This is a genomic window from Rhodopirellula sp. MGV (assembly GCF_002251265.1).
Lineage (GTDB): Bacteria > Planctomycetota > Planctomycetia > Pirellulales > Pirellulaceae > Stieleria > Stieleria baltica_A.
On record NZ_NPDI01000001.1, the window covers coordinates 1 to 57,671 of the forward strand.

Below are 57,671 nucleotides of genomic sequence, written 5' to 3' on the forward strand. Positions count from 1 at the left end.
TCTGCGGACCTGGCTAAGTAACCTGCCGGGGCTTCGCCCCTAAGACAAGCGCCGCTGGAGTCTAGCCTTTAGGCGATCTTCGGTCCGCCCGCCAAACCAAAACCACACAACCGCTGGCTATCGCCAATGCGGCTGATGTAGTCGCCGCCCGTTCTCCATCAGCCGCGACCGCGATAGCGTGCGGTTACGTGATCCAGCCAAATCAAAACCGCCTAACCGCTGGCTATCGCCAATGCGGCTGATGAAACCGTCACGATTGCGTACGGCGATGCGAATCAATCGATTTCAAACACGCGGTAACGGACCGGGCCGTTGGCCCTAATGTTTTTGGTCGGGTCATCTTCCAGGCCCTGCGGACCTGGCTAGGTAACCGGCCGGGGCTTCGCCCCTAAGACAAGCGCCCCAGGTGCCCGCTGGAGTCTAGCCTTTAGGCGATTCTCGGGCCGCCGGCAAAACCAAAGCCACACAACCGCTGGCTATCGCCAATGCGGCTGATGAGAGCGCGGTCCAACCTGGGCCTGCGCTGCTGGGGCTTTGCGATTGAATCGTTTGGCACTGGACCGATGTCGCAATGAGTCGTCATTTGTCGCGCGTCACACCCTTCGCAACCTGCACGACAGGGGCATCCGAAAAGGTCAAAAACCCCTTCTGTTTCACTAATCTGACGAGTCCTCCTGACCGGTCACGATCTGGGATTTGGCGTGTTCAATTGTGCCTTGGAACTTGTTGACCGCGCTTTACGAGGTGATAGGGTAAACGGACATCTTGGGGCGCAACTGGAATTTCCAATCGAGTATTTGAATGAAACGATTCACGATTTGTTGCGTGGCATGGTTCGCGTTGCTGGCTGCTCAGAAGGCTGATGCGGCGTTGGTTACGGAGCTTGAAATCATGTCCAATTGGACCGCAGGTGCTGGTATCTCGGACTCCGGCAATAACGCGACGTGGTCGCGTATTGGGAACATCATCGAAAACAGCAACAACAGCACCGGCGCTTTGATCAGTGACTTTACGACCAACGGTGACTTTAGCTTCTCGATCGAAGCTCAAACGGTCAACGACAACGATTTGTTTGGTGTGGTGTTCGGCTATCAAGACATCTCCAACTCATACGGTTTGAGTTGGGGCGGGGGCGGTGTGAGTGGCCGACGAAATGGGATTCAACTGTTTCGTGAGGTCGAAGGTGTGCGCACAATCTTGGCGCTCTCTTCAACAGGCTGGAGTACGACACTGCCCTACCGTTTAAGCGTGTCACGCGTCGGTGAAGAAATCTCTGCGACGGTTGATATCGTCGGTGGGGCTCAACTGTTCAACCACACCGTCACGGACAACACGTTCCTAACGGGCAACGTTGGTGTTGAAGCGTATAACCAATCGATGAGATTCGGATACGCGCAAACCGATTACACCTCTTCGGCTGTGACAGCAATTCCCGAACCCTCATCGATCATAGCGCTCTCTGCGCTTGGAGTGTTGGGGGTGTACCGTCGACGTAGGCGCTAGAGACGCTGTGTGAAACCAAAGCGGCGTGAAACTCGCTTTTTTAATCGATTGTTTGACTTTTCTGTTTAGGCAAGAGTTAACGATTGTGCCGGCGGTGTCCGATAGATGGATTCTAGGAAATAGAATCGCTTTATCGTTCAAGTCATTTTGACACACGAGTTGGAAAATGTCGCTCGCGTTTAACCGCCTTCAGCTTTGGGTCTTCACATTCGCGCTCGGGATATCCGGAGCCTGTTTGCTGGAGACACCGGAGGCGTCTGGACAGACTCCGCCGTCCGAAAAACGAATCGCATCGGATGTCGAGTCGAACCGGGTGACCTGGCGAGTCGTGTCGTCGAAACAGAATTCGGCCACCGAAAAAAAGAATCGATCAACGCATGCGGTTTCTGCGGCGAAGTACGAGCCGAGCAACTCGGACGCAATGGAACCGGTAGCCGAGGTCTCTCACGGCGAAGTCATCTACGATGAGAGCTTTTATTCCGGCGGTTGTGACGCTTGCGACTCGATGGACGGCGCCTGCGATTCCATCGGATGTGGAGCGTGCGATGGGATGGGATGTCGGATCCCGAAGACGCGAATCCGAGCCCCATTTTCGCATTTGAACTATCGCATCCAAGCTGACTATTTGCTGTGGTCGTTGGGTGGTGCCGATTTGCCGCCGTTGGTTACGACGAGTCCTGTCGGCACGCCCGCGGCGAATGCCGGGGTGCTCAATCAGTCGGGGACATCGGTGCTTTTTGGCGGTGACACGATTGGTGACCAAATGCGGTCCGGAATGCGATTGTCATTGCAGTGGGACGACCGTTGTGGCACCGAAGGCTTCGATCTCAGTTTCTTGGGTGTCTTTGAAGACAGCGAAACGTTCAACGATTCTCGTGCGGTGCTTGCGCGACCTGTCTTTGATACTGGGACTGGATCAGAGTCTGCATTGTTGATCGCGCACCCAGATTTTTTGACCGGCAGCGTCAATGCGGAGTTCCAGAACAGCTTGTTCGCATTCGATGTGATGCGACGCCAGCGAATCTGTACTGCGATCTGCGACCACCTCGATTTGTCATTTGGCTATCGTCACGGTCGTTTGGACGAATCGTTGTCCATCAACCAGCAATCGACCTTTACGCAAGCCCAAGGACCGATCCTGGCAGGGACGACACGAAGCCTATCGGACATTTTTGAAACGGACAACCGATTCCATGGTGCTCAGTTCGGTTTGCGATACCAGTCGCGCTATGGAAACGGAGTTCATCTCACCGCGAATGCGAAGGTCGCGTTTGGCGTCAACCAAGCGGAGGCCCGCATCAGCGGTCAAACGACGACAACGGTTCCTGGTGCAGGTTCATCGTCGATCAATGGAGGGTTGCTGGCTCAGTCGACAAACATTGGGACTCACGAGCAGTCCGATTTTTCGGTGATCCCGGAATTGGGGATCAACTTGTCGACGTATCTTGATCGCAATCTACAAGTCGGTATTGGATACAACTTGCTGGTCTGGACGAACGCGATCCAAGTCGATGACGCAATCGATCGTACCGTGTCACAGTTTCCACCAGAGCTTCCCACAGGAACACGCAACCCGGCATTCAATTTTGATTCAGGGACGTTCATCGCACACGGTTTAAGTTTCAACGCGATGTTCAATTTCTGACCCAGCGAATCGACAATCATGCCAAAAGAAAACCCTGCCCGAAGTCGGGCAGGGTTTTTGTTGGCTGGGCCGGAACACTCAAGCAGTCCAGTCCCATTGCATCGTTGACGATCCGCAAGCGTTACCGAACGCTTATTGAACCGTGATAGTCAGGACCTGTTCAAAGGTCATGCCGTAGTGATCGGTGACTTCGACACGGATACTGTAGGACGCTGGCGCTCCCGAAGGAACTTCCGCGGTCGTTTTCAGCTGATCACCCTCAATGGTGAACATGGTATTGTCGGTGTCCCCTGTTCCGGCGACCAGCACGTAAGTGTGGTCATCGGTGGTGTTGCTGTCTGTTGCGGACAGATCACCGACAACGGTTCCCGCGGGATCTCCGATGCTAACCGTCGAAGCGCTTAGGGCGATCGCGGTTGGAGCAACGTTTGCCTCGGTGACCGTAATCATCAAAATTTCTTCAGTGAACAGTCCGCCGGCGTCTTCGGCACGAACGCGGATCGAGTACATCGATTGAATTGCATCGTCGACTGCTTCGTTGATCGTCAGCGTGCCGCCGCTTACAGAGAAGACGCTGTTGTCAGTGTCACCAGTTCCCGAAACCAACGAGTAGGTCAGCGTGTCGCCGGCGTCAGGGTCGTCAGCAGTGAAATCGCCGATGTCGGTTCCCGATGCTTCGCCGTCAGCGATCGACATAAAGCTAAGCATTAAATTCGACGGTGCTTCATTGACGTCGGTGACGGTGATCGAGAAGTCTTGCTCGAACGTTCCACCGAAGTTGTCTGTCGCACGGACACGCACGCTGTAGCTCGACTTGGTTTCGAAGTCGAGATCGATTGCGGTTTGCAATTCGCCATCGACGATCGTGAACGAAGCATTGTCGTCGTCACCCGTTCCAGAAACCAACTCGAAGGTGTGGGTGTCGTTGCTGTTCGCGTCCGTCGCTGAGAGCATCCCAACGGCACTACCAGACGGCTGGTCTTCGGCGATGCTCGATTGTGACAACGCGATTGCCGTCGGAGCGGTATTGGCTTCGGTCACCGTAATCGTGAAGGTCTGGTCGGTGGTCAAGCCGCCCGCATCGGAAACCTGTACCAAGATGCTGTACGATGACTTTGTCGCTTGGTCGGCGGTAAAGGCGGTCACCAATTCGTCGCCGCTGATCGTAAACGACGCATTGTCATCATCACCGGTTCCGCTGATCAGCGTGTAGGTGAATGTGTCCGACTGATCGGGATCATCGTTGGCGAACATGCCGATTACGGTACCCGAGGTTTCGCCATCGGCGACGTGATCCGATCCGATTGTCAGAGTCGTGGCCGCTTCGTTAACGTTGGTCACGGTGATCGTAAACGTTTCGTCGAACGTCAAGCCGCCGCTGTCTGTGCTGCGAACACGGATCGTGTAGGTCTCTTGAGTTTCGAAGTCGGGTGTAATCGCGAGTTGCAATTCATCGCCACTGATTGTGAACGAAGCATTGTCGTCATCGCCCGCGCCCGAAACGAGCGTGTACGTGTGCGTGTCACCGCTGTTTGCATCGGTGCTGCTGAGTGTTCCCACTGCAGTTCCCGAAGCGGTGTTCTCTGCAACAGTGCTGGCCGATAGGGCGATGGCTGTTGGAGCGACATTCGCTTCGTTCACCGTAATGGTGATTGCTTCTTCGGTGAATAGGCCGCCCGAATCGGTCGCACGAATGCGAACGGTGTACGAACTCTTCTGGAAGAAGTCGGCGGTGAATCCGGTAACGAGATCTGATCCAGAGATCGTGAACGAGGCATTGTCATCGTCGCCGTCGCCAGTGACCAAGGTGTACGTCACCGTGTCACCGGAGTCAGGGTCGGTTACCGAGAGTCCGCCTACTGTCGTTCCGCTTGTCGCACCATCGGTGACTGTCGCATTGTCAATGACGAGTGCCGACGGATCTTCGTTGACATCGGTCACACTGATGGTGAATGTGTCTTCGAAGAACAAACCAAACGGATCCGTGCTGCGAACACGAACGCTGTAGGAGCTCTTCGTTTCGAAGTCCAGCGTGGTGTTCAGGGTCAGCGTATCGCCGCTGATCGAGAACGAAGCGTTATCGGTGTCACCGGTTCCAGAGACCAAGGTGTAGGTGAAGACGTCGGTCGAGTTCGCGTCGGTTGTCGACAAGGTTCCGATGACGTCATCGACTTCGGCATCTTCGGCAACCGTGGCACTGGAAAGTGCGATCGCGGTCGGTGCGACGTTCTGTTCGGTGATGGTGACCGTGAAGGTTTCTTCGGTGGTCAATCCGCCCGCATCTTCAACTTGCACGCGAACGGAGTAGGTTGCCTTGGTCGCTTGATCGGCGGTGAAACCGGTGACCAGTTGTCCGCCCGAAATCGTGAAGGAAGCGTTGTCGTCGTCGCCTGTACCGGAAACCAATGTGTATGTCAGCGTATCGCCACTGTCAGGGTCGTCACTTGAGAACGCACCGACGGTGGTACCGCTACTTTCGCCATCGGCGACACTGGAGTGATCGAGCGTGATTGTCGTGGCCGCTTCGTTCACGTTCGTGACCGTGATCGTCAAGATTTCTTCGACAAACAGGCTTGTCGAATCGGTGCTGCGGACACGAATCGTGTACGTGTCTTGGGTTTCAAAGTCGAATGCTTCGGTGGTAACAAGCGTGTTGCCCGAGATCGTGAACGAAGCATTGTCATCATCGCCATCGCCCGATACCAAGGTGTAGGTATGGGTATCGCCCGAGTTCGAATCGGTTGTCGACAGGGTGCCGACGGTTGCCGAAGTGTTGTTGTTTTCGGCAATCGTGTCGCTGCTCAGGGCGATCGCCGATGGTGCCGAGTTGCCTTGGGTGATCGTGAAGACCTGCTCGAAGACATTTCCGCCGGAGTCAGTCGTGCGAACGCGAACGCTGTAGCTGGTTTGCGAGGAGAAATCGATTGTCGCGGCGGTGACCAGTTCGTCTCCATTGATCGCGAAGGAAGCGTTGTCGGTGTCACCTGATCCGGAGACCAATGTGTACGTGAACGTTTCACCGGCATCGACGTCGGTAGACGACAAGGTGCCAACGGTTGTTCCCGAGACAGCGTTGTCGCCAACGGTCGAATTCGTGATCGCCATCGCCGTCGGTGCTTCGTTGACGTCGGTGACGGTGATCGTGAATGTCTGTGTCGTCGATTGATCCGCCGAATCGGTGCTGCGGATGACGACGCTGTAGCTGGACTTGGTCTCGAAGTCCAAGGCCGAGCCGACTTGTAATTCGTCGCCGTTGATCGTGAACACGGTGCTCGAAGTGCTTCCGTCGATCGAAACGATGCTGTACGTGTGGGTGTCGCCGCTATCCGGGTCGGTGGTGCTGAGCGTGCCGACGCTGGTGCCAGTTGCACTGTTTTCGGCGACGGTCATGCTATCGATCGCGATCGCGGTCGGTGCCGAATTGTTGTGTTGGACAGTGATCGTAAATGTCTTTTCGATCGAACGTCCCGTCGAGTCTGTTGACTTCACGCGAATGCTCAACGTGTCTTTCACCGACGCGTCGAACGTCGTCGCGCTGACCAGCGTGTTGCCACTGATCGTGAACGAGCTGTTGTCGGTCGACCCGGTCCCGCTGACCAGGGTGTAGGTGTGTGTGTCGCCCGAGTCAGGATCGGTCGTCGCGAAGGTGCCGACGGTCGTTCCTGTCGTGATGTTGTCGTTCAGCGACGTCGCGGACAAGCTCAGTCCGGTCGGTGCTTGTGCATCAGGCAGGTCTGGAATATTCGGAGTCGACAGGCCGACAACTTGGCGAAGGATATCGCTGGAATCGAGGGGGCTGAGTTCACCGTTACCACTGACGTCGCCGATCAGCATCGGATCGACGGTCGGGTAGAGCATCGTGGAGGCGGTTGTTGAGGTCGGGTTGCTCGACACGAACCCAGAGTCCAGGTCGACACCGACACGGGCAATCAGGCGGGCGTCTTCGGCGTCGTATCGTTGGTTACGGTTGGCGTCACCGGGGAAAGCAACGACGTGAATGGCGTCATCGCTGTCGGCGGTGATCGCACCGGCGTTGACTTCCAATTGAGTGATTTGGATCGCTTGCATCGCGCCGTAGGTGGCGTCTTCGGGAACGGACGCGATGATGTCAACGATGTCTGCTTCACCGGCCGACATTGGGCCAACGCTAAAGAACGAAATGATCGCGGTTCCGGGCGTATCCAAGTTCGCTTGCACCTGGCTGCCGGTTGGTGCGTCGCTGCCCAGCTGGACGTCGCTGATATCCAGCAAGTCTGGGTCGTACTGGATCGTCAATGTGACCGAGGTCACGCCATCGGCGTCACTTAGTTGAATCGGCAATCCAGGCGGCAAAGTAGTGCCGTCTCCGCCAACAGGAACTTGAACGGCTTGCGTCGGGCCGCGAACGATGTCGGGGATGCCAACGGTCAGCGTTCCGGAGCTGGTTACTGTGAACGTATCGACAAAGTTACCGCCGGCGGTGGAATTGTCATCGCCATCAAGTAGCTCGCCGTCGGCCAGGTCGGTGAACCCGTCAGACGCACTACGCAAGGTTGCGGTGTAGGTATCGGCTGGAAGTGCGCCACCGGTCGCAACGAACGTCAACGTCGTGCCATCGATGATCAGCGAGCCTTGGACGTTGCCACCACTGGCACCGTTCAAGGTCACATCGGCATCACCGGCGAGTCCATTTTCGGAGTCGTAGAGATTGATTTTGGTGGAATCGATCTCTTCGCTCAGTTCGGCGACGAAGCCGCTGGCCGTTGGGGTGAACGAAGCAATCGTTGCGGCCAGAACGCGACGGGACTCCAGCGTCTCCAGTCGTGCTTTGCGGCCTTTGCGTTTTGCAGGGCGGTTACGGTTTGAATCGGAACGCCGCGATGGAACGAGCGATAACAGGGCTTTGGTTACTTGACGCATATTCTTTGAGACCTATGCCGGTCACTGCCGGGTTCAACGGGAAGGGGCAGTCCATCGCTTGATCGACCGTCAAGAAAATCCATTTGTAGACGGAAGGCTGGAGAGAAACGGGCATTGGTCAGCCTGTTCTTTCGAGGCGGAATCTTTTCGGTCAATGTCACACCACTTCCGATAATTTTTTCTCGCCAACCCGAAAAACAATCAACATTCAGGAGAAGGTAAGTCACGGTGTGACATTCGCCGACAAAAATCCTACTAATGAGTCGGGGGGCGGACCTTTCACCGTCCTTCCATCGATAAACCGACTTGCTGAACCACAAATTGAGATAGTTCCATGAGAAGACGCCGCCCAAGATTTCAAACGCTGACGGCGCGTCGATTGCTTGCCGCGGTCGAGATTCCCGATGATTTGACGGCTGCACCGGCAGCTGTCGTGTCGGTTCCGGTCAATATCGATGATGCGGCTGGTGTTCGTGGTGCAGAAATCCGCCTGGAATTCGATCCGGAATTGCTTTCGCTTGACGCAAGTGATGTCACGGCAGGTTCCGTATGGGACGGCGCCAGCGATGCTCAGGTGACCGTCAACATTGATGACGCTACCGGGATGGTGGTGATCTTTGTTTCCGCATCGGCCGCTCTTAGCACCGGTTCAGGTTCGTTGGTTGAGTTGGAATTTACCGTTTCTGATACAGCTACCGTCGGCGAAACGTCGGATCTGGATTTGATCACCGCAGTACTGAATGAAGGGCAAGTGAATGTTTCACCCGCCCCTGTCGCTGGCAGTGATCAAACCGACGGCGTGTTGACAATTACGACCGGTGGCACCGACGTCATTTCGGGTGCAGTGTATGCCGATGCGAATGGCAACGGCCAAATGGATGCCGGTGAGGCGATCGGCGGTGTCACGATTACGTTGACGAATGATTCAACAGACGAACAGTTCCAGACGGTCACCGATACCGATGGTTCGTACGAATTTACCGAATTGACACCTGGCGACTATACGATCACCGAATCGCAACCCGTTGCCTTTATCGATGGCGGTAACAACGAGTTGTCAGTGACGCTGACGGCCGGTACTCCCGCCGACGACCAAGACTTTGTCGAAGACGGTTTGCTCCCGCAGTATCTTTACACTCGTTTGTTGACCACATTGGTGATGCCCGTCGGTTCAACATCCTGGTCCAACGAGGTCACCCGAATCACCACGGACGCCGAAACCGGAACTGCCCCCACTGCGCCAAGTGTGCCGTCAAGTAGTTCGGCCAGCTCTGTCGCTGCGGTATCGGCCGAGTCAGTGGTGATGGCGGCAACGCAATCGATGATTGCATCGTCATTTGGCAGTGAGCCAGAATCGGAAGACGCCGGGGTTGGACTGAGGGCGATGCTATCCGCCGAAGCTGAATCGCCAGAAGCACATTCCGAAGCAACAGGCGACGCGAAACTCGCGGCGGGGCTTCAAGCGGTCGCCGATCCGATCATCGTCTGCACGAACGATGATCTCGCGGTTCAGGCGGAGCCAGCTTCGAACGATCCGCAGGGAGCGATCAACCAAGATGACGATGACCGGGATGAAGTCGTCGATCGCGTGCTCGCATCGGATCTCTGGTAAATCCTTGATCGGATTTGTGGATATCCCCCAAAGGTGGACGGTTTTTCTGTTCGCCACTACGCTTCTTTGATTGTCTTTTGGGCGACAGTTCTTACTAGGTCGCTCCACGTTGGCCTTGCCGCCAGCGCCGTAAACGCGGTACATGGCAGGCATTGTTGGTCACGTTTATGGCAGGATGCCAGTCTTTTCTCAATCAAAGTCCGCATGGTCAGACGCACTCGCAAGCTTGTGACTGAATCGTTGGAGTCACGGCAATTGATGGCAGCGGTTTCGCTGGACGCCCACTGGGACCATCAGGAAAAACGGCTCAAAACCCCGCTGCACATCGAAGATGCCGAAGGCGTTCGTGCGGCAGAAATTCGTCTGCAATATGACCCCAGCGTGTTGTCGACGGATGAACTGCAAATCCGATCGGGATCGGTCTGGAATGGCAATGCCAGTGTGGTGGTCAACGTCAACGAAGAAGAGGGCTCGATCATCGCGTTCGTCTTTTCGGCCGAGCCGATCGAACAGGCAGACGGTGATTTGTTAGAAGTCGACTTCGCGTTGGCATCTGCTCGCGCCAAGCGAAAACCGATTTCAATCGACCTGCAAAAAGTCGAATTGAACGAAGGGCGGATCGAAATCGAGACGCCACCTGTCGTTGGAACAGACGAGTACGATTTAGAAGTCCCGTCTATCAAAGATCTCGATTCTGAACGCCGCCACGATCATCTTTTGCCACCCTTTTTGCAGCGATGGCATCGCAGATTCGATCCGACACACATCGACGAACTGATGCGTGAAGGGATCGGCCAGCAGAAAAGCGGTTGTTTCGTTGGACCACTTCGTCCGGCGCTCAGCATCTAGCTGACGTGTTGAAGTTCCGACTGATTCGTGGCAAGTTTGGTTTGTGGAACGGCGTGGTTCGCCCGCGCCGCTGCGATCTTGCACCGTCTTCGATACTCCGCCGGTGATTGACCGTTCCAGCGTCGAAATGCGGTGCTGAAAGAAGACGGCGATTCGTAACCGACGAGCACTGCGATATTGGAAATCTCTAAGTCACTTTCGTGCAGCAATCGACTTGCCTTCTGCATGCGAAGGTCAGTGACATATTGCAGCGGCGGTTGCCCGAGCAGGCTGCGGAACCGGTCGGAAAAAGCCGATTTCGACACCCTTGCGATCCGGGCCATTTGCGGGACGGTCCACTGTGATTCCGGGGCGGTCAGGACCTGATTCAACACAGGGCCGACGACGTTGTCGGTCATCGCTTTGACCACTCCGATTGGTGCATCGCCGTTGACTTCTACCGATGTCATCCGCAACTGAGCGGTTAACGTACGGATAAAGACGAGCTCCGCAAATTTACGCACCATCGCTTGCCAACCCGGTTCGCCGTCGCGGGCGACTTGATGCGTGAGGTCTAAAATCGCTGCGCACGATTTCAGTTCTTGATCGCGCCGATGATTCAGGTGAATCAGTTCAGGCAGCCCGATCGAAAGTGGATTGGCATTCAATTGGTCGAGTTCGAATTGGGCGTACAGCAATTCGCAGGTGTCGTGATCGTTCGGGACGATTGGCCAAATTGGTGCCGAAAGACGGTCACTGATCGGCTCGGATGTGGCGTCCAAGGTTCGCAAAAATCGATGCCCATGACCAGCAGCTGTGATGATGTGGTCGCCACTGGAAACACGAACGGGAGGTCGCTCCGAGGAGTCTGACAACAGCCAGCCGCTGCCCTGGGTGACGACGTAAAGGCTGACGTGTTTCTCGGGAATTTCGAGCCCCCAATTGCCGCTCAACTTCCAGATCGCGGCTTGCCAGCCGGGGAGGTAGAGTCGGGAGATCATTTCGGTGATCGGATCGGATTGCAACGGCGTCATCGGCCCCAATCTCATCTGGAGGCAGCATTGGTGGTGGCGATCACTCGCGACGCGGCGATCGGGCGGACTTCATGACCGCTACCCTAGATGACGGAAGGCGTGATCCCGGTGTCACACTTCGTGAGAAAGATTTTTAGAAGCCTGCGGTGATTCTGCCAGCCGGACGCTCTATTCGTCGCCCGACGCGTCGTCTTGATGGGACGTTGATGTGGTCAGCAGCAAGCCACCCGCGACAAGAATTCCGCTCAGCGAGATGCTTGGCGAACGACCTGAAGAATCGTCTTTGTCGGATTTGGTTTCTTTGGAATCTGAACCATCCGATTTATCCCAACTCAACACCAGTTCTGAAGAAGGCGAATCATCGAGGTCGTTATCCAATCCCGGTGCGGCCGCAATTTGGAAGTTGCGAATGCGTCCGACGTTGGGATCGAGCTTGATTCGCAAACCGCTATAACTCCGATTCGCTACAGAGACCGGCAGAGTGCTACCGGAGATGCGGATCAGGCCGCCATCGTCAGCGACGGGATCGGAGACTGGATTACCAGCGACTGGGGGCGGGGCAACCACGGAAATCGGCCCACCCGGCGGAATGACCGTGGGTGACGGTGTCGGACCGGAGACAGGACCAACAACAGGGGTGGGGACCGATCCGAGTGCGGGAGCCGTTTGCAAATCGATATGCCAAATCTTTGCCGATCGCGCGTCCGCAGAATCGAGTGCGCTATCTGGAAAACTCAAATTACGGAGTTCGATCAGACCGCCTTCTTCGTCATCGTCCAAATCGGTTGTCTCGGTGTCCTTCCCCGGTGGCTGATCAAGTCGCCGTGATCTTGGAATCTCCGAGGAGACCATTCCACTGTCGAGAGCTGACGGTGCGACCGGCTGTTCGTCCAGCATCTCGTCGAGGCTTTGTTCGAGCACATCTAAATCGATTTGAGACGGTGAACTCGCTTTGATCACTTCGCTGGCGATACTGAAATTGGTTTCGATCTCGGGTTCAAGCGATTCGAATTTGACCAGCACCGGCGAGACGGACAATTGTCGTCGCGGATTGGGCGTGTGTCGTTGCAATTCACTCCGACGCGACGCGTCGGCAAGTTCAGGAAGCTCTAGATCTCGCATCACGAACAATCGGACCGGTTCCCCATCAAGTGTGAATGCGAGTTGATCGTCTGGGCCAGCTTCAAATGCAAATGGCGCCGGAGCCCGTTGCTGTTCAACCAAGTTGGAGAAAAACGCACTGCCGGCGTCCGAGGTTGTGTCCAAGAGCACACGGCGAGGAGGCAAATCCAAGCCGTCATCAAAACCGGAAAAGAGGTTTGCAGCAAGCATCGTCCGAACCTCCAAACGTTCCACGTTTAGCGGGCGTCGAACGGATGCGACTTTACGCAGTTGTTCCGATTCTTTAGACAACGATGAGTGACTATTCATAGGGCTTTGAATGGTTTTCAAACGTTAGGACGTCAGATCCCTTCGAGTGACGTGTTTGGCCTTAGATCAAGGTACTCTGGACGATCGAAAAACTCTGACGGGGCCTGAAAGCCATGGTCGATTGCGGAACGCAAGGTCTGTTTGGCGTAGTCGATACAATCGGTACTCGATACGTCAACAGAACGGCCAGACGCCTCGCCCAGCTTAATTACCGATGCGGTAGCGAGGAATTCGTCTGCAACCCCCGCCAATCGAGAACCGTCATTTTCCCAAAGTTCCCGACGTCGCAATGTGAACTTGATCGATTCATCGGTTTGGCCATCATCACGTAAAAGCCGGGCACAATTAAAGTAGTGCTTGCTCAAATACTCGCGGTACTTGGGAACTTCACCGGCGGTCTGATGGGCCAACTGTTGATGCTCGACCGCCTTGCGGTAAGACAGCAGTGCTGACGACGAGTCGTTTAGTTTTTCTTGAACAAACCCCTGATTGTTGTAAATCCCGCCCAGTGTGCTCTGGATCTCCGCGTCGTGTTTGAACTCCGCAGCCAAGGTCTGCTGAAATTGCAACGCTTGATTAAATGCTTCGTTTGCCGCGAAGTAGTTGCCCAGTGAAGCGAGCGCGAGCCCGAGGTTGTTTTGGGTGACCGCCAAGTCGCGTTGGTGTGTCAACGCGTTCGGTTGCAAGAAATGAAGCTGCTGCTGGATATCTGCGGCTTGTTGATAGGAAAGCACTGCGCCTTCTCCATCGCCAGCGGCTGCTTGTGCCGCCCCGAGACTATTGAGCGTTAAAGCGACTTGGCTGGCCAATCCGGCATCACTTTGATTCTCACGAAAGGCATCCATCTGATATCGCAACGCTTCTTGTGCGTACTCGATCGACTTTTCGGGCGACTGATCGGCGAGCAAGCCACTGAGGTTTTGGTAGGTCGACGCGATCTGACGTTGCAGTTTTTCATTGTCTTCGTTGTTGCCGTCTTCGCTGTCGCCCATCATCACCAAGCTTTGCTTTAGCATCGATTCGGATTCTTCGATGCGATGTGTCTTTCCCAACAGCAGGGCGTAGTTGCTCAGCGCGAGTGACAACCCGGTTCGCCAATTGGCTTCGTCGGGAGAGGACTTGATCAGCGATTCGCCCAACGAGATTGCGGCGACAAAATGTTCTTCGGCGGCTTGGTATTGGCCGGCACGGTCGAGTGCCAGTGCCAAGTTGTTCTCGCTTGTGGCAAGTTGGTGCCTCAGATCCATGTTTCCCGGTGCGTTGCCAACGAGTTCTTCCAGCAAGCGACGGGATTGTTCGAGTGCCCTGATCGCCTGTTCGGATGCCCCAATCTCGTTTTGCAAAGAACCAATCTTTCCATACGTCACTGCCAAGTCCTGCATCAACGTAGGGTCATCGCCAACCTGCGCGGCAAATTTTTCATAGTAGGCCAACGTTTCCTGCAATAGCTGCCGACGCACTGACTCCGCTTCCGGTATGTCGGCCAAAAGCTCGGCCATTTTCGCGCCCAGTTCGTCGACCGTATTGCGGGCCAACTGGCTGCTTTGTTTCGCCAGCAAGGCGTGGTGATCGGAATCTCGTTTTGCGGAGGCGATCAGACCGGTGCTGATCGCGAGGACGACGAGGAGAGTTAGCAACACCGCCGCTCCGGCCGCGACACCCCGTTTTCTCGCAAGCGCCCAATGAGCGATGCGGTCAAGTTGGGTGGGGGCCCGAGCGATGGTGGGCTGGCCAGCGATGGCGCGGCGAAGATCGTCCGCGAATTGCAACGCAGTGTCATAGCGATCGTCGCGAGCTTTGGACATCGCCTTGTCGATCACCGTCGCGACGGCCTTGGGAATGTCTTCGCGGATCGATCGCATCGGGCGTGGATGATGTTCTTCGATCTGCCGCAGTACCACTGGCATCTCGCCACCGTCAAACGCGGGACGTAGACACAGCATCTCGTACAAGGTCACACCCAGCGAATACACATCGGTCCGGCCATCGACGATCGCGGATTCGCCGCGAGCCTGTTCAGGACTCATGTATTTCATCGTGCCGACGATGTCGCCCGTTCGCGTCATTGTCGCTTCGCTTTGGCAGCGTGCCAAGCCAAAGTCCGTGACCCAGACCTTGCCGTCGTGACCTCGCATTAAATTAGAAGGTTTGATGTCCCGGTGGACCACGCCAGTTTCGTGTGCCGCATGGAGGGCACCGGCAATTTGAATCACATCGTCAATACAATGTTCGACGTCGGGGAACTGATTGTTTTGGCGGCGTGCTTCGATCCATTCGCTAAACGATTCGCCATCGATAAATTGCATCGCGTAATAATTCACGCCGCGATCCGTTCCAACGGTATAGACGGGAACGATGCAAGGGTGATGCAATTGCGCTGCCGCTTGGGCCTCGTGTTTAAACCGGGTGATTTGCCTCGCGTCCAAAACGGCAGCAAACGGCAACAGTTTGATCGCGACGGTTCGGTCAAGTGAAATCTGCTCGGCGCGGTAGACGACGCCCATGCCGCCGCGCCCGACTTCTTCAATCAGTCGAAAATCGCCGAGGATCGTGGTTGAAGAATCGCAGTCGTCGGCTTCGCGAGTGAGGTCCTGTCGTGGCGTGAAACCGGCCGCAACTTGGTGCAGTTCTTCGAGGCCATTGATGTAAGAACGCAGTGGCTCGAGTAGTTCAGGGTCGTCCGTTACCAAGTCTTCAACACTTGGTGGAGTCCCCTGTTCTAAACGTGTGAGGTAATCGTCGAGCAAGACGGCAAGACGTTCTTTCTGCGCAGCGGTCAAATGCCTGGTCATGACCGGTTCGAGGCTCAGATCGGTAACAGAAAGGTCTTGCATCAATTGTTGTGGTCGTTGGTGCCCGCGTTACGCTTGGGGTTCTGAACAGGTTTGTTTGAACTTGTCCATCGCTCTCAACCAAAGCATCCGGACGGTGCCGGCGCGACGATCCAATCGCTCTGCAATTTCGTTGAACGACAGTCCCTGTAAATTGCGAAGCACGATCACATCGCGATATTCCGGACGCAGCTTTGCAAGCTGATCGGCAAGTTCGACCGCGCGTTCCCGACGGCGCGTCGGTTCGCTTGGCGAAGGCCCCCGATCGGCTAGCACGTTTGCGAATTGGCCAACGCTTTCGTCAAGTTGAGCACTCACCGCTTCGATCGAAATCTCGCGCCGCAAGTCGCGTTTTTGGGCGTTGAAATGAAGGTCGATCGCGTCACGCAAACAATTCATCAGGATTTGACGCAGCCAACACAGCAATTCCGGTTCGCTCGAGCCGCGAAAGCTGATGAAGTCACGATGTGCGGCCAGCATCGTTTCTTGGACCAGGTCGGACGGATTCATGCGTCTTCGCAGGCGTTGATCAAGCTGCGTGGTCGCAAGTACGGTCAGGTAGTTTCTGTACAGTTGAAGAAGGTCTCCGAGCGGTCCCAGATCCGCCGCCGATTTATCCGATTCGTCGCGGGCCTGAGCCAACAGCTCGGGCACACTCCGTTCTGGCAGGGCAGCCTGCGGGCCGAAATGGGACGGATGAGAAGGAGATTCTGGAATGCTGGACATTTGCTGACTCATGATGCTCGTCCACAGTGATTTTCCCGCAACCACGTTTTCTGGAGTCGAAATCGCAGGTCGACAACCGAAAATTGGGCACTGGTGACGTTTATCGAAGAGATCGACTGCCCCCCGTCAGTGAGCTCCGCCATTTGGGCTTTCGTCGATGGATCGCAGGTACTGCTTTGACGACAAACACGACGATTCGGTTCCCTAGCGAACCGACCGGCAATTGCCATGGACGACGAAAAAAGCAATTTCGCCAATCGGAAAAGTGGGGAATGCGGTTGGCGTCCGCGTGCGATCCATCGCACCGATGATTACTCGATCAGTTCCCAGATCAAGCCCCATGGAGTCTGAAATAAGGGCGAACCGCAATCGGCGTGCGGCAAAACACGAACGCCCACGTCGGACCGCTGTAGACAGACACCTTCGAGAACGCACACGACTGCCGTTTTCCAAGGTTCGCCAAACGGGTCACCCAAGCAGGGAGTGCAAGTCATCAGCGGTCAGTTGCCCGATTAGGCTTTTATCTTCGCCAATGATCGCGTCCGCGAGTTCTCGTTTGCTTTTCTGCAGTTCGATAATTTTTTCTTCAACCGTGTCTTTGCAGATCATTCGATAGGCGTTGACGCAATTGGTTTGCCCCATTCGATGGGCTCGGTCGATCGCTTGGGCTTCCGTCGCTGGGTTCCACCAAGGGTCAAGAATAAAAACCGATTCGGCGGCGGTCAGGTTCAACCCGGTACCGCCAGCTTTCAGGCTGATCAGGAACAGCTGGCAATCGGGGTCGGTTTGAAATCGATTGACCCGTTCGGCGCGATTATTCGTTTTCCCATCAAGGTACTCGTATCGCCAATTGCGAGCATCGAGGTCTTGTTGGACGAGTTGCAATAACGAGGTGAATTGCGAAAACACCAGTGCTTTGCGACCTTCGCTAAGCAGTTCTTCGAGACGTTCGAGCAGCTCGTCGACTTTCGAACCACGGACTTTCGATTTGGGGTCAACAAGTCGCGGGTCGCAGGCAGCTTGACGCAACCGCATCAGTGCAGCAAGCACATGGATCTTGGCTTGATTGATGCCGACCTCTTCGACTTTTTTACTGAGCATCAATCGATAGTGATTCAGTAGATCGCTGTAAAGCTTCTTGTGCTTGGTGCTCATCTCGCAGGAGAGCGTCTGCTCGATTTTCTCTGGGAGCTCGGTTAGGACTTCTGACTTTGTGCGACGCAAAATAAACGGACGCAGGGATTTGCTGATCAGTTCGACGGATTTGCGCTGTGTTTCGTCCTGCATATTTGGCACCAGACGCGTCGTCGAACTCGCTCCCAGCAAACCCGGATTCAAGAAATCAAACAGCGACCAGAGGTCACCGAGATGGTTTTCGACAGGCGTTCCGGTCATCGCCAATCGGTGTTCGGCACGAATCAAACGTGACGCTTTGGCGACTTGGCTCTTAGGGTTCTTGATCGCTTGAGCTTCATCCAGGATCGCGTAGTCGAACTGGATCGGGGCCAACAAACTTGCGTCGATCCGCATCGTCGCGTACGTGGTCAACAACACATCGATCGAGTCGGGATTTTCTGTGAACTCTTTCCAGTCTTCTTTGCGTTGTGGTCCGGTGTGATTGCGAAGGCGAAGTTTCGGCGCGAACTTCTGTGCCTCTTCGATCCAGTTAAAGATCAAACTCTTTGGAACGACAACAATGGAAGGGTGCCGGGTCTGGCCTTTTTTGACGCGGCGTTTGCGACGTGACTCCAACATCGCGAGGACTTGGATGGTTTTGCCCAATCCCATGTCGTCAGCCAAACAGCCACCGCATCCGATCTGCTGCAAAAACTTCAGCCAACCGAGTCCGAGGCGTTGGTATTCACGCAGCTTTCCATCAAAGGACTTGATCGCGTCGGCCGGTTTGATGCCTTGGAACGATTTCAGTTGCTTGACGAATTTGGTGAAGTCGTGGTCAGAGCGGACGTCAGCGACTTCTTCCAACATCAGGTCCAACAACAAGCCTTGAGACCGATGGAAACGCAAGGTGTTGTCGACTTGTTTTGCGCTCGACTGGATTTCGCCAAAACGGGTTAACCATTCGCGAGGCAGCATGCCCATGGTGCCGTCGTCGAGCAGCACCGTTTCGCTGCCCTCACGCAGCGCTTTTAGCAATTCTGGTAGCGCCACCGATTGGTCGTTGAAGCTGATTTCGACATCGAGATCAAACCAATCGACATCACTGGTGACATTGACGTCAAAGCTCGAAGCGGCCCTCAGCGGAGCTCCGTTAGCGGTGACTTCCCATCCGGAATTCTGCATCGATTCGACCAACTCGACAAAGTGTTCCGGCGCGAGTGTGATCGTTGACTCGTAGCTATTGCGTGTCAGTCTCAGATGACTGAAGTCGATGGTTGAGAGTTGCTCTTTTTCAGATTCCAAATCGCGGCGATAAATTTGTTTGCTTTCAGGTTCATACCACCACTTTTTCTCCGAATCAAAACGTATGGATCGATTCGGATAGCTCGCCGCGAGCGAGACTTCGTATTGGTTTTCGCGGTGCCGAAGCTGTTTGAGTGTGCATGACGGTTTGGGGGCTTCGGTGACAAACTCGATTTGCAGCTCAGGGGCAAGCTGTAAATCGACTTTGGCGTAATCACGAGACACCAGTGTGAGCAGTTCATCCAGGTTTTTGCGAGGCACGGTGATTTCGTCATGGACCGCCCAGCCACGAAGTAAGTCCAGGCAGTCTGGGTCGATCAAAATCATGCACGTGCGAATCCCTTCGATCGAATCTTTAGGTGAAGGCTGCCACGTGTCGACATCATTGTCTTGTTTCAGGTCAATTCCAGGTTTCATCGGTTCCGCGGTCGAACCATCCATGCTGTCGCTATTCGAGTCGTCGCTTAGCTTGGTTGGTTCGGCTGGGAGTTGCACTATCGCACAGCCGACTTGGGACCCCCAGATCACGTGCCGATGGGAGAACGAACCGAGATCGGGAATCGTGATGCTTGGTGCGACAAACAGCTTAGACGAATCGTTGGGGTCACACCGAACGGCGAAGGAGACGACCGATTGGCGGTCGACGGAGATCAAATCTACTTTGGACGCATCTTCGAATGACGATTGCGAGGTACCAAGTTTCCAGGCCAGTCGCCCCGTGTCGTACAACGCTTGTAGCGATTGGGCCAAACGCTGGTCAGAGACTGCGTATTCGCAATAGCTGGGAGTGCTATAGAGATACGTTCGTGGCGATTGGTCGGTACGAACGGCGCTCAGCAGCGAGAAGACGCGGCGTTCGTTGGGATCATCGATCGCTTTGGATTGATCGAGGGTGTAGCTCACGCCGGTGGGACGCCCCCAGGAACCATCTTTTTTCCTGCGACTGTCCATCGTCGTCAGGATCATCGAGTTGCGGTTCAGAGGATGGGTGATCGGCAAGACGAACCACGTTTGCGACTTTCGAAACGACTCAGGGATTAGGTCAGACGGTACTCCCAGCGAGGGCTTTGGGGTGAGCAAACTTTTCGGGCTGCAACGAAGCAACTCGTTCCGCCATGAATCTTGTCCCAGGCGAACGGCTTTTCGCGAGAACTCGTCGGTCAGATGGGGCGAGTTGCTCGAGGTTCTGACGATCGGTAACGGTTTTCCGGCTTCAAAGTAAGACGGTTCGATCACGGCGATTTCTAAATCGACTGGATCGATGTTGGGAAGCGTTGGGTGATCGAAGTGGGAATCAAAAGCCGTGAGTGCCGCCCAGACATGATCACAGTTGTATCCATTTCGAAAGCGATCGCAGGTGCAAAAGATACCCAGGTAGTTGGCTTCGAGATCGACGAAGTCCAGCATCACTTTGATGGGGACGCGTCCAGGGGCACTGATTTGGATGTGTAGACCGTCCGTTCCGACATCGACCACTTTGATTTGATCAAGCATCGTTGTGGAAGAACCGTCGCGTCGGTCATCGGTACCGAACTGCGATCGTACGACATCAGTAAACTGCATGGCAAAGAGACAATGTCGGAAAGGAGGGCCCTGGCAAAAATCGCCTAGAGGCACAGCGGCATGATTGCCTCGGCGATGCCCACAGTTTGGCAAAAGGACCACAAATCCGACAAGTCACCAACGCAAAAGCCGAGAACCCCCGCTAGGAGGTTCACGGCTCTGGTATCGATTGGTCGCTTCGCCGATCCGAACGGTGCGGCGACGATGGACCTTGTGCGACTAGACTCGGGCGGCTTGCGCTTCCAGCTCGAGTGCCAGGGCGGCTTCTTCGGCGATTTGGGCTGCGGTGCGGCGGCGGCGTTTGCGTGGTTTCGCGTTCATCCACTCCTTCGTCAACACCTCGAAGACCTCGGGGGTTTCATAGCGGACGATGTTCTTGCCTTCCGGCATCGGGCCGATCAGGCCACGGAACACGGGCATCCCACGCAACGCAAGATCGGTGCTGCAATCGTCAATCCCGATCTGCTGGTGCGAGACCATTAGCGGATCGATCGATGGGTAATCGGAAATCATCAACGACCCGTCTCGTGAACGTGTCACGACACGGAAGGTGTCTTTCTTGGCCATGGTGCCTCCAAATAAGGAAGTGGCGCTGGAGAGTCTGAGAGGGTTGCGCTCACACCAAACGCCCTCGGGAGTTCACGACCGTTCGTCCGTCAAAGGAGGAGGATGACGAAACAGGTCGCGGGGTCGCGGTAGTCATCACGTGCCGAGCAACGACGTCTGCCCACTGGCTTGACAAGGGGTGTCTTGAACAAGGTCAGCTTAAGGATCAGGACGGCAGACGTCGGTGCTCTAAAGCAACGTGATTCCAACCGACGTTGGGAGGGAGAGGCGTCAGTTGAGCATCGATTCGAGGGTTAATCGAACACCTGTCATATCGACGAACTGGAAACGTCCATGCACGAATCCTCGATGATTGTTACCGCCTTTGTCTCGATCAGGCGACACACCAGGATTCACGCTCTCATTGAGATCGAAAGGTGCAACGCGGTTTACAGTCCCAAGACGCACCGCGCCGTCGACCGTTGTTTTCGACTCGCTCGCTACAGACCGCACAATGCATCCTGTTTTGACCACGAGTTAAGAACTCCGATCCATCACAACTCTACAACGTGATTCTTCACCCCGCTCAAGAAACCGTCCTGCAGTCAGACGGTCCGCCAGCGACCCTTCCATGATGATTCGTATCAAACACATCGCATCCATGATCAATGCGACTGCTAGTTTCAGTACGATCGGCGCAGGCGAAACAAGACGACCTCAACCAGATCACTATCGTTTGTTCCCGGTTTCAATCGGGGAAGCGGAATCAGCAGAAAGGCTCGCGATCACTTGGCCTAGCAATGTGCCGCGACTTGGTAAGTGTGTTTCTACCTGTCGCGTGAGCGGTAGCGTGACCGAACCGTCCAGGCGAATTGTGGTGCCAGCCAAATCGATGCCCGGTTGTCCCGCAGGAAGGTATGCGTCCGCGGCGTCGGGACCGAAATCGATTCCGCCGATTTGAAGTTTGACTGGAGGTCGTGCCGAGAAATCGGCTCGGCGGGGAGAACCGACTTGAATGTGCGCGGCAAGGTCGGTGCTGTATCGGTCGAGTGAGTGATTGGTGGTCCATCGCATCACTGAGGACAAGTTTTCGTCTGAAGATAGTCGGATCGCGACCGCCCGACGCATTCTGCGGTCGTCCAGGGGGGCGTTTAGTTTCGCAATCAGCCGAGACAAAAGATCTGCCGCGATCGTTTCTTCACTTTCGGCGAACGCGTTGCTTGCCACAATGATGCCGACGTAGTCACGCAATAACCAATCCGCTGGCTCGGAAAGACGTGACAGGTACAACGAGTCGATTTGGCGAGAGCGCACGACGGTCGCTTTCAATCGATCGAGCTGCTTGTTGAGCCGGGGGAAAGTCTCATCCGGATCGCCGAGGACCCAGATCGATTTGGCGTGTCGGTAAACGTCACCGAGTGTTGCGGTTACATTCCCGTCTCGACCAATCGTGTTTGCAAAGGCGCGTTCGCTTGGATCGCGTTCCGCTGATGAAAGTCGAATGCGTGACTGGACCAGCCAATCGACCAAGCGTTTGGATTCTTCGATCGTCGGTTGGTTGACCGAAAGAATCGGCACAGCGGGCAGTTTCAACCTCCTGAGAAAATCATCGACCACAAGTGATTGATCATCGATCAGTCGATCGTGCAGGCGAGCGACGGTGCCGTGTTTGAATGAGGCCAGTTCGGCGGAGGCTCGTTCACATTCCGCGATCTGTGCCCAATCACCGTTGCCGCCCCAAGGTAGGTCATCGCAGCCAAGCGGGCAAAAAGGGCAAACGTAGGTGAACGCCACAGAATAGAACCTCAGGGAATCGAAGAAAGCTGGCGAGATGATCTCGCCGTGGCGATTCTACCATGATGGTGGCAGGGCGTCTTTCGCGTGCCCCGATATGACGGGGCAGTCGCCCCGTCACCAATCACAATGGAGTGACTAAGCCTTGGGCTCTTTGCGAAGGTCCAACCATTCGGTGTGGAACGTCCCTTCCTTATCGGTGCGTTGATAAGTGTGTGCACCGAAGTAATCACGTTGGGCTTGCAGCAAGTTGGCGGGCAAGCGAGCCAAGCGGTACCCATCGTAGTAGCACAACGCGGTGCTGAACGCGGGAACGGGGATGCCCATGACCGACGCCAACGCAACGACTTTGCGCCATTTCTCTTGGCAGTTCTCGACAGCGTCTTCGAAGTACTTGTCGAGCAGCAGGTTTTCCAAGTTTGGCTCGTTATCGAACGCTTCCTTGATGCGATCGAGGAACTGAGCACGGATGATGCAGCCGCCACGCCACAGCAACGCAGCCGCACCGTAGTCGAGACCCCAGCCGTGTTCTGCGGATGCGGCTTGCAATTGCACGAAACCTTGAGCGTAAGAAACGATCTTGGAAGCGTAGAGTGCTTGGCGAACAGCCTCGATGAATTCGGCTTTGTTGCCGATCAGTGCTTTGGCGACCGCTTGAAGTTCGGGGTTCGACGATTCGGAGGGGCCGTTCAATTTTTCGCTGGCGCGGACACGAGCTTCCTTTTGCGCGGACAGTCCACGAGCGAAGACAGCGGTGGTGACCAGGGTGCTGGGGACGCCGAGGTCCAAAGCAAGTTGGCTCATCCACTTCCCGGTGCCCTTGGCGCCAGCGACGTCCAGGATTTTGTCGACCAAGAAATCGCTGCCGCCTTGGTCGTCTTTGACGCTGAAAATGTCGCGGGTGATTTCGATCAGGTAGCTTTGCAGTTCGCCTTCGTTCCAGGATTCGAAGACGTCGTAAAGTTCCTCGTTGGTCAATCCGCCGAGTTCGTGAAGCAATTGGTATGCTTCACAGATCAGCTGCATGTCGCCGTATTCGATGCCGTTGTGCACCATTTTGACGTAGTTGCCGGCGCCACCGCTGCCGAGCCACTCGCAGCAGGGAATGTCGTTGTTCGGGCCGACTTTGGCGGCGATCGACTGAAACATTTCTTTGATGTGCGGCCAGGCGTCAGCACTACCACCCGGCATCAAGCTCGGGCCTTTCAGTGCGCCTTCTTCGCCACCACTGACGCCACAGCCGACGTACAACAAACCGGCTTCTTCGACCTGCTTGACGCGGCGCTCGGTGTGCTCAAAGTATTCGTTTCCACCGTCGATGATGATGTCGCCCGGTTCGCAGAACGGCAGCAATTGTTCGATGATTGCGTCAACGGCGGGACCTGCTTTGACCAGCATCATCAATTTGCGAGGGCGTTTGACGGATTTGACAAACTCCTCGATCGAGTGGGTGCCGACGAAGTTTTTGCCAGCCGCACGACCGTTGATCAGCTCGTCTACCTTGCTGGTGGTTCGGTTGTACACAGCGACCTTGTATCCACGACTCTCGACGTTGAGGGCCAGATTCTCGCCCATAACTGCCAAGCCAATTAATCCAAAATCGCAATCGCCGCTCATTTTTGTGCTCTTCAGGCATTGAGGTGTGAAGTGTTTGTAGGTTGGAGATTCTACGGCGTGGTAAAAAAACCGAAAGCCGGGGACTCGGTCACTAGTGGAGAGCTACACTTAAATTAGGTGCGGTACGGGGTTTGCATGTGTGCAAATCTGCCGATCCGTTGCGATCGCACCCCGTCTCCGGTTTCACCGACTGCCCCCACAGCGGCAAAAAACTCGCTCGACCCCGATTTCCCGCAGGCTTTCGCGCGCATTCTGGGCCGATTTTGGCTTGTTTCTTGCTCGGAGGCAGGTGACTAATTACTGTCACACTCCTGTATCTCATCCTTCCGACGCTCCGAATCTTCTGGTCGCGACCTTGAAATTGGTTTTCCCGATGAATCGTCCTTTCCGCGCCATTCCCATCGCCTTGGCCGTTTTGTTGCTTTCGTTCCCTTCGGCCTTGATGGCACAGGACAACGGTGGCGGCACCACCTTTGATTTTGGCCAGCCCATCGCGGGTGTCGACATCGATGCCAAGGGCGTCTTGAAAGTCCGAACCTTTGATCCTCGCGTCGCGCGTCAGCGTTTGATGGCAGCCCGCCAGCAACGCGACAATGACTTGATGCGAACCAGCGAGTTGCGAAAGGTTTCGTTGCAGCGATTGGAAAAAGTGGCTCAAGAACAGCTTGCCACCAAAGGCGAGTTGAGTGACGACCTGAAAGCGCTCGCGGGACTGACCAGTGTTCAGTACGTGTTCTACTATCCCGAAACCCAAGACATCGTGTTGGCGGGACCTGCCGAAGGTTTTGTCGCCGATCCGACCGAGCGATTTGTCGGAATCGACAGTGGCAAGCCAACAGTGTTGCTCGAAGATCTCGTGACCGCTTTGCGTGCATTCGCCCCCAGCGGACAACCGACGGGTGTCATTAGTGTGTCGATCGACCCGACCGCCGAAGGCCTGCAGCGAATGCAGCAGTTCCTCGCTTCGGTCCGCGGCCGTGTTCGTCCAAGCGACGCACAGCAACTGGCTCAAGGACTGAAAAATAACCTTGGATTGCAGACTGTTTCGATCAATGGCATCCCGAACGACACTCACTTCGCACGCGTGTTGGTCGAGGCGGATTACCGCATGAAGTTGATCGGTATCGGTCTGGAGCGTTTGCCGGTCCCCGTGAAAAGCTATGTTGATCGGGCTAATCCAGCCACCGTCGCTGCCAATGCCATGGAACGTTGGTACTTCCAGCCTCGCTATGACGGAATCTCGGTCAGCGAAGACGGTTTGGCGATGAAAATTAACGAGCGTGGCGTTCAGTTGGTCGGCGAGAACGAACGCGTTGCTGGCGGCAACCGCACGATCACCAAGCGAGTCAACAAAGCCAGCCAAGCCTTCTGTGAAGACTTCACCGAGAAATTCCCGCTGATCGCCGAACGCGTTCGAATCTATGCAGAACTCCGTCAGCTGATGGACATCTCGATCGCCGCCGCCTACATCCAAGAACAAGATTTCTACGGCCAATCCGGCTGGGCAATGCCCGCGTTGGGTAGCGAAGACACGGTTGCGGTTCAGACCTACACCGCACCAGAGCAAGTCGAAACGGCTGTCAACGCGATTTGGCGTGGCAACACGCTGATGACCCCACTCGGTGGCGGCGTCCAAATGCAGCCTCGTAAAGCGTTGACCTCGGAAAACTTGGTCGTTGACCACGAAGGCAAGAATGATGCGATCAAGCAATCCGCCGGGCCTGCTGATTTGGCAGATGGCCAGTGGTGGTGGGACTGATTCGCTTTTTCACCTCGAGAGCTCTAGACTGGTCAACGAAGGTTACCCTTGGTTGGCCAGTTTTTTTATGGATCGGAAGACATCCGCTACGCCCGAATCAGCCGCGATCGCCTCGTCCGGCACGGCTCCGCGAAAGCCTGCTCGTTTACCGATGTTGGTCGTCTATGACCAGACACAGGATTGTCCTTATCGAGATGGGTTAACCGCGCGAATGCCGCTGGAGCATCCGGTGACGCGCATTCGCCCAAACGATTTGGACGAGCTGTTGGCGTTTGGGTACCGTCGCACAGGGCCATTTTTCTATCGAACCAGCTGCCCGACCTGTGACGCTTGTATTCCCGTTCGCGTGAACGTGAACGAGTTTCGGCCGTCCGCGTCGATGCGACGCATTCTTAATCGAAGCGATAAAGAGCTGGACGTTTCCTGGGGGCAACCGTTGTTGAATGAAGAGCGGCTAACGCTTTTTAATCGACATCGTCTCGAACGCGGCCTGACCGAACGCGGGCCCAGCACGCTGGCCGACTACCACGAATTTTTAGTCTCCACGAGTGTTGAGACATGGGAGATCGCTTTTCGACGTGAAGGCGAATTGATCGGTATCGCGATCACCGATGTTGCCACCGATTCTCTCAACGCGGTGTACACCTACTTTGATCCAGATCACGCCAGATATTCGATCGGGACCTTGGCGATCTTGTCTCAATTTCGCCGGGCTCTCGAAACGCGGCGTCGATACGTCTACTTGGGGCTGTATGTCGCCGACAATTCACATTTGAATTACAAGGATCGCTTCGTCCCGCAGGAACGAAGGCTGGACGGAGAGTGGGTTCGGATTGAGGCAAAGTGATACAGCTTGTGCCGCAGTATTTTGCAACACTCGGTGCCGCGCCGAATTGGTGAAGCGATAAAATCGGTTTGGCACAAAATTTTCTACTTCTCTCTCGTCCGCCACACCACCTTTCTTTTGGAGACACCGTCCGATGAGACAAGTCCGATCATGGAGTTTTGGCGTCCCGGTGTTCCTTTGCGTATCCGTCGCACTCGTAAGCGTTTTGGGAAGCAATGCACTTGTGAGCAGTGTTGCAGCTCAGGGCTTACAGAATGTAGACCGACGGACGCAGCAGGCGATCGAGACAGGTGAATTCGCCGTGGCCAAGTCGACGGTGTTGAAAACTGTTTCCGGCACTAGCGCACGTGATTCGTTGCTTGGGCAGGTTGCCGCGCGTCAGGCATCGATTGGTGAGACGTCGGCCGCATCGCAGACGTTGCGTGGTGTTGCATCGGCTGACGTAAGGCAAAGCGTCGTCGATCAGGCCGGGCATGCCCGCGGCGGTAGCTCCATGGCTGACTTCACCACATTGATGCAATTGATCGAAACCACGGTGGTGCCTGATACATGGGAGGCACTTGGCGGAAACAGCACCATGGCGCCTTATCCCCAGGGTGTGTTCGTCGATCCCAATGGGACGTTGGTCGAATCGCCGGTGGAGTCCACAGATGCTTTTGCGGGCACTTGGGGAGACCTGAAAACGTTGCTGGCGTCATCGGATACTGGCGTTCAGCGTGACTGGCGTTTGCCATCGGGGATGCGTTGTGTTTCGTTGCGAAGATTGCGAGACACAGTTTTGCAGCGACGATTGCTCGGCCAGGATCTCGGCGATGCGATTGTGAATATGGCTGGCCTTTCCAATGTCCAGTATGTCGTGTTGACCGAGGACGACGTTTTGCTTGCGGCATCGGTTGGCGGAATCGAGCAGAACGAGGGCTGGTTTGTTGATCGGCGAACTGGTCGCACACCACTGCGATACGATTTCTTGGCTCGCAGCTTTGCTGCCGCGATTGGCAACGAACCCTTCGGTTGCACGATCGATCCTACCCCGACCGGGATGGAAAACGCGATGCGTGTGGCAAGTGAAATTCAAACGGGGAAGCGTCCAATCGGGAAGGCCGCGGACGATTTGGCAACTGCATTAGGTATGCAGCGGGTCGAAGTGTTTGGGTCGGCGGCGGACAACGCGGTTGCCTTGCTGATGGTCGAAGCAGATCGCCACATGAAGCAACTTGCGCTCGGCGAGTTTCCGATGCCCGACGGGGCCAAAAACTACCTCGACGCTGTTGACGCGTTGATCGATCAAGGGCCGCCCAGCGATTTGTTGCTGCGTCTTTGGTTTACGAACGAAGCGATGCGAGTCCGTTGTGATCCGGACCAGCATGTTTTTGAACTCAGTGGTACCCCGATCAAGTTAAGCCGTGAAAACCAACGTGCGTTGGCCAATGGAAATCGTGGGGATGTGATTGCCGATCCACGCAGCACCATGTTTGTTGACGACTTCAATCGCAACTGGACGCGAATCCGCGATGCTTATCCAATCTATGGTGCGTTGGAATCGCTTTATCATGCTGCCGCAGCAGCGCAGTTGGTCTGCCGATACGGCACGCAGCATCAAGAGTTGTTTGCCGGAATTGCGAGTGACGAAGATGCGGTCGAATGGCTGCTTCACACGCCAAGGCAAGTAGCGTCGATCGCGACCAAGCACACCGTTCGCAAAGGCTCGCAAAGGCACCACATCATCTTGGCAAGTGGGGCGTCGATATCTCTCCAGCCAATACGATTTCACCCGATGTGATCACGTATGCCTCGTTGACGGACTACCGAACGGCGGCAGATCGAAAACCGCTTGTAATTGATCGCTGGTGGTGGGACGTGCGTTAAAGTTCCGCGTTTTCATCGCATAACTGGTGGGAGCCGATCCCTCCGCATGAACGGCTGATTATGATTGCACCGAATGGTTGTTGTCAGATGCCTTGCGGGGGTGTGGTGTGGGCTCGGATTTTCAGCGTGCTTTTGTAGTCAGTGATTTACATCTTGGCGGCGAAGATGGGTTCCAAATGTTCTCGGCCGGAGAACGCTTCGAGCGTTTTTGCGAGAACATCTCCCGTGACATCTGCTACGAAAATCCGACGCTGCTGCTAATCAACGGCGACTTCGTCGATTTCTTAGCCGAACCTGGCGCACGCTGTTGGAACCCCGCACGTGCAAAGGATTGGTTGCGTGAGCTCTTTGGACGCCAGGCTTTCGAGCCCGTCCTCAACGGGCTTAGGCGTTTCTTATCGTGCGACGGGGCACAGCTAACGATCGTCCTCGGCAACCACGATTTAGAGCTCGCGTTGACCGAGGTGACTGAAACTCTGACGGGGATGTTGGCAAACAACGACCCGCTTCGGAGAAGTCGAATTGAAACCATTTTTGATGGTTGCGGTTACCGGTTTCAAGTTGGAAATGCGAAGGCGTTGGCCGCGCATGGAAACGAAACCGATGGGAATAACTTCACGAGATTCGATGAGCTCCGCCGAATCAACTATGAGCTTCGAATCCACAACGAGTCGGCATTCAGCGACGCATGGTGTCCAAGTGCTGGCGCCGCCTTTGTCGTCGACGCGGTCAACAAGGTCAAACGAAATCTGCCGTTTGTGGATTTGTTGAAGCCCGACGAGGCGGCTGTTTCGGCGATCGTCACGCTTGCCCCGCAATACCTTTCGCTAGCGCAGCAACTCGCCGAGATGAAGGCTGCGAGTATTGTCAACGACTTGCGTCGCCCGGCGTCGGAACTTCGTTTTTTGAGTTCGGGGGCAGATGTTGGGCCGTCGGCAAAGCCCGATCGCTTGGCGATCGAACGTCGTGCGACCGAGTATGTTCGCAATCCGAATTTGTCGCCAGACGATCTGATCTACGGCGACTGGGAAGGCACGTTGGGCGTTGGTGAATGGATCTCACGCCTAAGTAATTCTGCGACAGACTTGGCCAACGAAGGGATTTCGTGGATCGACAAGGCAGGCAACTGGGTTGGTGACCAAGTCGATCAATCCAAACGCAAGTTTCAGCTGCGAGCACTTCGTTCGGCACTGCACCCATACGCTGCAGTCAACAAGCTTGCCCAACTGTCGTCGAGCGATGAAGACCTATTGAAAATGGTCAAAGGGAGTTACGACGTCGTGTTCGCCGGTCACACCCATGCACGACGATTTGCACAGCGTCGTTCACCGACAAGTGGCAAAACGCTCGGTTGGTACATCAACACCGGGACATGGGCGGGATTGATGTCTGTCGATCATGCCACGCTGCAAAATGACGATCGATTCGGCGAGCTATATGACCTGTTGCGTCAGAGAGATCGCAATGCTCTTCAGCAGTCACGCTGGTTTCGAAACGAATGCACGGTCGCTGTGATGCAGACCGGCTATGCGGGCTGCGAACTGAGTTTGAAAGAGGTGGATGAGCAAGGCAACTTGGTTGATCCGGAATTGGCAGGTGAGTCGAACCAGGCCGTCATCGCATAGTGCAATCGCATCGAAGGAACATCATGAAAGGCAAACGAGTCCGCACCGTCGAGTTGCAATTGTTGCGTCATGGACCGCCACACAATCAACTTTTGTCTCCGCTGACGAATTACTTGGCGCTCTGTGGCGACCATCCCAATACCACCTTGAATTTCCCGATCGAACACGAGTCCCTTGTCGTGCAACTTCGGACGCTACGCTATCGCGATAGCGAAGAAACACGTCGTATCCAAATGCACGAGGCAGCCAGTTTGGTCGCAGGAATGTTGGCGGATGTCCCAGGGCTGATTTCCGAATTGGGGTATCGTGACTCGAGCGCCGAAGCGCTGGTGCACTTAAGCATCGCATCGAGTGCGAGCGAGCTTTCACTGGTGCCTTTCGAGTTGTCCAATGCGCCCCCAGGCTTTCCCGGATCGGGCGGTCCGCTCAGTCTGCAAACTGAATTTCCAGTGTGCATCACCCGGCGCAGTCGCAACGTTCGCTGCGAAATGTTCAAGTGGGACGCCAAACCGCGTGTGCTGATGATCGCGTCTGAGGCTGGCGGAAGTGTCCCTTTGGAGTCTCACTATGCGCTGCTCAGGCGATTGCTTGAACCTTGGATTGCGTATGATTTCACCACCGGCAATGTCAACGACGAGGCGCCTCCGATCGACTTCAACCGTGAGTCGCTCGATGAGTACCTTGTGCTGTTGGCGGACGCATCGGTGAAAGAGATCAATGATACGATCCGTGACGCGATTGATCAGAATCGTGCGTTTACACACATTCATGTATTGGCCCACGGATGTCGATTGCCGTTTCAGTCGGAAAGCTTCGGCGTCGCGTTGAAGAACCCGTCATCCGGTGAGCACGACCCAGTCGACGGCAAGCGTCTGGGGCTATTGCTGAGTGGCAAGCTGATTGACGACCCAAGGATGGGCGTCAATAACAAGAACGTTCGTCCTTTGTCAGTGACGTTGGCCGTGTGTGATTCGGGCAACAAAGGGATCGATGTCGCAAAGCCTGGGGCAAGTGTCGCGTTTCATGTCCACGAAGCCGGTATCCCGTTGGTGATCGGGTCTCAGTTTCCGTTGACCAAAAGCGGATCGGTTGTGTTTGCGGATAGCATCTATCGTCAACTGCTAAATGGTGCCGATCCGCGGGTGGGGCTTTGGGAGGCACGCAGGGAATTGTTCGCGTTAAGTGCCGAACGCGGTGATGCCGTTGGAAGACACGACTGGGCTTCGATCATTGCTTTCGCCGCGTTCCCTCACAATATCGAAATCCAGGCCAAGCAACTGGAATGTGATCAGATAAAACGCCGCATGGCGGTCAAGCTGAAATCGGGTGATGGCGCGATTGGTGAGCAGAAGATCGGCAGTTCGTCCAACCAATCCGAAACGATTATTCCGCCGCACTTCGATAAGTTGGCATGCGAAGTTGCCGATGAGGTCAAGCAATTTGATCGCTTCGTGGACGCGAACAAGCGTTCGAAAACGTACGTCGAAATGCTTGGGATTTCGGCAAGTGCAAACAAGCGGGCTGCGGAGCTGTTGTGGATCAATCAAAGCAACTCCGAGGACTCACCTGATGACGTATGGATGGAATTCGTCTGGCGCTCGCACTATCGCTACATGTTGATTACTGACTTGGATGCGAACCATTCCTGGGCGTTGGTTCAAACGTTGTTTCTAAAACGCTTCATCAGTTTTTATAGTTCTGACAACGGATACACCGACGACCTTTCGTGGCCGGAAACCGAATTGCTTGGTGGTGAAGACTCATTGTTTCAAACTTGGTTTCAAACGATGTATCTGTGTCGCGAAAAAGAATTGCTGGAATCGCAAACCAATCGACAGAAGATTTGGCATTTGACCGATCTGATTGAGCTTGCATTGCTGCGCACGTTGATTCCAGGTTTCGAAAAGCCTTCCACGGTACGGCTCCAATTGCGTGAGCGGTTTTCGTTGAAGAACGTTGTGAAATGGCTCAAGACAATCGACAGGCTCGATGTACTTGAGCGTGCCAATCACGAACAGGTCAACGCGTCCTACAGTGGCTATCGCCAAATCCTTCGCTACCGACGCTTCGCCGAGATGATGTACTCCGATCCCGATCGAACGGGGTACCGATATAAGCAACGCTCACGTCGAATGACGGGGGAGCCCGGTGGCGGGTACCAAAAACTGATCGCTCGCTATGGCGAGTTTCGTGAGATGTTCGAACGCGTCGAGAGGCACATTCGTGAGCAAATCGAAATTCGCGATGCCTGATCAATAGAGCGTTGAGGTTTAGTGTTCCGTCTCGTAGCGTTTCAAGTCGACGAGCCGGCGATTGTAGGCATCGATGGTTTCTTTGCGGCGGAGCATGCCGAGCAGTTTGCCCGGTTTTTCTGGATCGATCACCGGCAGTTCGTCCAGGTTCAATGAGGTGAACCGTTTCAGAGCGGTATTGAGGTTGTCCTTCGGCGCGACGGCGATGAAGTCACTGATCATGACGTCTTTCGCATTGACCAAGGTCCACAGCGTGTCGTCGTAAAGATAGGCCCGAACATCTTCGTCGCTAAAGATGCCGATCATGTTGTCGTCGGCATCGATCACGGGGAAGTAATGTTGATTGGTGTAGGCCAAGCCATGGACGATGTCATCTAGCGTCATGCCTTCGGAAATCAGGACCAGGTGTTGATCTTTGCGATAGATGTCTTCGACCCGCAGGCCTTCGAGGACATCGACGATGAAATCACCGCGGTGAGCACGTGAGTCCATCCGAGTTGGAACCTGTTTCTCGTACAGGCGGAATCGTCGGCAGGTGAAAAACGTAAGCGTCGAGACCAGCATGGTCGGCAGCAGCAGTCCGTAGTCTCCGGTCAAGGCACGTACCATGATGATGGTCGAGATCGGTGCACGCGCGACGCCTGAAAAGAATCCGGCCATGCCTACGACGGCGAAGGCCTCCGGTTCGCTGACCAAGTCGGGGACGATCGCTTGAAATGTCAGCCCGATCGCTGCCCCGATACAGCCCCCGATCACCATCGATGGACCAAAGATACCGCCTGCCCCTCCCGACGAGATTGTCAGGGCAGCGGTCAGAGCTTTTCCGACGGCGATGGTCAACAGCAGTGGGATGCCCATCTGCGTCGCCGCCGTTACTGCGGTTTGCAATGAGCCGTAGCCGGTGCCCAGCACACCAAGTACTCGAGTGTCGCCGCGAAAAGCGTAGAGCAGACCGATTGCGGTCAGTCCGGCGAGGCCCGCGCCGATCGCCGGTCGAAAGTGTGGCAGGATTGGCAACCGCTCGAACAGGTTCCGTGTACCTCGCAAAACACCGACGTAACCTGTCGCGACGAACGTGAGCACGATCGCCAGCACCGCGTAAGGGAGTAACTCGACCGGAGTGTTGAAGACGTGCTGGAGGTCGTCGCCGAAGAGCGGCACAAAACGCGATTCGGCGGGGAGCGATTGCGTGTAGATGCTGTACGCGATCACCGCAGCGGCAGAAGACGGCAGGATCACGTCTGCTTCTAAGTCCGCGTCGCTATACAGGATTTCGCCCGCGAAGATAGCTCCGGCCAAAGGTGCACGGAAGATCGCTCCGACGCCGGCGCCCATTCCGGCGGCCAAGAGGATTCGTCGTTCTCGGTTGGAAAGATTTAGCTTGTTGCTGAGTGCCGATGCGAAGCCGGCAGAGATTTGAGCGATCGGGCCTTCACGGCCGCCCGATCCGCCGGTACCGAGAGTGATCGCGGACGCGAGTGTTTTGACAAACGGGATGCGAGCTTGGATGCGGCCTTGGCGATTGTGAAACGCATCCAACGCCGCGTCGGTTCCTGCGCCCGCCGCTTCGGGGGCCAGGCTGTAGACCAGCACGCCGCTCGCCAGCCCGCCTGCGGTCATGATCAGCACGATCCACCAGGGCGAAAACGTCGCCGCGGGACCACCCAAGACGCTTTCAAAACGCGAAAACTCGCCCAGTGCTTCGGGGGGAGAGTATCCAGCAATCTGGATCAGCGTCATGCGAATGATCAGCTGACCGAGAACATCAAACGCAATCGCGGCGACCCCAGACGAAACACCAACGACGGTCGCCAAGATGATCCACTTGGCGGACGTTTGGAATCCGAATGCTGAGTTAAGTCGTCGTAGGGTGCGCACCTTGGTTCTTTCGTCGTGCCCGCGCTGGAGGAATTTTCGGTGAATCTACACCGACCGCGGATGCACGCAATGGCAAGCAAACCTTTGACAAGAACTGGCACCCACGCTGGCGGATCAATGTTGTCGAGAAACACCAATACCCGCCCGGTGATCGAGATCCAGTCTATCGCGTCGACTGTGCTATCGCATCGACTTGGGACGCACGACGTCTTTGGCGAGTCCGACGATTTCCATCATCCGGATGATTCGCCATGACATGTCGAACTCCCACCAGCGGTGTCCGTGCGCCGCGGCACGCGGTTCGGCGTGGTGGTTGTTGTGCCAACCTTCACCGTGCGAGAACAACGCGACTAACCAGTTATTGCGGCTGGCGTCACGTGTTTCGTAGTTGCGGTATCCGAACACGTGGGCGATCGAGTTCACGGCCCAGGTGCCGTGCAATACAAACACGGTGCGGACAGCAACGCCCCAAACGAAATAGCTTGCCGCGTAACGCATCGCTTCACTGCCGCCACCGACAAGGTAACCGACCAACGCACCGATCAAAGTCATTGCGATGGCATGTGCGATGTAAACCATGAACCAGCCGCCGCGCCGTTCGAGACGCAGGTAAAACGGGTCACGAAGCAGGTCACGCACATAGCGTTCGTAGTGACTGGTCCGATCAAAGTCACGGTGGCGAATCACGACCCAACCGACATGTCCCCACAAGAAGCTGACCAGCGGCGAGTGCGGATCCTCTTCTTTGTCGCTGTGTTGGTGGTGCATCCGGTGAATCGCAACCCAGCGTGCGGGCGAATCCTGAAGGTTGCACATGCCAAGAATCGCGAACGTATGTTCCAGCCATTTGGGGCAGCTGAAACCACGGTGTGTAAGCAACCGATGGTATCCGATCGTGATGCCGAGCATCCCAAAGAAAAAGTGCCCGCCAATCGCGATCACCAATCCAGACCAGGTGAATAGCTGGGGCACGAATGCCAGCGCCGCGATCAAGTGGACGAGCGAAAGGACAGCGACATATTCCCACATCACCCGCGTTGGGCGAGTCTTTTCGGGAGTTGCTAGTCGGCCGCCGGGCGTTTGTGTTGTTTCTTCAGCGGCAGCGTCCGCCGCCACATCGGATTCGGGGGCAACGGTGACTGGACTCGCTTCGGTGGATGATTCGATCATGTTTCGATGGGTTGCACGAGTGCGTGAACGCGGGGAGGCATCACTGGACGGCATGGTCTCGGCACGATTGAAGGGAGAAGAGGTTGCGAAGGTCGCAAAACCTGGATCGAGTTGTATGCTAATCCAGGATTTGAATGTGAGGCCAATCTTGTGGGGGAGACCGCGTCAGTGTGTCGCGAGACACAAACTGATTCCCACCCGCGACGTGTCTGAGTCGCACTTCAATTGTGCCTAAAACGCACGTTTTGGAACCACTGGGGAAGATCCGCGAATGGCAGAGCAGCCGCGCCGCGGGGGCGTTGGTAGTGCTCGTGTGGCCTGTCTTGAAGGGATTGCTTGGCCGTGTGGCGCTAACCGACGCGGCATGCTATTGGACCCATCAGCCATAAAAAAATCGCCTTCCGCGAACACGAAAGGCGATCGAGAATTTCGGCAACGATCAAGCAGACTACTTCTTTTTCTTTTCGTCTTCGGCTTTCTTGACCTTCTTCTTCTTCTTCAGCGAAACCTTCAGCACGCGTGTCTTCGGCATTCCGAGCACGTCTTCGGATTCGTTGAACTTTTCTTGCCGTTGCAACTGGGCGATCCGCTCCGCACGGGTCAGCACGTTTCGCGTCTTGATCGCCCCGGCACGTACCTTTAGGCTACGATCGAGCGTCATGGTAGGTTTCCTCGGGGAGCAGTTGAATTGGAATAACGTATTTCCGAGGGTGGAAATACCGTCGTGTTCGTCTTTGGAAGGTCGCGAAGGATACGACCTCACGACTGAATCCGCAAGGTTATCGAGTCATTTTGCGGTGATAAAACAGCCGTTTTTGCACCAATCATCGAAATAGTCGCTGATGTGGTGCCGGGGGGTTAGGGTTTTCGCAGGTAACCAGCGCTGGTTTGGAAGTATTTGCGGCGGCGGACGGCCCCCCGATCGGCTTCCGCGGAGGCCGACTGCAGGTCTTCCAGGTTTGCGGCGCAGTACCGGCACCCGATGGTTTGTAGGTGAAAGTCGATGTAGCCCGCCTGGTCGTCGGAAAGGATCCCGAGCAGATGTTGCCCGAGTTCTTCTCGCGATGGGCAGGACAGTCGTTTGCGCTGCCAGATCGCGGCGAGCGTGTGCAGGCCTGCGGATTCACGGCCACTGACTTGGACCAAACGATTGCGAAGGCCCTCGTCGTGACGTAACTGCGATTCCAACTCCGAAGACCGTTCGCTGCACAAGGCTTCGTCAAGGAACGCGGTCAGTTCGGCATCGGAAAAGTCTGGCATGGGGTCTCGTCAGTTTGCGAGCTTGGTTCTACGCGATGTCTCGGGCGAGGCACAGCGTCACGTTTTGGCCACCGAACCCAAAGCTATTGTTGAGTGCGTACGGGATATCGGCCGAACGGGCTTCGTTAGGGACGTAGTCCAAATCGCAAAGCGGGTCGGGGTTTTCGTAATTGATTGTCGGTGGCAGTACGCTGTCACGCATTGCCAGCAGGCAGACAATCATCTCGGTCACTCCCGCGGCGGCGATCAGGTGACCCATCATGCTCTTCGTGCTGCTGACGGGAACCTTGGCAGCGTTGTCGCCAAAAACTTGTTTGCAAGCCAATGTTTCGACTTTGTCGTTGACTTGCGTGCTGGTTCCGTGAGCGTTGACGTAACGGATGTCGGCTGGGGTCAGGCCTGCATCGGCGATCGACATCCGCATGGCTGCGATACCGCCGTGTCCGTCTGGCGGGATGTCGGTGATTCGGTACGCATCGGCTGTGGTACCGTAGCCGGCAATTTCGCCGTAGATCGTCGCGCCACGACGTTTGGCGCTCTCGAGTTCTTCCAAGACGACCATGGCGGAGCCTTCGCCGAGGACGAATCCGTTGCGAAGGCGATCGAACGGGCGACTTGCTTTGGTGGGTTCGTCGTTGCTTTCGCTCAATGCGGTCAGCAAGTTGAATCCAGTCACACCGAAGGGGTGGATCATGCTATGGGTTCCACCGGCCAGCATCACGTCGGCGTCACCGCGACGGATGATTTCGGTGGCTTCGCCGACCGCTTGGCTGCTCGCGGCACAGGCGGTCAAGCAGTTCAGGTTAGGGCCTTGGGCGTTGAACATCGTCGCCAGGTGAGCGGCAGGCATGTTCGGTTCTTGCTCGAGTTCTTTTGCAGGGTCGAGCAGTTCCAAGCCGCGGGCGATGAACTTCGAAGCGTCGAATTCGCCATCGGCGATCGCCGCTGTCATCATCTTGCTGAACGTGTTGAAGTCCTGATTGCCCTCGCCGCTGCCCAGGTAGATCCCAAAGCGGACGGGGTTGTCGATGACTTCCATCACGCCGCTGTCTTTCATCGCCTGTGTCGCAGCACCAATTGCGAACTTGGTGTGGCGTCCCAATTGAGCGGTGCCGCCGAGCGGGTGATCGTCATCGGTCAGCGTCCAGTCTTTGACTTCGGCGCTGATCTTGGTTGGGAAACCGCTGGCGTCGAACAGCGTGGTGTATCCCACACCGCTTTTTCCAGCCTGCAGGCCTTGCCAAACGGTCTGGGCATCATGACCCATCGGGTTGATCATTCCGATGCCAGTGACAACGACGCGACGACGGTCCATAGCGGTGCGACCTAGTGGGAGATGGTTGGGCGACTATGAGAGTTTAGTGAGGAGACGCTGCGAAAGGTGAATCGCGTTGCGGTCAGGGTACTGAGCATGGAAGTGCTGGCGAAGTACGGGGCTGACGAGCCGATCTCCGGTGACGAAAAACGGAATCCGATTGGCCAACGCCGGCGCATCAGCGCCGGACATCGGGGAAGGTCGCAGAGGGCCTTAGTCCTCAGATTCCAATTTTGCGTATTTTGGGAAGCGATTGCCGTCTTTGTCGATGGCTACGACGAAGAACTTCATGATTTGCAGCATCGCCTTGAGGTCGTCGGGATCGTAAAGTGGGCCTTCCACTATCGTCCCGTCCTCAAGGAACGCGAACATCAATTCGATTTCCGCTTGCAACTCCCCATCACAATGGCTGGTGCAGGTCACCGTGCCGCCATTGTCTTGGAGGGCATCCAATTGGACATGGTATTGCAACGTATCGCCGTTAAGTGCTGGGCGAAGGAACTTTGCCTTGCCGACTTTTGCGAGTACGACGCGTTTATCAAATTCGAATGCTTCGGCCACCATGATGCCGCCAAGCTGTGCCATCCCTTCGATAATTAGGGTTGGCGGCAGCATGGGGTATCCGGGGCAGTATTCGTCAACGACCTCAGCATCGAGGCAGACATTCTTGATGCCTGCCGCGTGTGAGCCGCTGACGAATTCCGTAAATCGATCGACCCAAAACCAACGCATTTAGGCGTTCACTTTGGTAGCGACGTAGCGGCACAAATCGCCGACGGTCAGCAGGTTGCCAAAGTTTTGAACTTTGGGGTCTGCTTTGAAGTTATCGAGGTTTGCCCAAGGCATACGACGTTCCAGTTCAGCCAGACCTTCCGCAGTGACGGTGCCGTCTTGGACGTACTGGCTGTTGGTGAGGATGTCTTCGGGAGACAGTTCTTCACGTGGAATATTGATGTCGAAGGCTTTTTCCAACTTGAAAACGATATCCAAGAAGTCGATCGATTCGGCGCCGAGGTCGCCAACCAAGGTGGCTTCTTCGGTAACTTCGTCTTCATCGACACCCAGCGCGTCTTGAAGGGCTTCGTTAACTTTGGCGAAAATGTCTTCTTCGGTCAGTGCCATCTTGATGTTTCCTTGCAGGGAAAGTGGTTTGGAAGTTGTGCTGTGGCAAAGCGAGTGGTGTGGAGCGATTGTCCACAAGGCCTGCCACAGGGATCATTGGGTGGATTGATTTGGCGACACGTTGATCACATTGCGTGGTTCATGCAGCGCCATCGGTTAAAACGTGATCACCGAACAGTTTGGTGAATTGCTTGCGAACACGCTTTTTTACATCTTCGTCTGTACCAACCTCGGGCGGCTCGTTGCTACCCGAGCGCTCGAGAATTAGCCGTGCGGTGACCGTGGTGCGGTCTCCTTTTTGTCCCGTCGCTTTGACAGTGAACACGCCGTCGGCTTCTTTGATTACTTCAGCGGTCACCGTTAATGTCTGGTCCGGCGCCAAAAAATCACCGAATTTGACGTTTCGAGTTTCACGAAGCAACACGATTGGCGTCTGAAAGTCGTCGCCACTGCGGATCATCCAGACCGCAGCCTGGTGCAGGGCTTCGAGCATCATCACGCCCGGCATCACCGGAAACCGCGGGAAATGGTCCTTCAGATACTCCTCATCGCCGCGCAGCGTCCGCTCGGCAACGATCTGTTTGCCGGGAACGAGGGTCAAAATCCGATCGAGTTGGCGATATTTCATAAATGAACGATGCGTGAAACTCTGAGGCCGATCTAGTTGGTGCATTCTTCGGGGTTATCGGCAACCGCAATGACGACCGATTCGACAAAGTCTACGTTTTTGGTCGACACAAAATAATGCTCTGCCCCAACTCGCTCAACCACAGCTTGTCGAAGTCGCTTCGGGCCGTTTGACCTGCTACAATTCTAGGGGGCTTTGATTCTCCGGACGCCATTAAGCCGTCTTTAACGAGGTTCGCCGCCCCAATCCCGCCCCGTATTGCATCGCCCCGCTTGCCGAGGTCCCACCTTCCGATGCGAAATTTCGACGGACGAATTGTGTTTGTGCTGCCGGTAACGACCATTTTGTGGACGCTTGCCAGCAGTTTGGCCTGCGCTTTTGAGCCTGGAACGGTCGAGTTCTTCGAACAAAAAATCCGGCCTGTGCTGATCGAACACTGCTTTGAGTGCCACAGCGAAGACGCCGAGCAGATCGCCGGATCACTGTCCCTGGACTCTGCCGACCAAATGCGAACCGGTGGGGATAGTGGACCCGCCGTGCAGCCCGGTGATGCCGATGCGAGTGTTCTGATCTCGGCACTTCGGTACGAATCGTCTGAAATGCCGCCCGATGGTCAGCTTCCCGATGTGGTCATCCAAGATTTTGTCAGCTGGGTGAATGCGGGCGCAGTCGATCCTCGCCGCGGCGAAGCGATTTCCCGCGAACCGATCGATGACATTGACTTGCAGGAGGGGCGAGAGTTCTGGGCATTCCGGTCGCTTGATGACAGTTTGCTCAATCAAAGCCCTCGCCAATTGGGGCAGGACGCCAGCGAGACGCCGATCGCGGATTTGGTTGATCGTGAAATCAACGCGGGTTTAACAGCCGCTGGCATCTCGCCCAACGGTATCGCGTCGCCAGCGATCCGTTTGCGACGGTTGGCGTTCGACCTGACCGGTTTGCCGCCGGCGGAATCCGTTCGACAGAAATGGCTCGCTTCCCCGGACCAATCGACTTGGCGTGAGATCGTTGACCAGCTAATCGACTCGCGGGCATTCGCGCAGCACTGGGCCCGGCACTGGATGGACGTCGCCCGCTACGCCGACAGCAACGGCAGTGATTTTAATGCGACCTACCATGACGCTTGGCGATATCGCGAGTACTTAATCGACAGCTTCGATCAAGATCGGCCGCTTGATGAAATGATTCGTCAACACGTCGCAGGTGATTTAATGGACGCCGATTCAGATCGGCAGCGCTATGACAACATGGTCGCGACGACGTTTCTGATGCTTGGACCCAAAATGCTAAGTGAGCGTGACAAGCCCAAGCTGATCATGGACGTTGTTGATGACCAGATTGATACGGTCGGTCGCGCATTCTTGGGCCTGACACTTGGATGCGCGCGGTGCCATGATCACAAGTTCGATCCGATTCCGACGGAAGACTACTACGCGTTAGCCGGGATCTTCAAAAGCACGTTGTCGCTGAAGGGCGAATCGCAGCAGTTTGTCAGTGATTTCAATCGCGTCAAACTGCCAACGAGTGCCGAGCACTTGCGGCAAGTCGAGCAATACAACCAGAGCTTGAGGGATTTTGAAGAGCAACTGAAAGACGCCGAAGCTTCGCTGCAACTCGAACTCCGGTCTCAGAACGCTGGCATCTTGGTGGATGATGTCGATGCAAAGAAAACTGGAACATGGGTCGACTCGACCTATTCCAAAGGCTTTGTCGGTAAAGGTTACGTGCACGACAACAACGCCAATAAAGGCGATTGTCAGATCGAGTTCCGTCGCAGGCTTCCGAAGCCAGGCCAGTACAAAGTCCGCTTCGCATTCAATACCGGGAGTAATCGTGCGATCGACATTCCGATCGAGATTGTGACTTCGACCGGAACGCAGCAACTGCGAATCTCGCAGCAAGCGAAGCAGGACACTGCGCCATGGGAAACCTTGGGCACGTTTCTATTCGCAGCCGATCAAGATGCGGTGGTGACGATTCGGAACGAAGGTACTAGCGGCTACGTGATTGCGGACGCGGTCGAATTTATTGCCGAGGATGCGACGGAAAAAACAGAGACTGACGAATCGCAAGCTCGGCTCGTTGCGGCAAAGCAACTTGTGGAATCGATCAATCAACAGATCAAAGACCTCAAAGCCGATCCGCCTCCGTCTTTGCCGGTCGGCATGTGTCCAGAAGATCTTCCTGTGGACGAAATTTCCGATTGTCCGGTTCACATCCGTGGCGAAGTTCGCAATACGGGCGAGGTTGTCCCACGCGGTTTCTTGCAAGTCTGCTGTGATGGTGATGCGAGCATCAAATCGCCCGAGGGCAGCGGTCGCTTGGAGTTGGCAAATTGGCTGACCGACCCAGACAATCCGATTGTCGCGCGTGTGATGGTCAACCGAATTTGGGCAACGGTCTTTGGCGAAGGCATTGTGCGGACGGTCGACAACTTCGGAAGTCGAGGCGAGCGGCCTTCCCATCCAGAATTGCTGGACGCGTTGGCGCTCGAGCTGATGCGTGGCGGCTGGAAATCGAAATCAATGATCCGGCAATTGGTACTGTCCCAAACCTACTCGCGTAGCAGTGACTATGCCGACTCGGCGGCGACTGTTGACCTTGAAAACCGATTGCTGTGGCGGGCCAACCGAAAACGAGTGATGGCGGAATCAATACGTGACACGATGTTGATCGCCGCCGGAGTCTATTCCGATGAAGAACGGACGGAACCGGTCGCCGACAAAGGCGTCTTGGTGACCAAAAACAACGCGACAACCAAAGAGGTCGCGTCAGGGATTGATGAACCGATTCGTACGATTTATCTGCCAGTGATCCGCAGCAACATCGACCCGTTGCTGTCGGCACTTGATATCGCAGATCCAGATTTGTTGGTCGGCAAACGCCCGGTGACCAACGTTCCCGGACAAACACTCGTTTTGCTAAACAGCGACTCCGTGATCGGCTGGGCAGATCGAACCGCAGACCGAATCCTCGCCGACACAAACGATTGGGACCAGATGCTGGTCGAGGCGTATCGTGTTTGCTTGTCGCGTGAACCGAGCGCTGGCGATCTTGAGATGCTTACACACTACTTGGCGAGCGATGGATTGTCAGACGATGTGGAGGAGCAGCGAATTCAGTTGCGAAACGTCATTGCGGCGCTTTTCGCATCGACTGAATTTCGGATGTTGGATTAACAGAGCGGGGGCATCCGTTGCACCACCCCTGCGAAAACGAATCGAATCATAAACCGTGGATCACGAAACGATGAACTCACAGCGGCCACTTAATTTGGATCGGCGATCGCTGCTCGCCCAAGCTTCCTTTGGTCTAGGCGCACTCACTGTTTCGGCGATGACACCGCAGTTCAGTCACGCATCGGCAATCGCCGGACAAGAAGATCAGCATCCGGCGCCGCGGGCAAAACGGGTAATCTTTCTATTCATGCATGGTGGTCCCAGTCATGTCGACACTTTCGATTACAAGCCGGAGCTTGCCAAGTATGACGGCAAAGACTTGCCCTTCGAACTTCCGCCGAATATCAGTGCCAAACCAAAGTTGATGAATGGCCCTTGGAAGTTTGCGAAGCATGGCCAATCCGGTATGTGGGTCAGTGAATTGTTACCACACATGGCTAGCGTTGCCGATTCATTGTGTGTTGTTCGCAGTATGCACACCCGTGGGCAATCACACGGTCAAGCGGTTGGGATGATCAACACTGGGAGCGATAATTTTGTTCGACCGAGCGTCGGTGCTTGGGTCAGCTATGCGCTCGGAAGCGGACATCCAGACTTGCCAGCGCATATCGCAATTGGTCCAGCAACCGCCCACGGCGGACCACGGAACTACGGTGCCGCATTTTTGCCAGCACTCCATCAAGCGACAGCAATCGGAAGCAATGGAAAACCTGGTAGCGCAAAGATTCCTTATCTGACCGGTTCACTGGAAACGGAAACGCTGGACCGCCGTTTCCAATTGCTGCAAGGCCTGAATCAGCAACACCTTCAACGCGGTGGACCTGATCGCGAAATTGAAGGCGCGATTGCTGCAGTTGATTTGGCGAAGCGAATGCGAACGGCGGCGCCGGAGGTGTTTGACCTCGAACGTGAGACCGCGTCCGTTCAAAAGGAATACGGGCTTGGAGAAAAAACGACGGATCAATTCGGACGCAGCTGCTTGCTTGCGCGGCGATTGGCCGAAGCCGGTGTGCGATTCATCACCGTATCCAGCGGACAGGTTTGGGACCAGCACGGCAATCTGAAAGTCGGCCACGAAAAAAATGCTTTGGCGACCGATCGACCAATCACCGCACTGATCAACGACCTGAAGCGTCGCGGACTGTGGGACGACACGCTGATTGTCTGGGGCGGTGAATTCGGCAGGACACCAGTGGTGCAAGGCAGCAACGGACGCGATCACAACCCACAGGGGTTTAGTGTCGTCCTTTCTGGCGGGGGCGTGAAATCAGGATTTGCCTATGGCAACACCGACGAATTCGGCTATTACGCTCGCGAAAACCGTGTCCACATGCACGACCTGCACGCCACGATGTTGCACATCATGGGAGTCGATCACACCAAGTTGACGTACCAATACGCAGGGCGTGATTTCCGATTGACCGATGTGCATGGCCGTGTTGTGACTGATGTGCTTGCCTAGGCGTCAGGCCATCCAGACGTGTTTTTAGAACAGCGTTGAATGTACGTCGTCGACCAAGCCGGTTGACCAGGATTGGTGTTTTTGGTCGGTCGAGTCGGCGAGAATCAATTCTCCTTCGGACGAATTCTTGTTTGACGCATATTCGATTGCCAGGTCATTGATAACACGCAGCGCGTCGCGAACACTGATGATGCCGTCGGCGTTCGTATCGAGTCGCTGGAATCGCGTTAGTAGATCGACCTCCTCGCCTTCACCAGTGTTTGGGACAAGATTCGGAAGGTCATCGACGGCGGTATCGCCATAGCGTGCTAAGAAGTTGATTACACGCAACGCGTCCATTGGTGTGACCGCTCCGCTAGCGTCGGTGTCGCTCGGTCGGATCCCGGCGATTTCAAGTTGCAGGCTACCGAAGCTCACTTCAAAGGGTGAGACTTCGTCGTTTCGCGAGCGGAGCAGCAATTCACGACCGCGGCCTTCGGCAGGATTCAATTGCAAGGTCACGTGTCCGCCAGCGATCGCACGAACGCCAATCCGTACGACAGGCTGTGCGGCATTACCGGGGTGATCGAATTCCAGTTCAACGGCGTAGAGGTCGTCGATCGAGTTGGTGAGGTCTTGTGTAAAGACCGGGTCCCAATCGCCAAGAAACTGAATCTCCCCGGTAAGTTCCAGCTGTGCAGGCGGAATTGGCAAGTCAAAACCAACGGCGAAGACTCCCGCACCGAACGGCCGGACGTCCTTCGCTGTCACTTCGATAAAGAATTCATCACCGGGTTCAAGAGAGTCAACCGCTTGTCCAGTGCCATCGATCGAACGCATGGAAAGCTCCATTGCCGTTTCGACGATTCGCGAATCGAGTCGGACGACGTTGTCATCGAAGTCTGCGGCGTAGCGGTAGAGTTGATCGTTGACGACGAGTTCGGTAATGATCCCAAAACGGCCGCCTAGTGGATTGTCTGCTCCGTTGGAAAGTTCAGCTGGCATCGCGATTTGCACGTAGGGAACCACACGCTCGAAGCTGATCGACTCGGGGAAAATCTCGAGATCTGCGAGGGCAAACTCGATGACTTGGTTTCGCAAGTCAGAGATCTCGGATTGTTCATATCGAATCAAACTGAGCGACACGTTGCCAACAGTTTGGAAGCGAGATTGCTGGACAACATAGGAAAACTCATAGTCGCCGCCGGTGGCCAACAGTTCGTTTGACAGTCTGAGTCGGCCTTGTTCGTTAAGCGTGATTCCTTCGGGGGCGTCGATGAGATCGGTAATCTTGGCCGGAAATGCCGTGCTGGTCGCTGCAAATTCGTCGTTGTCGAGAACGTTCAGATACGGATACTGCCACTCGACGTTGTGCTCGATCACGTCATCGACCGCATGTGGCGGCGCAAGGGAATCACCGAGTGCGATCGCATTCGGTTGATCGAGACCATCCCAGGGGAATTCGAGCATCTGGTCGACTTGGCGCACGATCAGTCGGTCCGAGTTGGTATCCAATTCAGTCGCGCCGCGGAATTCAACTTGATTGCGTTCGGTGAGATCAGCCGAACCGTCAACGTCAAAGACGGACAATCGGTGAGTTCGAATTTGATTCGCCAAATCGGTCCATTCCATCAGCTCTGGTTCGTCGTTGCCCGGAAGGAAGAACGCCGCCGCATCAGCGTTCGAATTCACTTGTCCGGTGACTTGCCCTGAGGAAATGGAATAGAGCGTGACCTGCGTGTTGGCTGAATTGCCAAGACTGCTTTGTGATGCCGAGATTTGTGCGGTGCGACTAATCGCGAGTAGGTCTCGGGTCAAAGCCTGAACCCTTACCGAGTAAATCGGGAAGGTCGCTGGTGGGATGACGCGTCGCTGGATTCGGTTTTCCGTATCGAGGTCGACGGATTGATCCAGGTTAACAATGATCGCATCGTTTTTCGCCGAGTCGATCAAAAGCGAAGTTCCGGCAATCGTGTAATCAAACGCGTTTGTATCAAGCGGGACTTCAAACGCGTCGAACAGGCTAGGCGATTCCGCAGAAAAGTCGACGAGTGTTACTTGCACGTCGGTTGCGAATTGGTTTGCAGTCGTTGCTTGCGAGGTCGCGCCTGCTGGCTGGCTTGTGGAAACAAGCGTTGCCGTGTCGCCATCAGCCGCGAATTGGATTCGGTATTCTGCCGCCGCTTGAACATCGAAGCCGCCTTGTTCCGTGAGGCCCTCGTCGCTGAGTTTGTAGTGAGTGAGACGCCGCGCGAAGGGCGAGGCTTGGCTGAACGTGGCCGTCGGTTCCAGAATCAAGAGATCGTCGCCGCGAATCGCTCCATCGGTCAACGGTCCGTCGGTTTCACCACTGGTGATCTTGGTGAGTTCTGTTTTGGCGAGGTCGTAGACAGAGATTCGATGCCCTACATTCGGAACAATCTCGCCTCCAGATGTTGCGTCGTCATCACTGGTGATTTGGAACTTGGTCGAAATAAATAGTCGATCTGAATCGACAACGACTGATTGCAACTCGCCTTCGAGTGACCTGCGAGACCGATCAAGCAATTGTTCGCGATTGACGGACAGAACATAGGTTTCCGGCTCGATCGAAGATCCGGCAGCGCCCCGGTCATTGGTGCCGATAATGACGAGTTCGTTTTCGGTCCAGATCAAACGCTCGGGGAAAAAGTCAAACTCAATCGTGCCGCTGCTTTGCAATTCTCCATTGCCATCTCGTTGGTACAGATAAGCAGTCGCAAGTGGTCCGGACGGCAACGACGCGCCAGGAATGCCATTGCCGTAGTACGACGGGCTCATCCGGATCGCGACCAACTGTCCGGAGTCTTCTTCAACCCAGTCGCTGGCAATGGTCGACCGTGACAAACTCGCGTCCGCCAAACGAGTACCTTCGCCCTCGGCAAAGGTTGACGCGACGGCGAGTTGAACGGTGTCGCAGACGTCACCAGCGAGCAATTGCCGAGTTTCCAGTGTCTCGCGTTTCAGCAGACGAGGTTTCATCGAATTTCCGGGCAGGACTGATTTTCCAGGCAAGACATAAGCGCACGTCGCTGTGGCGTAAGAGACGCAACAACGTTGTGTGGGGATCCTTTTTTGAGTCTTACGACCGGTGGAGGGTTCCCTCTGAAGGTGCCAGTTTAATCAACTTTGGCTCGAATGAATCCCGGAAATTACACGCGGATCTAGCGTTCGAGCCCGACCACAACGGTGGGCGGTTCGTGCGTGTCGTCTTCCCTTGCAGCAAGCTTGACCAGTTCGTCACCTTGACTTCCGGTCAGGATCAATGTGACCGTCTTTTGTTTGCATTTGGCCAGAAAACTTGCGAGTTCCGCCGACGAGATCACAAGTTCACGTGTCTTCGGATCTAGGGTGACTTCGCCTAGTTTGGGCAGTTTCTCAAGTCCAGCCGACGAAAGGGAGTTGCTCCACACCAACTTGTCTTCTGGCCAAAGGTCACTGATCGGGTCGTCTAACCCATAAAGCTGTACGGTGGCGTTTTGTTGAACCGGCTCGGTCAACTGAACTCTCAGCGCCGCTTTCTTGACCGGGGCAGAGTCGCCACCGCGATTTTGCGGCTGGCGATTGTTCGATGGGTTACCGATCAATTCGAGCGGGAATCGAAGGTAGACGTGTTGAATCTGTCGGTTGTTTCGAGTCTGTACGACCAAGCTGGAACTGCTGCCGAGCGGATCGTTCGCGCTGCCACTTCGTCGGACCGTTGCATCGCTTCCAAGCTCTGAAGAAGTGGTCAGTGTGACGATCCGAAGCTGCGAATCATCGACTTTTTGCGGCGTCGTGGCGGTCGCGGTGGCTTCGGTGGGACGAGGCGGCGACTGGGGTGGATTCAGCGCAGGCGTTGTGTTGGGTGTTTTGGGCGGGGAAGTGACTGGCGCGGGTGTGTTCGACCGGACATTAAGGATGACGCGGTCCACAATTGCCATGTCGCGAACGCGATTGAGGTTCGAAAGTCCGATTTGGATAAACGGTCGCTGGTCGACCACAGACGGATCCACGGTGAATTCATAGCGGAGCCGTTTGGGCTGCTTGGCCGACCATGCGTTGCCGAGGTTGACGCGGTCGATTTGGAACTTGGTGTCGACACCCCGATCGTTTCGAAAACCAATCGCCACAAAGAAATCGGAAACCCCTTTGCCCTCACCACCAACGTTCAGTCCCAGACGAAGAATGTCGCCACGTTTGACGTTGTAGTTCAGTGGATCGCTCGTGAGCACGACTTCGCTTTGTTTGCCGGCGAACGCATAGAAGTCCCCGTCGATCTCGCGAGGGCTGAGGGACCGGTTCCAGCCTCCTGATTCTCCAAGCAGTTGTGCCGTCCAGTTCGGAATGCGGAATAAGCCGCTGCCATTGCCGTCTTCAAACGACCCGTTGGCTTTCTTGTCATTCACCAACGCTGTAAATGCTTTGCCACCAAGATTGTCTGGTTCGGTGGTGGGAATGCTAGGCAACGATGAAAACATTGCGAACGTTTGGGCGGACCGATTGGGGCTATTTCGCGGTCGGTTTACCGGTTCGCTCGGTGCGGGTTGGGGTGAGCTATTGTCGTCATTCGTTTGTGCGGCATCGGCGTTGCGACTTGGGATTGTCGTCACGTCTTGCTGACGCGCGATTGCGTTCGAGGCGCTGAAGTAGACGACAGCCGGAATCATTGCCAGCAACAACACTGCAACGATGGCAACACCGATAATGATCAGTTTCGAAGTACTGATCGAAGAGCTGGCCGCTGCCTTGGACAACGGTTTGGATGTCTGTCCCGAGAGGCCGGATGCCGTTGGGCCAGCTGCTGGGGCGACCGTCGGTGATGCGGAGGCAAACACATCAGGGGTCGAAGCTGCTTGCGGTGTTGGCTGGGGAATTGTTGCGGCCGGAAGATTGTCGGGCAACGCTTCGAAAGGATTGGGAGCGGATTCCGCGAATGGGTCTTCGTCGACCGTTTTTTTGCCGACGGCTTGCTCGAGTCCTGCTTGAAGCTGGCTGATCGCGAGGGCCATTTCCGACTTGGACTCGCATTCCTTTTCGACATCGTCCAAGCAGGCTTCGAATTCGGCAGCACTGTCGTATCGCTTGCGAGGTTCCTTCGCCATCAGTTTGGCAATAAGGTCTGCGAGCGGCTGCGGGATCTTTTCGTTGCGTTCACGAACTGGCACGGGGTGGTGGACCAAGATCGCGATCAGCTGTTCGGCAACCGATTTGCTTTTCAGCGGCAAGGTGCCGGTGGCCAATTCGTAGAGTACCACGCCGGTCGAATACAAATCGCTGCGGTCATCGAGCGGTTCACTGCGTGCTTGTTCAGGCGACAGATAGCCAGGCGTTCCGACCACTGCGCCACGGCCTGAGAGTTGGTCCACCGGTGTCTGTGCGAGGGCCAATCCGAAGTCGAGGATTTTGATGCGATTTGTCTGGGTGTCCAGCCAGATGTTTGCCGGTTTGATGTCGCGGTGAATGATCCCGCGTTGATGAGCGGCGGCCAACCCTCGTGCCATATCGCGGGCGAAGCTGATAATGGTCCGAAAATCTGGTTCGCCGTGTGTTTCGCGATAGTCTTCCAGTGTGTTGCCCTGGAGTAATTCCATCGCCATAAAAGGCGTGCCTTTGTGCTCGCCAACTTCAAAGATCGTGGCAACGTTGTCGTGATGGACGGCGGCCATCGTGCGAGCTTCGCTGATAAATCGCTTGCGACTACCCGGCGTCGAGGCGATTTTTTGGTTCATCACCTTGAGGGCGACCTGGCGTTTTAGCTTGCCATCTTCGGCAAGGAAAACGTATCCCATGCCACCTTTGCCAAGTTCTCGAATGACCCGGTAATGGCCCAGGGTGCCGAGATCGTCCGTGGCTTCCTTGGGGGGATCAAGGAAGTCGTGTTTACTGACGGAGCCTGACATGTTGAGCGTGCAAGTGCCCGGGTGGGCTGGCGAGATAAGGTCGAAAAGCGGAGCGGTCCGGGATCTTCACCGAACCTAAACCAGTATATCAGGTCTGGACAGTATTGCTTGCGCGACGGATTCGCCGATCGCCTGACTGATCGTATGTCTTGCCGGCGAAGTCGGACTTTGGCACAGATTCTCGCTCATGAGGCAACAAATCGTGTCGATGTGGCATCGGATCAGTCGATTGGCTTTGATACGACTGAAAACGCGTCTGTCGCCAAGTCGCTGACAGAGGTGGGGGATTGCGAGTGAACAGGGATTGACTGTTTATCGCTTTCGCCATCATTCTTTCGCTTCCGGCCGACCTCTTTCGTTTGGAGGGGCCGTCACACTTCCCACAATTGGAAACCGAGCTGATCATGAGCCAATCGACATCTGGCCCTGTATCTTCTGGCGCTAGCGACGCCGCTCCCCTGCCCTCCGTTGTCGTGCGTTTGCCCGACGGGGCGACCCAGACTCATCCTGGGCACACCACTTCGATGGACATCGCAACCGGCATTAGCGAAGGTCTCGCTCGATCCGTCGTCGCGGCTGAAGTCAACGGAAAAGTGATCGATGCCGATCGTCCGCTTGGCGAAGTCGCCCCCGAATTGTCCAAGTCGGCCGACGGCGAGTTGGATCTGCGATTGCTGACCAGCCGTGATAGTGAATCGTTGGATGTCTTGCGACACTCCGCGGCACACGTGATGGCACGCGCCGTAATGCGATTGTATGACGGCGTGTCGTTGGCATTCGGGCCGACCACGGAAGGCGGGTTTTACTACGACTTCGATGTGAACGTACCGATCAGCGAGGAAGATTTTCCCAAGATCGAAGCCGAGATGAAAAAGATCATCAAGGACAAGGAGCCGTTCGAACGGTTCTTGCTCGATCGTGACGAAGCTCGAAAGTTGTGCGATGACTTGGATCAAGATCTGAAGGTCGAGCACATCGACACCGGCTTGGCGGAGCACGCTACCGTCAGTTTTTACCGGCAAGGCGAGTTCGTTGACTTGTGCCGCGGCCCGCACATCCCAGACGCGGGAAAAATCAAAGCGATCAAGTTGATGAGCGTTGCCGGTTCGCACTGGAAAGGCGATGTCAAGAATCGTCCGCTACAGCGTCTGTATGGAACTGCCTTCTTTGACAAGAAAGAATTGAAGCAGTACCTGCATCAACTCGAAGAAGCGAAGCGTCGTGATCACCGCGTGCTCGGTCGCCAGCATGGTTTGTTTGCGATCAACCCCGATGAAGTCGGCCAAGGGTTGTGCCTGTGGTTGCCAAAGGGCGCTCGCGTTCGTGTGACTTTGGAAGATTTCCTGCGGAAGGAGCTTTTACAACGCGGTTACGATCCCGTGTACAGTCCGCACATCGGGCGAGTCGAGCTCTACGAAACCAGCGGACACTTTCCGTATTACCGCGACAGCCAATTTGCGCCACTGTTTGGCACCGAAGTTGGCGGGTTGTTGGATGCGTGGAGCAACCGGCTTGAAGACGGATCGCTGGACAGTGATGGTGAAGACAAGCTGATGGCGGCTATCGAAGCCCTCGGCGTAGAGCTTCCCAATTACAAGTTGTCGATGAGCGTGGAAGACAAACGCCGCGTCCTGCACGATTGGCAGTTGGCAAACGAACGCTATCTGCTCAAGCCGATGAACTGCCCGCACCACTGCCATATCTTTAAGGCACAAGCGCGGTCCTATCGTCAGTTGCCGCTGCGATTGTTCGAATTCGGAACCGTTTACCGACACGAGCAAACCGGCGAGCTAAACGGGATGTTGCGTGTTCGCGGTTTGACCCAAGACGACGCGCACATCTTCTGCACCTCCGACCAGGTCGAGGAAGAGTTCCGCGCGACGATCGAGTTGACCAAGTTCGTGTTGCAGTCGGTCGGACTGGATGACTACCGCGTCCAACTTTCGCTTCGCGATCCGGACAGCAGCAAGTACGTCGGCAGCGAAGACCAGTGGGATGCTGCCGAAGGTGCTTTGCGTGGCGTGTTGGAACAGAGCGGAATGAATTTCAACGAAGAGCCTGGTGAAGCAGCGTTCTATGGTCCCAAGGCGGACTTCATGGTTCGTGATTGCATCGGCCGATCCTGGCAACTCGGTACCGTTCAGTTGGACTACAACCTGCCCGAACGTTTCAAGCTGGAATACAACGGCAAGGACAATCAAGCGCATCGGCCGGTGATGATTCACCGTGCACCGTTCGGATCGCTTGAGCGTTTCACTGGCATGTTGATTGAGCACTTCGCCGGCGCTTTCCCGATGTGGTTGTCGCCAGAGCAAGTTCGCGTTTTGCCGCTCAGTGACAAGTCGCTCGAGTATGCGGTTGCTGTCGCCAAGCAGTTGGACGAAGCCGGCTTGAAGGTCACTGTGGACTCATCAGGTGGGAAGGTCCAAGCGAAGATTCGCAATGCCCAACTGGACCTCGTCAACTACATGGCCGTCGTGGGGCCAAAGGAAGCAGAGACGGGGCAAATCGCACTTCGCGACCGAATCGATGGTGACCTAGGTTCGATGCCAATCGCGCAAGCGGTCGCACGTTTGACCGAAGAGGTGAAAAACCGCACGGTACGCCAGGCGGTCAAAGTCGAGTAACGCGGGCATACCGATTTTGTAAAACAGAAAACGGCAGCGATTTCGATCGCTGCCGTTTTATTTTGCTAGTTCAGGCGGTGATTCGTTGCCGGATCACTCGGCCGATTCGTTCAACTGGCTTTCGGAGTTTGGTCGGATCGCTTCGAAGTAGGTTCGAACGGTTTCGCGGACTCCCATTGGCAATGGTTCGCTATCAAGGACAGCTTCGGCTTCGCGGCGGAATTGGTCGTACTTGCCTTTGAAAGCTCGCGCGGCTGCCTGTTCGCCTTCAGGAGCCTGCATGATCTCGGTTTCGCTCGGGCCTTCGCCTTGAGCACCGGTAAGCATTTCTTCGTGTCGCTGGCTATCGAGTTTGGTGGGGGTGTCACCGGTTGGTTGCCCACTCGACGCCTTGCCGGCATTCAAGCTTGGCGAGTTTGATTTCTTGGCAATGTTGCTTTGGCAACTTCCGCGGCACTCGCCTTTGCATTGGGACAGGCGGTTAAGTTGGCAGCTCAGGCACTCACTGAGGCTTTTGCACTGGCCGGCCTTTTTGCATTCGCTGGCCAATTTTGACAAGCATTTTTTGCACTCCGACATGTTCTTGTTGTCCAAGCCTTCGGCGAGCTCTTTGATCGAATCGCTGAGCTGGCCGATTTGGCCGGGGTTCAGCTTTGCGACCATTTTCTTGAGGTTGTCGGCGACGGCGCGACGTTGTTTGTCACCGATTTGGGAAGGATCGGCGGCCTTTAGCTCGTTGCTCGCTTTTTCGAGTTCTTCCGCTTTCATCGCCTTGGCGGCAGATTGAAGTTCGTCAGAGGGTTGGATGGCGGACGCAAGAGCGTTGAGCATTTCGCTGGTCATTTCGACTTTCAGTGCTTCGCGCGCCTCGGCGAGTGCATGTTCCATTTCTGAAAGCGTTGCCATCAGGTCGTTTTCGTCGTAAGTCTGCTCGTCCATGCTGTCGACTTTCTCTTTCAGTTCTTCGAGCAGCTTTTCAATTTCAGGATCATCCGTTTCCTTGGCGAGCTTTTCTAACTCGGGCAGCATCGTTTGGCGGAGCTCGTTCGATTGTTGAGTCGCAAGTGGGAGCACTGATTCAGCTTCCGCAACTTTTGCAGTGCTATTGGTGATCAGCAACACGCAAACGGTTGCAGCGGCAAGGCCGAGCGCCCAGCGAATCGAGGGATTCCAGCAGCGAAGGCTGACGCAGGACTTCGCATCGACACGCTCGAGGTGTTGCTGGGCTTCTTCGAGTTGCAGTTGTTTTGCGGCACCGGCAACCTTCGTTGAACGGGCGAAGTCCAAACTGGTGATTGAGCGGTCTTTCAGATCGAAGTGTTCATCGATCAGTCTCGCAGCAGCGGCATCGGATCGGCTTCGAAGTGAACCAATCGCAAGTCCGATGATTCCTCCGCCGGTGACCAACAGCAAAGGGGTGTCCCAGATGGGGGCAGCGCTTAGGGCGTCCGCAAAGAATGGCCTCGCGATCGCGGCCAGCAGGGCGACGATGGTGCCAACAAGCAGGCCGAGCGATGTGCCCTCGATGATCGAGGCGATCCAGAGGCGACGACGAACCTGCCCGGTCAAACGAAAGACCGTTGCGGAATGCGAATCAGAGGCCCTGCTATTCATGGATTCCTCGAATCTTGCCCGTGGGCGTTCGTGTTCAAGCGCGGTGGCGCTCATGGAAAGTCTTTAGCGGAACGTTAAATCGTGTCTTGATGATACCCGTTGCCCGGCCAGCTCGCTTGCGTCTGGCAATGCAACTGGTGCTGGCGATGCAATCTGGCTCAACAGATTAAACCCAGCTCTCGAGCAGGAGTCTCGTTTTCGCGAGGTTTTCGAGCTCAGTGGCACCTCGAAGGCCCGCTTTCGAGCAAAGGGGGGCGTTGCGGAGCCCTGACGTCTATCCGATATTCAAGACCGGTTGTCTATTTTAGGAGGGGGGAGGCCTGAGGGTCAAGCGTTTCCCCAGCTTGAGGAGGGCATCTGCGGGTTTTCTGATTAGTCAATTTGGGCGTGTTCTACGCCGTTCGACGTACAACCGCGAGACTTTCCGGAACCGCACCGACCCCCTCTGAAACTTCGAAAATCTGGGGGTTAACAGACACAGTCGGGCTTTGAATTCCTTAACGGTGATGCATGTTCACAGTTGAGTGTTCGCCCTCATTGAGGTGAGGGGGAGCGGTCGTCGCGATCACGCGGGATACCGCTTGATCTGGTTGGAGCGATTTGACGGCGCGAATCTGCGGAACTTTGACGGGCAACAGACGTCCAAAGTCGACGCTGAACTTCGTAGTCGCAGGAATCAGTCGACGTCGACCCCCGTTGGTGTGGTGCCACGGTGCCGTCAAAAGACTGATTGGCAGGCTCCAGTTTGGCGGCACAACCGTCACGATCCGAACAGGTCGGTGTCGGCAATTGGCTGGGAAAGCCCGCAAAAATTTGCGGGTTATTTCGGCCGAACTATACTCGGCTCTCGCTTTCCGGCCCTCGCCCTGGGCCGGGAACCGACTTGTCAAGTTTGCCTTATTTAAAGGCGGAATTCCCCTGCGAAGCCCGCCGCATTCAAACGATTGTCCACCCCTACCGGCCAACCTGTCACTTGACGCATTGATGTGTCGAAGACGGCCCGGCCCCCATGAAGGTCTGCTCTATGACTTCGCGTCAGCGAAAGAACTCGTCGTCCAATCGCCCTTCCCAGGACAACTGCGAGTTGCAACACGGTCTGCCAACAGGTTCATCTCGCGGTTCGGAGAAAGCACGGTCACGTCGTGGAACCAAAGCGCGGGACACTCGACGCCGACACCTCTTGGAAACTCTTGAGCAACGGCAACTGCTGGCGGGCCCCCAGTTGATTGGGATCCAGCCCAACGAAGGCGAATTGATCGTCGATGGGACCGTCCGTGATACCTCGCCAAGGTCACTGACGTTCCGCTTTGACGAAGATCAGCAGATTGATCCGAATACCTTGGACGCGATCCAGATCCGACGCGCCGGTCCGGACGATCAGTTCGACACGGCGGACGATGTGGTGATCGAACCGGGTTCGGTTTCTTTGGGTGCGCTGACGGACAACGAAGTGGTGGTTCGTTTTGCCGATGCGTTGCCTGATGATCGCTATCGGATTGACGTGTTCGGTTTTGATGCGCCGAACCGTTCTGACGGACCAATTGTCGGCTTGCGCAACATTCAGGGCGAATTGTTGACCTCGCGCGACGGCCAAGATGATTCCGAACACATCACTTTCGAATTGCGGTTGGGTGCCCGCGTCGAAGCTGTTGTCCCACAGCCGGTCGTCCGTTTGAGCGATCGTTCGTTGGAACAACGTCGGAACGAGATCCTGGTGTATTTCAACGACGACGAACTGTTCGTTGAAAATGACCCGAGCACTGGCTTGCCAACCGAACGCTCGGCGGAGAATCCGCGTTTCTACCAATTGTTGCTGACACAAACCACCGTTCGCACCACAGACGATGTCCTGTATCAACCTGACCGAGTCGTCTATGACGCGGCCAACAATGTCGCGCGTCTGATTTTTGCGGACGATTTGAATTCGCTGCCGGGCGTCCCGCTGAGCGGCGGCACTTTCCGACTACGCGTCGGCACTGCAGTCGACCGTATCGAAGACCTCGTCGTCACACCGACCGAGCTGAACGTCGTTCCGCGTGTGTCCAGCAACTTGGGCGTCAACTCGAATCTAGAAGTAAGCTTCACGTCAAAAATCTTCGGCGAAGCTGGCGGATCACGCATGATCCGCTTTGTCGATTCCGGATCAGGCGGCCCATCGGTCGTTTTGGATACGGATTCGGGCGACATCGTTTATGACTTTGGCGGCTCACCGGTAACCGTGTCTCAGCTTCGTGATGAGGTATTGAGCACTCCCGAAGTCGACGCTGTTGTCTCGGTCTCGTTTGGCTTGAACGGAACCTCGGGAACCGGCGGCACGTTGGCGTTGCCGAATTCATTGGTCGGCAAAACGCTGACAATGACGGCGGCCGGTGACACCTTGACGACCGCATTGGATATCGGTGTTTTCGGCCAACAAGGCAATCAGTTGCTGTCCAGCATCACGATTTCCGAATCCATCGATCCTCAGCCGTACAACGTTCAGCTCGCCGGTGCGCTGACCGATCCCGGGCGTGCCGATTCGGCCGTCGCCGGCGCGATCAACGATCAGTTCGGTCCAGACGTGACCAATGGTGTAACGGAGATCGAATACAACTTCCAAGCCGTCTTTGCCGGCGGAACTGGAACCGGATTCCCGGCCCAAATCAACAACCTGACCACGATCCAAAAGAAACGCGTTCGCGAAGCATTGTCGCTGTGGGCCAACTATTTGGGGGTTCAGTTCAAAGAAACTCCTGACC

General features: G+C 55.6%; 33 protein-coding genes (1 of these 33 running past the window's edge). 13 read left to right on the forward strand and 20 right to left on the reverse strand.

Features of this window, described 5'->3' with window-relative positions; translation table 11 throughout:
- Positions 1-801 precede the first annotated feature (801 nt).
- Positions 802-1,503: a PEP-CTERM sorting domain-containing protein gene (locus tag CGZ80_RS00005; protein ID WP_094410727.1), complete on the forward strand. Its 702-nt coding sequence runs from the start codon at positions 802-804 to the stop codon at positions 1,501-1,503.
- 166 nt (positions 1,504-1,669) lie between these two features.
- Positions 1,670-3,148, forward strand: a complete 1,479-nt coding sequence (locus CGZ80_RS00010; RefSeq protein WP_094410728.1) for a BBP7 family outer membrane beta-barrel protein — start codon at positions 1,670-1,672, stop codon at positions 3,146-3,148.
- A 132-nt stretch (positions 3,149-3,280) separates the two neighbouring features.
- On the opposite strand, the gene CGZ80_RS00015 is transcribed toward CGZ80_RS00010, so the two are convergent.
- On the reverse strand, positions 3,281-8,047 hold the full coding sequence (locus tag CGZ80_RS00015) for a cadherin domain-containing protein (protein WP_094410729.1): 4,767 nt from the start codon (positions 8,045-8,047) through the stop codon (positions 3,281-3,283).
- Positions 8,048-8,381: 334 nt separating this feature from the next.
- On the opposite strand from CGZ80_RS00015, the gene CGZ80_RS00020 reads away from it, so the two are divergent.
- Together CGZ80_RS00020 and CGZ80_RS00025 are read left to right on the forward strand one after the other, a co-directional pair.
- Positions 8,382-9,659, forward strand: coding sequence for a cohesin domain-containing protein (locus CGZ80_RS00020; RefSeq protein WP_094410730.1), 1,278 nt, complete (start codon positions 8,382-8,384; stop codon positions 9,657-9,659).
- Between the two features lie 204 nt (positions 9,660-9,863).
- Positions 9,864-10,508: a cohesin domain-containing protein gene (locus tag CGZ80_RS00025; RefSeq protein WP_094410731.1), complete on the forward strand. Its 645-nt coding sequence runs from the start codon at positions 9,864-9,866 to the stop codon at positions 10,506-10,508.
- Here the strand turns inward: CGZ80_RS00025 and CGZ80_RS00030 are convergent.
- The 8 genes from CGZ80_RS00030 to gnd form a co-directional block, all read right to left on the reverse strand.
- The gene (locus CGZ80_RS00030) at positions 10,505-11,536 is read right to left on the reverse strand and encodes an AraC family transcriptional regulator (protein WP_094410732.1); all 1,032 of its coding nucleotides are present in this window, start codon (positions 11,534-11,536) and stop codon (positions 10,505-10,507) included. The genes CGZ80_RS00025 and CGZ80_RS00030 overlap by 4 nt on opposite strands.
- Positions 11,537-11,689: 153 nt before the next feature.
- Entirely contained in the window at positions 11,690-12,952 is a 1,263-nt protein-coding gene (locus CGZ80_RS00035) for a hypothetical protein (protein ID WP_094410733.1), read from the reverse strand.
- A gap of 32 nt (positions 12,953-12,984) precedes the next feature.
- The gene (locus tag CGZ80_RS00040) at positions 12,985-15,786 is read right to left on the reverse strand and encodes a serine/threonine-protein kinase (RefSeq protein WP_094410734.1); all 2,802 of its coding nucleotides are present in this window, start codon (positions 15,784-15,786) and stop codon (positions 12,985-12,987) included.
- 27 nt (positions 15,787-15,813) lie between these two features.
- Entirely contained in the window at positions 15,814-16,521 is a 708-nt protein-coding gene (locus CGZ80_RS00045) for a sigma-70 family RNA polymerase sigma factor (protein ID WP_233148138.1), read from the reverse strand.
- A gap of 456 nt (positions 16,522-16,977) precedes the next feature.
- Positions 16,978-20,493, reverse strand: a complete 3,516-nt coding sequence (locus CGZ80_RS00055; RefSeq protein ID WP_094410736.1) for a DEAD/DEAH box helicase — start codon at positions 20,491-20,493, stop codon at positions 16,978-16,980.
- 219 nt (positions 20,494-20,712) lie between these two features.
- Positions 20,713-21,060, reverse strand: a complete 348-nt coding sequence (locus CGZ80_RS00060; RefSeq protein ID WP_094410737.1) for a hypothetical protein — start codon at positions 21,058-21,060, stop codon at positions 20,713-20,715.
- Between the two features lie 708 nt (positions 21,061-21,768).
- Positions 21,769-22,833 (reverse strand): hypothetical protein, encoded by a 1,065-nt coding sequence (locus CGZ80_RS00070; protein WP_094410739.1) that lies wholly within the window; start codon positions 22,831-22,833, stop codon positions 21,769-21,771.
- Positions 22,834-22,971: 138 nt separating this feature from the next.
- Positions 22,972-24,450, reverse strand: a complete 1,479-nt coding sequence (gene gnd, locus CGZ80_RS00075; protein ID WP_094410740.1) for a decarboxylating NADP(+)-dependent phosphogluconate dehydrogenase — start codon at positions 24,448-24,450, stop codon at positions 22,972-22,974.
- 373 nt (positions 24,451-24,823) lie between these two features.
- Between gnd and CGZ80_RS00080 the strand changes: the two genes are divergently transcribed.
- The 5 genes from CGZ80_RS00080 to CGZ80_RS00100 all read left to right on the forward strand — a co-directional run bounded on the left by CGZ80_RS00080 (position 24,824) and on the right by CGZ80_RS00100 (position 32,799).
- Complete coding sequence (locus CGZ80_RS00080; protein WP_094410741.1) at positions 24,824-26,209, forward strand: DUF1598 domain-containing protein; 1,386 nt, start codon at positions 24,824-24,826, stop codon at positions 26,207-26,209.
- Positions 26,145-27,056, forward strand: a complete 912-nt coding sequence (locus CGZ80_RS00085) for an arginyltransferase (RefSeq protein WP_094410742.1) — start codon at positions 26,145-26,147, stop codon at positions 27,054-27,056. Before CGZ80_RS00080 ends, CGZ80_RS00085 begins: the two co-directional genes overlap by 65 nt.
- Before the next feature lie 133 nt (positions 27,057-27,189).
- The gene (locus CGZ80_RS00090) at positions 27,190-28,836 is read left to right on the forward strand and encodes a DUF1598 domain-containing protein (RefSeq protein ID WP_094410743.1); all 1,647 of its coding nucleotides are present in this window, start codon (positions 27,190-27,192) and stop codon (positions 28,834-28,836) included.
- A 193-nt stretch (positions 28,837-29,029) separates the two neighbouring features.
- On the forward strand, positions 29,030-30,547 hold the full coding sequence (locus CGZ80_RS00095; RefSeq protein WP_094410744.1) for a metallophosphoesterase: 1,518 nt from the start codon (positions 29,030-29,032) through the stop codon (positions 30,545-30,547).
- 23 nt (positions 30,548-30,570) lie between these two features.
- On the forward strand, positions 30,571-32,799 hold the full coding sequence (locus CGZ80_RS00100; protein WP_103296558.1) for a CHAT domain-containing protein: 2,229 nt from the start codon (positions 30,571-30,573) through the stop codon (positions 32,797-32,799).
- An 18-nt stretch (positions 32,800-32,817) separates the two neighbouring features.
- Here the strand turns inward: CGZ80_RS00100 and CGZ80_RS00105 are convergent, their stop codons facing one another.
- From CGZ80_RS00105 to CGZ80_RS00140, 8 genes are all read right to left on the reverse strand, one after another.
- Entirely contained in the window at positions 32,818-34,677 is a 1,860-nt protein-coding gene (locus CGZ80_RS00105) for a chloride channel protein (protein ID WP_094410746.1), read from the reverse strand.
- A 180-nt stretch (positions 34,678-34,857) separates the two neighbouring features.
- Positions 34,858-35,847: an acyl-CoA desaturase gene (locus CGZ80_RS00110; protein ID WP_094410747.1), complete on the reverse strand. Its 990-nt coding sequence runs from the start codon at positions 35,845-35,847 to the stop codon at positions 34,858-34,860.
- 448 nt (positions 35,848-36,295) lie between these two features.
- Positions 36,296-36,508: a small basic protein gene (locus CGZ80_RS00115; RefSeq protein WP_094410748.1), complete on the reverse strand. Its 213-nt coding sequence runs from the start codon at positions 36,506-36,508 to the stop codon at positions 36,296-36,298.
- A gap of 197 nt (positions 36,509-36,705) precedes the next feature.
- Complete coding sequence (locus tag CGZ80_RS00120) at positions 36,706-37,107, reverse strand: hypothetical protein (RefSeq protein ID WP_094410749.1); 402 nt, start codon at positions 37,105-37,107, stop codon at positions 36,706-36,708.
- A gap of 28 nt (positions 37,108-37,135) precedes the next feature.
- On the reverse strand, positions 37,136-38,422 hold the full coding sequence (locus CGZ80_RS00125) for a beta-ketoacyl-[acyl-carrier-protein] synthase family protein (RefSeq protein WP_094410750.1): 1,287 nt from the start codon (positions 38,420-38,422) through the stop codon (positions 37,136-37,138).
- Between the two features lie 213 nt (positions 38,423-38,635).
- Positions 38,636-39,154 carry a 3-hydroxyacyl-ACP dehydratase FabZ family protein gene (locus CGZ80_RS00130; protein WP_094410751.1) on the reverse strand — a complete coding sequence of 173 codons (519 nt, stop codon included), beginning with the start codon at positions 39,152-39,154 and terminating at the stop codon, positions 38,636-38,638.
- Positions 39,155-39,544 (reverse strand): acyl carrier protein, encoded by a 390-nt coding sequence (locus CGZ80_RS00135; RefSeq protein ID WP_094410873.1) that lies wholly within the window; start codon positions 39,542-39,544, stop codon positions 39,155-39,157.
- 139 nt (positions 39,545-39,683) lie between these two features.
- Positions 39,684-40,172, reverse strand: coding sequence for a 3-hydroxyacyl-ACP dehydratase FabZ family protein (locus tag CGZ80_RS00140; protein WP_094410752.1), 489 nt, complete (start codon positions 40,170-40,172; stop codon positions 39,684-39,686).
- Between the two features lie 293 nt (positions 40,173-40,465).
- Here CGZ80_RS00140 and CGZ80_RS00145 point away from each other — a divergent pair, with 293 nt between their 5' ends.
- Together CGZ80_RS00145 and CGZ80_RS00150 are read left to right on the forward strand one after the other, a co-directional pair.
- Positions 40,466-43,351, forward strand: coding sequence for a DUF1553 domain-containing protein (locus CGZ80_RS00145; RefSeq protein ID WP_233148140.1), 2,886 nt, complete (start codon positions 40,466-40,468; stop codon positions 43,349-43,351).
- A gap of 70 nt (positions 43,352-43,421) precedes the next feature.
- Entirely contained in the window at positions 43,422-44,813 is a 1,392-nt protein-coding gene (locus tag CGZ80_RS00150; protein WP_094410875.1) for a DUF1501 domain-containing protein, read from the forward strand.
- A gap of 24 nt (positions 44,814-44,837) precedes the next feature.
- Here CGZ80_RS00150 and CGZ80_RS00155 read toward each other — a convergent pair whose 3' ends face one another.
- The gene (locus CGZ80_RS00155) at positions 44,838-47,792 is read right to left on the reverse strand and encodes a dockerin type I domain-containing protein (protein ID WP_094410753.1); all 2,955 of its coding nucleotides are present in this window, start codon (positions 47,790-47,792) and stop codon (positions 44,838-44,840) included.
- Between the two features lie 182 nt (positions 47,793-47,974).
- Positions 47,975-50,692 carry a serine/threonine protein kinase gene (locus CGZ80_RS00160; protein WP_094410754.1) on the reverse strand — a complete coding sequence of 906 codons (2,718 nt, stop codon included), beginning with the start codon at positions 50,690-50,692 and terminating at the stop codon, positions 47,975-47,977.
- A gap of 404 nt (positions 50,693-51,096) precedes the next feature.
- Between CGZ80_RS00160 and thrS the strand changes: the two genes are divergently transcribed.
- Positions 51,097-53,319, forward strand: coding sequence for a threonine--tRNA ligase (gene thrS, locus CGZ80_RS00170; RefSeq protein WP_094410876.1), 2,223 nt, complete (start codon positions 51,097-51,099; stop codon positions 53,317-53,319).
- Positions 53,320-53,412: 93 nt separating this feature from the next.
- On the opposite strand, the gene CGZ80_RS00175 is transcribed toward thrS, so the two are convergent.
- Positions 53,413-54,933: a hypothetical protein gene (locus CGZ80_RS00175; RefSeq protein ID WP_094410877.1), complete on the reverse strand. Its 1,521-nt coding sequence runs from the start codon at positions 54,931-54,933 to the stop codon at positions 53,413-53,415.
- Positions 54,934-55,957: 1,024 nt separating this feature from the next.
- Between CGZ80_RS00175 and CGZ80_RS00185 the strand changes: the two genes are divergently transcribed.
- Positions 55,958-57,671, forward strand: partial view of a S8 family serine peptidase gene (locus tag CGZ80_RS00185; protein WP_143543664.1) — the start only. Its footprint extends 9,071 nt past the window's final position; the window shows 1,714 of its 10,785 coding nt (coding positions 1-1,714); its start codon is at positions 55,958-55,960; the stop codon falls past the right edge of the window.

Excerpts from the sequence above, each read along its gene's own strand:
- CGZ80_RS00035 (WP_094410733.1), bottom strand. The coding sequence starts at position 12,952 with ATGAATAGTCACTCATCGTTGTCTAAAGAATCGGAACAACTGCGTAAA.
- CGZ80_RS00135 (WP_094410873.1), bottom strand. The coding sequence starts at position 39,544 with ATGGCACTGACCGAAGAAGACATTTTCGCCAAAGTTAACGAAGCCCTT.
- CGZ80_RS00025 (WP_094410731.1), top strand. The coding sequence starts at position 9,864 with ATGGTCAGACGCACTCGCAAGCTTGTGACTGAATCGTTGGAGTCACGG.
- CGZ80_RS00010 (WP_094410728.1), top strand. The coding sequence starts at position 1,670 with ATGTCGCTCGCGTTTAACCGCCTTCAGCTTTGGGTCTTCACATTCGCG.
- CGZ80_RS00045 (WP_233148138.1), bottom strand. The coding sequence starts at position 16,521 with ATGAGTCAGCAAATGTCCAGCATTCCAGAATCTCCTTCTCATCCGTCC.
- CGZ80_RS00175 (WP_094410877.1), bottom strand. The coding sequence starts at position 54,933 with ATGAATAGCAGGGCCTCTGATTCGCATTCCGCAACGGTCTTTCGTTTG.
- gnd (WP_094410740.1), bottom strand. The coding sequence starts at position 24,450 with ATGAGCGGCGATTGCGATTTTGGATTAATTGGCTTGGCAGTTATGGGC.
- CGZ80_RS00005 (WP_094410727.1), top strand. The coding sequence starts at position 802 with ATGAAACGATTCACGATTTGTTGCGTGGCATGGTTCGCGTTGCTGGCT.
- CGZ80_RS00160 (WP_094410754.1), bottom strand. The coding sequence starts at position 50,692 with ATGTCAGGCTCCGTCAGTAAACACGACTTCCTTGATCCCCCCAAGGAA.
- CGZ80_RS00090 (WP_094410743.1), top strand. The coding sequence starts at position 27,190 with ATGAGACAAGTCCGATCATGGAGTTTTGGCGTCCCGGTGTTCCTTTGC.
- CGZ80_RS00020 (WP_094410730.1), top strand. The coding sequence starts at position 8,382 with ATGAGAAGACGCCGCCCAAGATTTCAAACGCTGACGGCGCGTCGATTG.
- CGZ80_RS00080 (WP_094410741.1), top strand. The coding sequence starts at position 24,824 with ATGAATCGTCCTTTCCGCGCCATTCCCATCGCCTTGGCCGTTTTGTTG.
- CGZ80_RS00120 (WP_094410749.1), bottom strand. The coding sequence starts at position 37,107 with ATGCCAGACTTTTCCGATGCCGAACTGACCGCGTTCCTTGACGAAGCC.
- CGZ80_RS00130 (WP_094410751.1), bottom strand. The coding sequence starts at position 39,154 with ATGCGTTGGTTTTGGGTCGATCGATTTACGGAATTCGTCAGCGGCTCA.
- CGZ80_RS00040 (WP_094410734.1), bottom strand. The coding sequence starts at position 15,786 with ATGCAAGACCTTTCTGTTACCGATCTGAGCCTCGAACCGGTCATGACC.
- CGZ80_RS00155 (WP_094410753.1), bottom strand. The coding sequence starts at position 47,792 with ATGAAACCTCGTCTGCTGAAACGCGAGACACTGGAAACTCGGCAATTG.
- thrS (WP_094410876.1), top strand. The coding sequence starts at position 51,097 with ATGAGCCAATCGACATCTGGCCCTGTATCTTCTGGCGCTAGCGACGCC.
- CGZ80_RS00015 (WP_094410729.1), bottom strand. The coding sequence starts at position 8,047 with ATGCGTCAAGTAACCAAAGCCCTGTTATCGCTCGTTCCATCGCGGCGT.
- CGZ80_RS00110 (WP_094410747.1), bottom strand. The coding sequence starts at position 35,847 with ATGATCGAATCATCCACCGAAGCGAGTCCAGTCACCGTTGCCCCCGAA.
- CGZ80_RS00060 (WP_094410737.1), bottom strand. The coding sequence starts at position 21,060 with ATGGCCAAGAAAGACACCTTCCGTGTCGTGACACGTTCACGAGACGGG.
- CGZ80_RS00150 (WP_094410875.1), top strand. The coding sequence starts at position 43,422 with ATGAACTCACAGCGGCCACTTAATTTGGATCGGCGATCGCTGCTCGCC.
- CGZ80_RS00100 (WP_103296558.1), top strand. The coding sequence starts at position 30,571 with ATGAAAGGCAAACGAGTCCGCACCGTCGAGTTGCAATTGTTGCGTCAT.
- CGZ80_RS00140 (WP_094410752.1), bottom strand. The coding sequence starts at position 40,172 with ATGAAATATCGCCAACTCGATCGGATTTTGACCCTCGTTCCCGGCAAA.
- CGZ80_RS00125 (WP_094410750.1), bottom strand. The coding sequence starts at position 38,422 with ATGGACCGTCGTCGCGTCGTTGTCACTGGCATCGGAATGATCAACCCG.
- CGZ80_RS00030 (WP_094410732.1), bottom strand. The coding sequence starts at position 11,536 with ATGAGATTGGGGCCGATGACGCCGTTGCAATCCGATCCGATCACCGAA.
- CGZ80_RS00085 (WP_094410742.1), top strand. The coding sequence starts at position 26,145 with ATGATGCGATCAAGCAATCCGCCGGGCCTGCTGATTTGGCAGATGGCC.
- CGZ80_RS00145 (WP_233148140.1), top strand. The coding sequence starts at position 40,466 with ATGCGAAATTTCGACGGACGAATTGTGTTTGTGCTGCCGGTAACGACC.
- CGZ80_RS00055 (WP_094410736.1), bottom strand. The coding sequence starts at position 20,493 with ATGCAGTTTACTGATGTCGTACGATCGCAGTTCGGTACCGATGACCGA.
- CGZ80_RS00115 (WP_094410748.1), bottom strand. The coding sequence starts at position 36,508 with ATGACGCTCGATCGTAGCCTAAAGGTACGTGCCGGGGCGATCAAGACG.